Consider the following 40,794-nt stretch of genomic DNA (forward strand, 5'->3'; position numbering starts at 1 on the left):
GAGGCTGAACGTTACCGACGACGGCAAGAGCGAATGCGCGAGATCAACCTGCGTCAGGGGCAGCTGTTAATAGCATGAGGCGTGCCGGACAGCAGTGCTGCAGCACCTGGGAGGCGGGGGTGGGGCGTGACGGCCTGGCTGGCGGGGTTGCTGCTGGCCGCCAGCGCTGCGTCGTTGCAGGCGGCGCCCGGGGAACACTGGCGCCTGGCCCGTGACGAGGACGGCATCCGCGTCTACCTGACCGCGGTGCCCGGCTCGCGCTACCAGAGCTACCGCGGCGTGGCCGACATGCGCGCCGACGTGGGCACTCTGGCCGACCTGCAGGAAAACCTGCGGGTGGCCTGCAAATGGCTGTACGCCTGCGCCGAGCTGCGCCTGCTGAAGGCCAGCGGCGACGACGTGTGGCTGTACATGAGCACCCAGCTGCCCTGGCCGGTACAGCCGCGCGACATGGTGTTGCTGGTGACTACCCGGCGCACTGCCGACGGTGGCCTGCTGCGCGACATTCGTGCGTTGCCGGACTACCTGCCGGTGGTGCCGGGGCAGATTCGCGTGCGGGAGTTGAGCGGTATCTGGAGCCTGACGCCGTTGGGGGATGGGCGGACGCGGGTGACTTACCAGATGCGTGCGGAGCCTGGCGGGAGTGTGCCGTCCTGGTTGGCGGATAGCTTTGTCGTCGATGCGCCGTTGGATACCCTGAGGACCCAGCGGGCGGTAGCTGAGCGGCAGGCGCCGCGGCGGCCGTAGTTTTGGCGTTTGGCTTTTCGTTGGATGGGTTGAGCCTTGGCGACCCATGCTGCCGGGGTGATGGGTATCGCTCCGCTCAACGCCATCCTACGAAAAGCCGTGCTTCCTGGAACTGACCACCACAAGCGGACTCTATCCGCCCTACGCTGAAACATCCGATCGGGATGACCCTGAACTCCCCATTTACTCCGGACGGCTCCCTCTCCCCCCGGGAGAGGGCTGGGGTGAGGGGGCTCTGCACGAACGCGAAAAAAGACCGGCCCTGGGGCCGGTCGAGGGTGACACCGGAGTTGGCGAAAATCAGCCGCGCTTGAGCACCAACGTCAGAATGTCGTAGCTGGCCACCAGCTCGCCGAGCTGGTTGGTGACTTCCACGTCCCAGGCGACCACGCCTTGCGGTTCGCCCTTGGGGCTCTTCTTGCCCTGGTCGATCTTGCGCTTGCAGGTCAGGCGGGCCTGGATGGTGTCGCCGATGCCCACCGGGTTGATGAAGCGCAGGGTGTCCAGGCCGTAGTTGGCCAGCACCGGGCCGACGCCGGGGGAGACGAACAGGCCGGCGGCCGCCGAGAGCACGAAGTAGCCGTGGGCGATGCGCTTGCCGAACTGCGAGTCCTTGGCCGCCAGCTCGTCGAAGTGCATGTAGAAGTGGTCGCCCGACAGGCAGCCGAAGTTGACCAGGTCGGCCTCAGTGACGGTGCGCCGGTGGGTCAGCAGCGATTCGCCGATCTTCAGCTCGTCGAAGTAGCGGCGGAACGGGTGCACGTCGGTCTCGTAGACCTTGGCGCCGCGCACGTATTCGCCGGTGACCGCCATCAGCATGGTCGGCGAGCCCTGTACCGCGGTGCGCTGCAGGTAGTGCTTGACCGCGCGCACGCCGCCCAGCTCTTCGCCGCCGCCGGCGCGGCCCGGGCCGCCGTGCTTGAGCACCGGCAGCGGCGAGCCGTGGCCGGTGGATTCGGCCGCCGACTCGCGGTCGAGGATGTGCAGGCGGCCGTGCAGGGCGCCCATCACCGGGACCACCTTGGCCGCGACCTGCGGATCGCGGGTGATCAGGCTGGCCACCAGGCTGCCCTTGCCGCGCGCGGCCAGGGCAATGGCTTCGTCGAGCTCGTCGTAGGCCATCAGGGTGCTGACCGGGCCGAAGGCCTCGATGTCGTGGGCGCCGCCTTCGGCGTGCGGGTCGCGGCTGCGCAGCAGGGTCGGGGCGAAGAACGCGCCTTCGCTGACACCTTCGCCGCGAGGGGCGAAGCCGTCCTTCGCGCCGAAGACCAGCTCGCTGGATTTCAGCAGCGCTTCCACGCGCTCGGCCACGTCGGCCTGCTGGGCGTGGGAGGCGAGGGCGCCCATCTTCACGCCTTCCACCGACGGGTCGCCGACCACGACTTTGGCCAGGCGCTCGCGCAGGCGCTCGGCTACGGCGTCGACATGTCTGGCGGGGACGATGGCGCGGCGGATGGCGGTGCATTTCTGCCCGGCCTTGGCGGTCATCTCGCGGGCCACTTCCTTGACGAAGAGGTCGAATTCTTCGTCGTCCGGGGTGACGTCCGGGGCCAGGATGGCGCAGTTCAGCGAGTCGGCCTCGGCGTTGAAGGGCACCGAGTTGCGGATCAGGTTGGGGTTCACCCGCAGCTTGGCCGCGGTGTCGGCGGAGCCGGTGAAGGTGACGATGTCCTGGCCCTGCAGGCGGTCGAGCAGGTCGCCGGTGCCGCCGATGATCAGTTGCAGGCTGCCGGCCGGCAACAGGCCGGATTCGTGCATCAGGCGCACGGCCGCTTCGGTCACGTAGCTGGTGGCGGTGGCCGGCTTGACGATGCAGGGCATGCCGGCCAGGAAGCTGGGCGCGAACTTTTCCAGCATGCCCCAGATCGGGAAGTTGAAGGCGTTGATGTGCACGGCGATGCCGCCGCGCGGCACCAGGATGTGGCTGCCGGCGAACTTGCCGGTCTTGCCCAGGGGGATCGCCGGGCCTTCGTGGACCACGTTGCCCGAAGGCAGCTCGCGGCCGCCGACGCCGGCGTAGGCGAACAGGGTGCCGGCGCCGCCCTCGATGTCGATCCAGCTGTCGGCGCGGGTGGCGCCGGTGTGGCGGGAAATCTCGTAGAGCTGTTCCTTGCGCTCGGTCAGGTACAGGGCCAGGGCCTTGAGGCGCTGGGCGCGCTGCTGGAAGTCCATGGCCAGGAGCGCGGTCAGGCCGCTCTGGCGGGCGTGGGCCACGGCTTCGGCGAAGTCCGGGGCCTCTTCGTGGGTGCGTGCCACGAGCTGGCCGTTCAGTGCGCTACGCAGCGCCTGGGCGCCGTGCTGGCCGATCCAGCGGCCGCCGATGAAACTCTGCAGGGTGGGCTCTTGGGCCATCACTCTATCCTCCAAAAGGTACGCAAGGGTTCCGGCCGCGGCCGGTGACCGCCGTAGCCGGGTGGGCTGCGGCGGCGCGTTGGAACGGTGGCGGGGAAAGGCCGCCGGGTCAGGGACGCCAGGGGCCTTTTGGGCCCGGGGCGGTGAAACCTGGCTCTTTGTAGGAGCGGGCCCTGCCCGCGATTCGCGCGCAGGGCGCGCTCCTACATGGAGACCGCGTAGGATGGGTTGAGCGAAGCGATACCCATCATCGTGGCCTACGAAGAGCAGTCAGAGCTGGTCGAAGTCGAGGACCACCTTGTCGCTCAGCGGGAAGGCCTGGCAGCTGAGCACGTAGCCGGCCGCCACTTCGTAGTCTTCCAGGGCGAAGTTGCTGTCCATTTCCACCTCGCCTTCGATCACCTTGCACTTGCAGGTCGAGCACACGCCGGCCTTGCAGGAGTAGGGCAGTTCGGCGCCCTGGGCGTTGCCGGCGTCGAGCACGCTGACGCTGTTGCGCGCCAGTTCGAAGGACAGTTCGCGGCCGTCGCTGATCACCGTGACCTGGCTCTTGCCGCTGTCGCTCGCGGCGGCGGCCTGGCGGGCTTCGCGCCTGCTCTCGCTGCCGGCGGCGGCGAACAGCTCGAAGTGGATGCGCTCGGCCGTCATGCCGTTGGCCCTGAGCTGGTCGCGCACGGTCTCGGTCATCGCCTGCGGGCCGCAGATGAAGGCGGCGTCGAGGTGCTTCACGTCCAGCCAGCGGCTGAACAACTGGCCGCACTTGTCGGCGTCGATGCGGCCGTTGTACAGGTCCACGTCCTGCTGCTCGCGGCTGAACACGAAGATCAGGTTGAGGCGCTGCAGGTAGCGGTTCTTCAGGTCTTCCAACTGCTCGCGGAACATCGCGGCGTTGCTGGAGCGGTTGCCATAGAGCACGGTGACGCGGCTGTGCGGCTCGGCTTCCAGGGTGGTCTTGACGATCGACAGGATAGGCGTGATGCCGCTGCCGGCGGCCACCGCCAGGTAGTTGCCGTGGCGCGCCGCATCCAGTTGCACGTTGAAGTGGCCGGCCGGCGGCATCACTTCCAGGCTGGCGCCGGCCTTCAGCGCCTCGTTGGCGTAGGCCGAGAAGCGCCCGCCGGGCACGCGCTTGATGGCCACGCGCAGCTCGCCGTCGTTGACGCCGCTGCAGATGGAGTAGGAGCGGCGCACTTCCTCGCCGTCCAGCTGGGCGCGCACCACCAGGTGCTGGCCCTGCTCGAAGCGGAAGCTGTCCTGCAGGTCCTGGGGGACGTCGAAGGCGATGGACACGGCGTCGCGGGTCTCCGGGCGCACTTCGCGGATCTTCAGGCTGTGGAATTTGCTCATTGTTCTTCTCCGGCGGCTTTGCCGCATGGAGGGCGAATACAAACGTCGCGAGCGACGGTCAGGCTAGGCGGAAGCGGCTTTGGAAGCGCAGTTCACGTGTGTGAATGAGCATTCCGAAGGCGTTTCCAACGACGCATGGCCGAGCGCAGCAGTTTGTCTTCGTCCTCCCTAGATGCACTTGAAATAGTCGAACGGTTCGCGGCAATCGAGGCAGCGGTACAGCGCCTTGCAGGCCGTGGAGCCGAACTGGCTGAGCTGCTCGGTGTGCAGGCTGCCGCACTGCGGGCAGCGCACTTCCGGGGTCTCGCCGAGCAGGCTGCGCTTGCTGGTGCTGCCGGCCGGCGGGGCGATGCCGTATTCGCGCAGCGCCTGGCGGCCGGCGTCGCTGATCCAGTCGGTGGTCCAGGCCGGGTCCAGGCGGCGCTCCAGTTGCGGCGCGGCGAAGCCGGCGTGTTCCAGGGCCTGCTGGATGTCCTGCTCGATGACCTCGGTGGCCGGGCAGCCGGAGTAGGTGGGGGTGACCACCACGTGCAGGTGCCCGCCGTGCCAGTCCAGGCCGCGGACGATGCCCAGGTCGACCACGCTGACCACCGGCACCTCCGGGTCCATCACCTGGCCCAGCACGTGCCAGGCGCGGCTGAGGTCGTCGGCGGAGCCCGGGCGCGCGCCGCGGTCGCTGGCGATCAGCTCACCAGGTCGCATCGGGGTAGGCCCGCTGGAGGAACTGCATCTCGGCCAGGAGGATGCCCAGGTGCTCGCTGTGCAGGCCGCGGCGGCCGCTGAGGTAGAAGTGCACGGCGGGCTCGGGCAGCGGCAGGGTGGCGCTGGCGAAGATGTCGGCGACCTTGGCGCGCCAGGCGGCGGCCAGTTCTTCCGGGTTGGGCGCCACGCCTTCGGCGAACAGGCGCTGCTCGATGTCATCGGCGTTGGTCAGCTCGACAGTGAAGCGCCACACCTGCGGGATGGCCGCGAGCATGCGCGCGTGGCTTTCCTCGGTGCCGTCGCCCAGGCGCTCGATCCACTCGCCGGAGCGGCGCAGGTGGTAGGTGACTTCCTTCAGGCCCTTGGCGGCGATGGCGGCGATGCGCGCGTCGCTGGAGTCGCTCAACTGGCGCAGCACGTGGAAGTGCCAGGCGTCGTAGAGGAACTGCTTGGCCATGGTCACGGCGAAGTCGCCGTTGGGCTGCTCGACCAGCAGCAGGTTGCGGAAGGCGCGCTCGTCGCGGCGGAAGGCCAGCTGGTCGGCGTCGCGGCCGTCGTCCAGCAGCTCGGCGGCGTACTCGTACCAGTTGCGCGCCTGGCCGACCAGGTCGAGGCCGACGTTCATCAGCGCCAGCTCTTCTTCCAGGGCCGGGGCGCGGCCGCACCATTCGCACAGGCGCTGGCCCTGGATCAGGGCGCTGTCGGCGAGGCGCAGCAGGTATTCGATCTTGTCGTTATGCGGGTTCATGCACGCGATCTCACATGTGGCCGACTTCGGGCGGCAGCTCGTAGAAGCTGGCGTGGCGGTAGACCTTGTCCTGCGCCGGGTCGAACAGCGGGTCCTTCTCGTCGGGCGAGGAGGCGGTGATCAGCGCCGAGGGCACCACCCAGAGGCTCACGCCTTCGTTGCGGCGGGTGTACAGCTCGCGGGCGTTCTCGATGGCCATCGCGGCGTCGGCGGCGTGAACGCTGCCGACATGCTTGTGGTTCAGGCCGTGCTTGCTGCGCACGAAGACTTCGAAAAGGGTCCATTCACTCATGGCGGTTATCTCCTCGCGGCTCAGGCGGCGTCGCATTTGCGTTGTTGTTTTTTACGGGCATGGGCGACCGCGGCCTCGCGGACCCAGGCGCCGCTCTCGATGGCGTTGCGGCGGGTGGCGATGCGCTCGGCGTTGCACGGGCCGTTGCCCTTGAGCACTTCGTAGAATTCTTCCCACTGGATTTCGCCGAAGTCGTAGTGGCCGCGTTCCTCGTTCCACTTCAGGTGCGGGTCGGGGGCGGTGCAGCCGAGCAGTTCCAGCTGCGGCACGGTCTGGTCGATGAAGCGCTGGCGCAGCTCGTCGTTGCTTTGCCGCTTGATCTTCCAGGCCATGGACTGGGCGCTGTTAGGCGAGTGCTCGTCGCTGGGGCCGAACATCATCAGCGCCGGCCACCAGAGGCGGTCGATGGCGTCCTGGACCATGTCCTTCTGCGCCTGGGTGCCGTGGCGCATCATGGTCAGGAGGATTTCGTAGCCCTGGCGCTGGTGGAAGCTCTCTTCCTTGCAGATGCGGATCATCGCGCGCGAATAGGGGCCGTAGGAGGTGCGCTGCAGCACCACCTGGTTGACGATGGCGGCGCCGTCCACCAGCCAGCCCACCGCGCCCATGTCGGCCCAGTTCAGCGTCGGGTAGTTGAAGATGCTGGAGTACTTGGCGCGGCCGGAGTGCAGCTTGGCGACTTCCTCGTCGCGGTCGGCGCCGAGGGTTTCCATGGCGCTGTACAGGTACAGGCCGTGGCCGGCTTCGTCCTGGATCTTCGCCATCAGTTGCAGCTTGCGCTTGAGCGTCGGCGCGCGGGTGACCCAGTTGCCCTCCGGCAGCATGCCGACGATTTCCGAGTGGGCGTGCTGGGAGATCTGCCGGATCAGGGTCTGGCGGTAGGCGTCGGGCATCCAGTTCTTCGCCTCGATCTTGATCTCGGCGTCGATCTTCTCCTGGAAGGCACGCTCCTCGGGGGACATGTCCTCGAGCGACTTGACGCGTTTGACGCCAGTCTCGACCAGTTGTGCGTACATGCTGTGTCTCCAGCCTTTGTTCTGTTGTGGGGGAGGCCTTGGCCATGGCGTTATTTTTAAATGATACAGAAAGCAATGTCTAACACTAAATAGTGTGTCGTATGTGTTTTTTGTATCGCTTTGGGGGTAGGCGGGGGGGAGCGTTGGGCGCCAGTGGAAGGCTTGTAGTGACTGGTTGCTGGTATTTGCGGCTATCTGGCGGTGAACGTGATGATGGAGGAGGGCCTGGATCAGGCGGATGATCGCGCCTCCGGCGTGATACCGGAGTGACGAATGGAGGGGTTGAAGCGATACGTAAAGTTCGGTTCAGGTTGGAGTGTGTGTCTCCGATGGCGCCCGCCGGGGCGGGCGCCGGTATCGGTTCAGGCGTCGACGATCACCTGGAAGCCGCCGAAGATCATGCGCTGGCCGTCGAAGGGCATGGACTGGAAGTTGTCCTTCAGGCGTGGGTCTTCCATGACCTTCTTCATTCCGGCGTCGCGTACCTCGCGGGACGGCCAGGTGATCCAGGAGAACACCACGGCCTCGTCGTCCTTGCGTTTCACGGCCATGGGGAAGGAGGTCGCCTTGCCTTCGGGGACGTCGTCGCCCCAGCACTCGACCACGCTGAGCGCGCCGTACTCCTTGAAGACTACCGCCGCCTTGCGGGCCAGCTCGGTGTAGGCCTCGCGGTTGGCGGTGGGGACGGGGACGATGAAGCCGTCGATGTAGTTCATGGTGGGGCTCCCTTTGCTGTTTGAGGGGGGGAGGTGGGTCTCCCGTGGGGTCGATTGCTAGTCGTTCAGGGTGGGGGAGGATCGACAGGGGTGTGGCGGAAGGTGATGGGCGGTCGGGGGGGCTGGGTTTGAGAGCGCCCTCTCCCTAACCCTCTCCCTGAAGGGAGAGGGGACTGTCCTCTGCCTGCTGAAGCATCCGAGTACTCCTGCGGTTCCCGGCTGACGCTTGACTTCTCGTCCACGCCGGACGGCTCCCTCTCCCTTCAGGGAGAGGGCTGGGGAGAGGGAGCGGAGGTCCGCTTGACGATGAAGCCAAGCCTTACCTCTCAATGCCGACTGGCCACAGCAGCCCCAATCCCCGTCATCGACCGGATGAACTGCCCCAGGTACCGCCCACGCTCCGCCTCCGCCCTTGCCGAGCGGTCGCTCACCGAGAACCCCCAGGCCGCCAGGAAGGCCGCGCTCATGGAGAACAGCGCCGGGTTGCTGTAGGGGAACACCGCTTCGGCGTTGCCCAGCACCGCCACCCACACCGGCGGGCCGAGCACCAGCAGGGCGATGGCAGTCAGCAGGCCGGCCAGGCTGCCGGCCACCGCGCCGCGGGTGGTCAGGCCGCGCCAGAACATCGAGAGGAACAGCACCGGGAAGTTCACCGAGGCGGCGATGGCCAGCACCAGGCCGGAGAGGAAGGCGATGTTCTGCGACTCGAAGAGCACGCCGAGGATCACCGCCAGCACGCCGATGCCCAGGGTGGCCAGGCGCGACACGCGCATTTCCTCGGCCTCGCTGGCCTGGCCCTTGCGCAGCACGCAGGCGTAGAGGTCGTGGGACACCGCCGAGGCCGCCGACAGCGCCAGGCCCGCTACCACCGCGAGGATGGTGGCGAAGGTCACTGCGCAGATGAAGCCGAGGAACAGGTTGCCGCCCACGGCCTGGGCCAGGTGCACGGCGACCATGTTGCCGCCGCCGATCAGCGCGCCCTCGGCGGTGCGGAAGGCCGGGTCGTCGCCGACCATGACGATGGCGCCGAAGCCTACGGCGATCAGCAGCAGGTAGAAGTAGCCGATGAAGCCGGTGGCGTAGAACACGCTCTTGCGCGCCTCGCGGGCGTCGCTGACGGTGAAGAAGCGCATCAGGATGTGCGGCAGGCCGGCGGTGCCGAACATCATGCCCAGGGCCAGGGAGATGGCGTCCACCGGGTTCGCCAACAGGCCGCCCGGCGCCATGATCGCCACGCCCTTGGCGTGCACTTCGCTGGCCGCGGCGAACATCGCCTCGCTGCTGAAGCCGAAGTGGCGCAGCACCATGAAGGCCATGAAGCTGGTGCCCGAGAGCAGCAGCACGGCCTTGATGATCTGCACCCAGGTGGTGGCCAGCATGCCGCCGAAGGTCACGTAGCAGACCATCAGCGCGCCCACCACCAGCACCGCCTGCAGGTAGCTCAGGCCGAACAGCAGTTCGATCAGCTTGCCGGCGCCGACCATCTGCGCCACCAGGTACAGCAGCGCCACGATCAGCGTGCCGAAGGCCGCGGTGATGCGGATCGGCGCCTGCTCCAGGCGGTAGGAGACCACGTCGGCGAAGGTGTACTTGCCCAGGTTGCGCAGGCGCTCGGCGATCAGGAACAGGATGATCGGCCAGCCGGCGAGCACGCCCAGGGCGTAGAGCAGGCCGTCGTAGCCGCTGGCGAACATCATCGCCGAGATGCCCAGGAAGGACGCCGCGGAGATCATGTCGCCGGCGATCGCCAGGCCGTTCTGCATGCCGGTGAGGCCGCCGCCGGCGGTGTAGAAGTCCGCCGCCGAGCGGGTGCGCAGGGCGGCCCAGCGGGTGATGGCCAGGGTGGACAGGACGAAGGCCAGGAACAGGCCGATGGCGTGCCAGTTCAGCGGGCGTTCGGCGCCGGCGGCCAGGGCCGGCTCGGACAGCGCCAGGCCGGCGAGCAGGAACAGGGCCTTCATGCCTGGGCCTCCTGCTTGAGCCGGTCGTTCAGCGGGTCCAGCACCTTGTTGGTCTGGTGCACGTAGAGGCCGGTGAGCAGCACCGAGAGCAGGATCAGGCCGACGCCGGCGAGCATGCCGACGCTGGTCACCCCGCCGGCGAGCGGGCGGCCCAGCAGGCCGGGGGCGAAGGCCACCAGCAGCACGAAGCCGTAGTAGGCCAGCAGCAGGGTGGCAGTGAGGGACCAGGTGAGGCGTTGCTTGCGGCGGACGAGAAGAAGGAAGTCCGGGTGTTCCCGGAGGCGTTCCAGGGGCAGGGTCATGGCGCGCTCTCTGTTGTTGTGAGGTTGTCGAGGCGATTTGTTTGATACGTAAGTATATTGTTTGTTTGTAATTGCGTATCGGAATTGATTGTCGCTCAGCGGGCGTGGGGCGGGGAGGCTGGTGCGGGCGAAGTTCGTGTCGGGATGTTGCCGGGAGAGGGCTTTTCGTAGGAGCGAGGGGGACGCCTAGCCCCGTAGGATGGGTTGAGCGAAGCGATACCCATCGCCATGGCCCGATGGGTATCGCAAGCTCAACCCATCCTACGAAAAGCATCACGGCGCAATCGCCGGCAGGGCACCGCGTGCAAACGAAAAACCCCGCCTCGGCGGGGTTTTCGTGGCGCGGGGCGATCAGCCCAGGTTGCGCTTGTCGAACACGTGGCAGGCCTTGCCTTCCGAGCGCTTGAGGCTGTGGAAGGGCTGGATCAGGATGCGCGCGCTGATGCCGATGTGCGTCTTGACCTGCTTGCTCAGCTCGTTGGCCACCTGCTTCTGCTGCTCGGCGTCCAGGTGCTGCAGTTCGTGCTTGAGCTCGACGTGCACGTCCATGCTGTCCATGTTGCCGTTGCGATACAGGTGGATTTCGTAGACTTCGGCCAGCTGTTTCACTTTCAGCACCTGCTCCTCGATCTGCGTGGGGAACACGTTCACCCCGCGGATGATCAGCATGTCGTCGCTGCGCCCGGTGATCTTGTCGATGCGCCGCATCGGCCGCGCGGTGCCCGGCAGCAGGCGGGTCAGGTCGCGGGTGCGGTAGCGGATCATCGGCAGCGCTTCCTTGGACAGCGAGGTGAACACCAGCTCGCCGTATTCGCCGTCGGGCAGCACCGCGCCGGTGGCCGGGTCGATGATCTCCGGGTAGAAGTGGTCTTCCCAGACGGTCGGGCCGTCCTTGGTCTCGGCGCATTCCATGGCCACGCCCGGGCCCATGATCTCGGACAGCCCGTAGATGTCCAGGGCGGTGATGCCCAGGCGCTCTTCCACGGCGCGGCGCAGCTCGGCGGTCCACGGCTCGGCGCCGAAGATGCCCAGGCGCAGCTTGAGGCTGTGCGGGTCGATGCCCTGGCGCTCGATCTCGTCGGCCAGGTTGAGCATGTAGGACGGGGTGACCATGATGATGTCCGGCTGGAAGTCGCGGATCAGCTGGACCTGCTTCTCGGTCTGGCCGCCGGACATCGGGATCACCGTGCAACCCAGGCGCTCGGCGCCGTAGTGGGCGCCCAGGCCGCCGGTGAACAGGCCATAGCCGTAGGACACGTGGACCTTGTCGCCCTTGCGCCCGCCGGCGGCGCGGATCGAGCGCGCCACCACGTTGGCCCAGGTGTCGATGTCGTTCTGCGTGTAGCCGACCACGGTGGGCTTGCCGGTGGTGCCGCTGGAGGCGTGCAGGCGCACGATCTCGCTCTGCGGCACGGCGAACATGCCGTAGGGGTAGTTGTCGCGCAGGTCGTTCTTGCCGGTGAAGGGGAACTTCGCCAGGTCGTCGAGGGATTTCAGGTCGTCGGGGTGCACGCCGGCTTCGGCGAAGCGCTGGCGGTACAGCGGGACGTTGTCGTAGGCGTGCTTCAGGCTCCAGCGCAGACGGTCCAGCTGGTGCTGGCGCAGTTCGTCGAGGCTGGCGGTCTCCAGCGGGTCGAGCAGGGCACGTTCGGCATCATGGTACATATTCATGGGTTCACTCGATTTGTTCTTGTACGCCAGCCCGCGTACGGGCTGCGAGTGTCATGGGGGAGGATACGCCCCCCGCGGAATCCGGTCTTTGCGCTTCTGGCCAAGGTCTTTGGCGTCCCTGCCAGAGTTACCGCGGCAGGCGCTCGATGACCATGGCGATGCCCTGGCCGACGCCGATGCACATGGTGCACAGGGCGTAGCGGCCGCCGCGCTCTTCCAACTCGTGCAGCGCGGTGGTGACCAGGCGCGCGCCGCTCATGCCCAGCGGGTGGCCCAGGGCGATGGCGCCGCCGTTGGGGTTGACCCGCGCGTCGTCGTCGGCCAGGCCCAGTTCGCGCAGCACGGCCAGGCCCTGGGCGGCGAAGGCTTCGTTGAGTTCGATCACGTCCATGTCGTTGAGGCTCAGTCCGGTCAGCTCCAGCACCTTGCGCGTCGCCGGCACCGGGCCGATGCCCATGATCCGCGGCTCGACGCCGGCCACCGCCATGCCGACCACCCGGCCGCGGGCCTTCAGGCCGTGGCGTTGGGCCGCTTGCGGGCTGGCCAGCAGCAGCGCGCAGGCGCCGTCGTTGACCCCCGAGGCGTTGCCGGCGGTGACGCTGCCGCCCTCGCGGAACGGCGTGCCGAGCCTGGCCAGCTGTTCCAGGGTGGTGTCGCCGCGTGGGTGCTCGTCATGCTCGACCACCTTGGCCGGGCCCTTGCGCTGGGGGATTTCCACCGGGACGATCTCTTGCGCCAGGCGGCCGCGGGCCTGGGCGGCGGCGGCCTTGTGCTGGCTGCGCAGGGCGAAGGCGTCCTGGTCCGCCCGGGAGATGCCGAACTGTTCGGCGACGTTCTCCGCGGTTTCCGGCATGGAGTCGATGCCGAACTGCGCCTTCATCAGCTTGTTGACGAAGCGCCAGCCGATGGTGGTGTCGAAGATCTCCGCCGCGCGGCCGAAGGCCTGCTCGGACTTGCCCATGACGAAGGGCGCGCGGGACATGGATTCGACGCCGCCGGCGAGCATCAGCCCGGCCTCGCCGCAACGCAGGGCGCGGGCGGCGTTGCCGATGGCGTCCAGGCCCGAGCCGCACAGGCGGTTGATGGTGGTGCCCGGCACTTCCTGCGGCAGGCCGGCCAGCAGCGAGGCCATGTGCGCGACGTTGCGGTTGTCCTCGCCGGCCTGGTTGGCGCAGCCGAGGATGACGTCGTCGATGGCGCTCCAGTCCAGCTGCGGGTGGCGCTGCATCAGGGCCTTGAGCGGGATGGCGGCGAGGTCGTCGGCGCGCACGCTGGAAAGGGCGCCGGCGTAGCGGCCGATGGGCGTGCGCACGGCGTCGATGATCAGGGCATCGCTGAGGGTGGCGTTGGTCATTCGGGGGTCTCCTGCGCCAGCACGGTGCCGCGCACTTTGTAGGATTTGCCGTGGAACAGGGCGATCAGCTGTCCGTGCTGGTTTTCGATGCGCACGTCGTAGTTGCCGGTGCGGCCGCTGCGGCTCTGCTCGCTGGCCGTGGCGGTCAGTTCGTCGCCCAGGCGCGCCGGGGCCACGTAGTCGATGCTGCAGCCGATGGCCACGGTGGCTTCGTCATAGCTGTTGCAGGCGAAGGCGAAGGCCGAGTCGGCCAGGGCGAAGAGGAAGCCGCCGTGGCAGGTGCCGTGGCCCTGGATCATGTCTTCGCGCACCGGCATGCGCAGTTGCGCGCTGCCGGGGCCGGCGTCGAGCAGGGCGATGCCCAGGCGCTGGGTGGCCTGGTCGCGGCTGAACATGGCGTCGGCGCAGGCGCGGGCCAGTTGTTCGGGGGTGCGTTCAGTCATGCAGGCGGCTCCCTTCGGCGTGCTTGCGGCGCAGCAGCAGGGACGGGCGGTAGCGTTCCTCGCCGTAGCTGCGTTGCAGGTTGTCCAGAGTGCGCAGCACGTAGCCGACGCCGATGGCTTCGGCCCAGGCCAGCGGGCCGCGCGGGTAGTTGACGCCGGCGCGCATGGCCAGGTCGATGTCGGCGGCCGAGCCTACGCCTTGCAGCACGGCGTCTGCCGCTTCGTTGGCGAGCATGGCCATGGTGCGCAGCACGGCCAGGCCGGGCAGGTCGGCCAGGGCGGTGACCTTCAGGCCGGCACGGCGCAGCAGGGCCACGGCCTGGTCGCGGGCTTCGGCGCTGGTGTCGGCGGACCAGCCGATGGCGATGCGCGAGGCCTTGGCGTAGTCCAGCGCCAGGTCGAACAGCACCAGGTTGCGCAGGCCGTCGTCCTTGGCGCGCTGGCTGGCCAGGCGGCCGTCGGACAGTGCCAGCACCGCGTCGCCGACGCGCAGCAGGCCGCTGCCGGCGCGCTCGATCACTTGCACGCCGGCATCCTTCAGGCGCTGCACCAGCGGCTGGGCCACGCCCAGGTCGCCTTCGACCACGCAACTGGCCACTTCGGCGGCGCTGTCCAGTTCCGCCGCCTGCGGGCGCTCGGCGCCTTCGGCGTAGTCGTAGAAGCCGCGGCCGCTCTTGCGGCCCAGGCGGCCGGCGTCCACCAGCTCCTTCTGGATCAGCGAGGGCTGGAAGCGGAAGTCGCCGTAGTAGGCGGCGAACACCGAGCAGGTCACCGCGTAGTTGACGTCGTGGCCGATCAGGTCGGTCAGCTCGAAGGCGCCCATGCGGAAGCCGCCGGCGTCGCGCAGCAGGGCGTCGAGGCTGGCGCAGTCGGCGGCGCCTTCCTGCAGCAGGCGCAGGCTTTCGGCGTAGAACGGGCGGGCCACGCGGTTGACGATGAAGCCGGGGGTGGAGCGGGTATGCACCGGCTGCTTGCCCCAGTGCTTCGCGGTGGCGTGCAGGGCCTTGGCCAGTTCCGGGCAGGTCGCCAGGCCCGAGACGATCTCCACCAGGGCCATCAGCGGCGCCGGGTTGAAGAAGTGCATGCCGATCACCCGCTCGGGGTGCTGCAGGCCGGCGGCGAGGCTGGTGATGGAAAGCGAGGAGGTGTTGCTGGCGAGGATGCAGTCGGCCGCGCACAGCGCTTCCAGCTGGTTCAGCAGGCCGCGCTTGACCTCCAGGTTCTCGACGATGGCCTCGATCACCAGGCGCGCATCGGCCAGGGCCTCGATGGTTTCCACCGGTTGCAGGCGCGCGACTGTGGCGCTGCGCTGCTCGGCGTCGAGCTTGCCTTTTTCCACCAGGCGGCCGAGCTGGCGGTCGATGCCGTCGATGGCCTGGGCGGCGGCGCCGGGGCGGTTGTCGTAGAGCTTCACCGGGTGCCCGGCCTGGGCCGCCACCTGGGCGATGCCGGCGCCCATGGCGCCGGCGCCGATCACCGCGACCTGGGCATTGATATCCAGTGCGTGCATGTCAGCGGCCCTTGAAGCTGGGGGTGCGTTTTTCCATGAAGGCGCCGACGCCTTCGCGGTAGTCCTCGCTGCGCCCGGCCAGGCGCTGCAGGTCGCGCTCCAGCTCCAGTTGCTCGTCGAAGCTGTTGTTCAGGCTGGCGTTGAGGCTGCGCTTGATCAGCGCCAGGCCGTAGGTCGGCTGGGTGGCCAGGTGGCGGGCCAGCTTGAGGGCTTCCTCGCGCAGGTTGGCGTCGTCCACCACCTGGTAGATCAGGCCCCATTGCTCGGCCTGTTCGGCGGACAGGCGATTGCCCAGCAGGGCCAGGGCCTTGGCGCGGGCCAGGCCGACCAGCCGCGGCAGCGTCCAGGTGCCGCCGGAATCGGGGATCAGGCCGATCTTGCAGAAGGCCTGGATGAAGCTGGCCGAGCGCGCCGCCAGCACCAGGTCGCAGGCCAGCGGGATGTTCGCCCCGGCGCCGGCGGCCACGCCGTTGACCGCGCAGATGACCGGCAGCGGCAGGTCGCGCAGGGCGCGGATCAGCGGGTTGTAGAACTTCTCGATGGACTCGCCCAGGTCGGGCATCTCGGCGCCCGGGGCGACGTTGCGGTCGGACAGGTCCTGGCCTGCGCAGAAGCCGCGGCCTTCGCCGGTCAGCAGCAGCACGCGGGCCTCTTCGCTCTGGCGCACCTGCTTGAGCGCTTCGCGCACCTCGCCGTGCATCCTGGCGTTGAAGCTGTTCAGCTGCTCCGGGCGGTTCAGGCTGAGGAGGGCGACGCCGTCCTCGATGGAAAACAGGATGTGCTCGAAGGTCATGGGCGGGCTCGCTCCATCAATCGGTATATGGAAAGGAAGAGGCTTCAGCGGCCGAGGAAGCGCGCCGGACGCTTTTCCTGGAAGGCGCGGATGCCTTCCTCGCGGTCGGCGGTGCCGGCCAGCAGGGTGAAGGCGTGGCGCTCGAAGCGCAGGCCGCTGGCAAGGTCCGTGTCCTGGGCCTTGAGCAGCGCTTCCTTGGCCATGCGCACGGCCAGCGGCGCCTTGCGCGCGATGACGCGGGCGACCTGCAGGGCGCGCTCGACGGTGAATTCGGGTTGGGTGACTTCGCTGACCAGGCCGGCGCGCAGGGCGTGGCGGGCGTCTATGGCCTCGCCGGTGAGGACCATTTGCATGGCCAGGGACTTGCCCACCGCGCGCAGCAGGCGCTGGGTGCCGCCGGCGCCGGGGATGATGCCGAGGTTGATTTCCGGCTGGCCGAAGCGGGCGTCCTCGCCGGCGATGAGGATGTCGGCGTGCATCGCCAGTTCGCAGCCGCCGCCCAGGGCGAAGCCGTTGATCGCGGCGATCAGCGGCTTGGCGAAGGCGGTGATGCGCTGCCAGTGGGCCACGCGCGGGTCGTCGAGGATGCCGACCAGGTCGCGCTCGGCCATCTCCTTGATGTCGGCGCCGGCGGCGAAGGCCTTGCGGCTGCCGGTGATGACCACCACGCGGGTCTCGGCGTCGCGCTCGGCGGCGCCCAGTTCCGCGGCCAGTTCGCCCAGCAGTTCGGTGTTCAGGGCGTTGAGCGCCTCGGGACGCTGCAGGGTGATCAGGCGGACGCCGTCCTCGGGCGCCTGCGCGGCGAGGGTACGAGGCATGTAAAGCTCCTCAGGCTGCACGCACGGCCTGAGGCCGGCTCATTGGAATTGTTCTGCGGGCCCGTCGCGCCTCTGTGGGTGCGGACGGGCCCTGGCTGGCATCCAGTATATGCCTTAAGTGATACAAAACAGCAATAACAAAATTGATTTATGTGTCTCGTGTGTCGAGCGAGCTGCCAGGTTCGGGTTTCCGCAAGGGGCTGCGAAGCCCGTTGGACAAGGGCTGAGAGCTATAGGATTTGCGACTTGGCAGGCGTGCCGGTGGTCGCTCGGGAAAGCGATACAGCATCGGGCGCATTGACGATCGGATTTGTTGTGATACAAGATTTTCCAAGCAACGAATCACGACGGGTCGCTTTCCCGTCCCGCCTTGCCGGCGCCCCTGGCGCCGCCGTGCCCAAGGAGCCACCCCGATGCCGTCCGTCGCCTGCGCGCTGGAACCCTTCGCCGAAGCTGGATGCCCGTTCAGGGTGCAGCGCCACCTCGATCTGCCCGAAGAGGAGGCCTGAGATGCCCTGCTATAGCCTCGAAGGTCTGACCCCGGTGGTCGATCCGACCGCCTATGTCCACCCCACGGCGGTGCTGATCGGCGACGTCATCGTCGGCCCCGGCTGCTACGTGGGGCCGCTGGCGGCGCTGCGCGGCGACTTCGGGCGGATCATCCTGGAGGAGGGCGCCAACCTGCAGGACACCTGCGTCATGCACGGCTTCCCGGACAGCGACACGGTGGTCGAGCGCAACGGCCACATCGGCCATGGCGCGGTGCTGCACGGCTGCCGCATCGGCGCCGACGCCCTGGTGGGGATGAACGCGGTGGTGATGGACAAGGCGCGCATCGGCGAGCGCTGCATCGTCGCCGCCACCGCCTTCGTCAAGGCCGGCTTCGAATGCCCGCCGCAGAGCCTGGTGATGGGCTCGCCGGCCACGGTCAAGCGCGAGCTGAGCGAGCAGGAAATCGCCTGGAAGCAGCGCGGCACCGCCGAATACCAGCAATTGAGCAAGCGCTGCCTGGCCAGCCTGGTGGAATGCCAGCCGCTGGCCGCGGTGGAGGCCGGCCGCCCGCGCCTGGGCGATTCCGGGTTCCGCCCGAAGGGGCAGGGCGCATGAGCCTCATTGGGGTTCGCCCCAATGGCCAGGCGACCCGGCGGGCAGGTATAGTCGGCGCTTTATCCGCGCCCGACCGAGCCATGAGCAGTCTCGCCCCGCTGAACCAACTGATCGCCCGCTTCCAGGAACAGACGCCGATCCGCGCCAGTTCGCTGATCATCACCCTTTATGGCGACGCCATCGAACCCCACGGCGGCACCGTCTGGCTGGGCAGCCTGATCGGCCTGCTGGAGCCCATGGGGATCAACGAGCGGCTGATCCGCACCTCGATCTTCCGCCTGACCAAGGAAGGCTGGCTGACCGCCGAGAAGGTCGGCCGGCGCAGCTACTACAGCCTCACCGGCACCGGCCGGCGGCGTTTCGAGAAGGCCTTCAAGCGCGTGTACAGCCCTGGCCTGCCGGCCTGGGACGGCGCCTGGACGCTGGTGCTGCTGTCGCAGCTGGCGGCGGACAAGCGCAAGCAGGTGCGCGAGGAGCTGGAGTGGCAGGGCTTCGGCGCCATCGCCCCGAGCGTGCTGGCCTGCCCGCGCTGCGACCGCGCCGACCTCACCGCGACCCTGCTGGACCTGGACGCGCTGGACGACAGCATCGTCTTCGAGACCCACGCCCAGGAGGTGCTCGCCTCCAAGGCCATGCGCCTGCAGGTGCGCGAGAGCTGGAAGATCGACGAGCTGGGCCAGCACTACAGCGAATTCATCCGCCTGTTCCGCCCACTGTGGCAGGCGCTGCGCGAGCAGGGCGAACCGGATGCCCAGGACTGTTTCCTGGCGCGCACCCTGTTGATCCACGAATATCGCAAATTGCTACTGCGCGACCCGCAACTGCCGGACGAACTGCTCCCCGGCGACTGGGAAGGGCGCGCGGCGCGGCAGCTGTGCCGCAACCTCTACCGCCTGGTGTACGCCAGGGCCGAGGTGTGGCTGAACAGCGCCCTGGAGACCGCCGACGGCCCCTTGCCGGATGCCGGCGAGAGCTTCTACCGGCGCTTCGGAGGACTGAACTGAGCCAGGCTGGCTCGAAACATGCTTCACAAGCGCCGGACCGAGGCGGCGCTGCGGGACCACCGGCCGGACGGCCGGACCATGACGGGCGCCTGCCTGAGCGTCCGCTGATAAAAACAATGCGTGCATGAGGCTTTAGGTCATGAACCCTTCATCGATTTCCAGGGATGAGGCTTTCGAAGCGTGGTTGTGCCAGGTGAACCAGGCGTGCGGGCGTTTCGACGCGCGCACCCTGGGGCCGTCCTTCCACGGGAAGCTGCGGGAGTACCAGGGCGGTGCCATCAAGCTCAGCGTGGTCGACATGTCCCAGGTGCACCTGTACCGCACCAGCAAGGAGGTCAGCGCCAGCGGCAACGGCCACTTCTACGCGGTGTTCCAGCTCGAAGGGCGCTCGCGCCTGGAGCAGGACGGCAACCGCGTGCAACTGGCCCGTGGCGACATCACCCTGGTGGACGCCAACCGCCCCTGCGACATGACCTACGAGGAAGACTCGCGGCAGCTGTCGCTGATCCTCCCGCGCCAGGTGCTGGAGCGCGGCCTGCGCTTCTCCGGCATCGACTGCGCGCGGCGCATCCCGGCCAGCTCGCCGGTGGCGGTGCTGGCCAACACCCTGATCCTCGAAACCACCCGCCAGAACGGCCTGGGCATGCAGGAAAGCGAGGCCACCCTCGACGCCCTGGTCAGCCTGCTGCGCCCGGCGCTGGCCGGCGCGGAAGCCGAGGGCGACAGCCATGAAAGGCTGTTCCGCAAGGCGGTGGCCTTCATCGACGAGCACATCGGCGCGGAGGAACTCTGCCCGGAACTGATCGCCCGCGAAGTGGGCGTGTCGGTGCGCGGCCTGTACCGCATGTTCGCCAAGAAGGGCCTGGTGGTGGCGCAGTACATCAAGAACCGCCGCCTGGACTTCTGCGCCGAATCCCTGCGCAACGCGGCGGGCGAGCAGAAGCTGTCGGCGCTGGGGTATGCCTGGGGGTTCTCGGATTCCAGCTACTTCTCCACGGCGTTCAAGTCGCGCTTCGGGGTTTCGCCGGGGGAGTATCGGAAGCGGTATGTGCATTGATGTAAGAGCCGCTGGAGGCTGGAAGCTGGAAGCTGGAAGCAAGAGCGCCAAGAGCCCCTCTCCCCAACCCTCTCCCGCAAGCGGGAGAGGGGGCTGTCTGTGTCGAGAGGGGGCCTGGCCCCAGATGGCAATCCCTGCGCTAACCGGCTAACTCCAGAACATCCGACCCTGCCCAACGGTCCCCTCTCCCTTCAGGGAGAGGGTTAGGGAGAGGGGGCTCTTGGGCCCGGCACCATAGCTTCCCAGCTCCGTAGGATGGGTTGAGCGAAGCGATACCCATCACCCCGGCAGCATGGGTATCGCAAGCTCAACCCATCCTACGAAAAGCGCCTCGACGTAGCCGGCGGTTGCCCCTACCGCTCTTGCTTCCAGCTTCCAGCTTCCAGCTTCCAGCTTCCAGCTTTCAGCTTTCAGGCCAGAACGCCGATTCCCGCCGGCGCCGGCGGATAACGCCATAGCCCGTAGGATGGGTTGAGCGAAGCGATACCCATCACCCCGGCAGCATGGGTTTCGCAAGCTCAACCCATCCTACGAAAAGCGCCTCGACGCAGCCGGCGGTTGCCCCTACCGCTCTTGCTTCCAGCTTCCAGCTTCCAGCCTCCAGCGGCTCTTCTGGCACCCCCACCAACACGACTGGCACACAGAAAAACACCCGCCCTCGCGCCCCTGGCGACAATCGTCCTCGACCGGCACCTGCCTTGTGCCCGGCCGACAAGAATCGATCGAGAGTGCCCCTGCATGCTTTTCACCGTGAAAACCCGAATCAAGACCGGCCTCTGCGGCCTGCTGCTGGCCGTGGCCGCTGTCCAGTCCGGGCTGGCCCTGGCCGATGACCTGGCCGCCAAGGGCCAGGCCGTTTTCGAGCGCGACTGCTCCGTTTGCCACACCGCCAATGCCGGCGGCGCCAACATCATGGGGCCGAACCTGCATGGGGTGATCGGCCGCAACGCCGGTTCCCTGGCCGGTTTCAGCTATTCCCAGGCGATGAAGGACAAGGGCGCGGCCTGGAGCCGCGAGAGCCTCGAAGCCTTCGTCACCCAGCCCCAGGCCGCCGTGCCGGGCACCTACATGCCCTACCAGGGCCTGGCCGACGCCGACGAGCGCAAGGCCCTGAGCCTGTGGCTGAGCCAGCAGCACTGACCTTTCCCGGCCGCTCCCGGCGAGCGGTTCCCTGCCTGGCCCGCGGGCCGCAAGAACAGGAGTCACCATGAGCATCACCGCAACCCTGCCGCAGGTCGCCGAGTTCCTTCAGCGCCGCCACGGCTGCTTCATCGACGGCGCCTGGGTGGCCTACGACGGCCCCACCAGCGACGTGCTCAACCCGGCCACCGGCGAAACCATCGCGCAGATCGCCGACATCGATACCGACATGCTCGACCGCGCTGTGAAGTCCGCCCACGCCGCCTTCAAGGCGCGCGTCTGGTCCGACCTGCGCCCGGCCGACCGCGAGCGCATCCTGCTGCGCTTCGCCGACCTGGTGGAGCAGCACGCCGAGGAACTGGCCCAGCTGGAAACCCTCAGCCAGGGCAAGTCGATCAACCTGACGCGCATGCTCGACGTCGGCGCCACCGTCGAATTCATGCGCTACATGGCCGGCTGGGCGACCAAGATCGAGGGCCAGTCCCTGGACGTGTCCATCCCGCTGCCGCCGGGCACCAAGTTCACCGCCTTCACCCGCCGCGAACCGGTGGGCGTGGTGGCCGGCATCGTGCCCTGGAACTTCCCGCTGATGATCGCCGTGTGGAAGCTGATGCCGGCCCTGGCCACCGGCAACACCGTGGTCATCAAGCCCGCTTCGGAAACCCCGCTGACCGCCCTGCGCCTGGCCGAACTGGCCTTCGAGGCGGGCGTGCCGGCCGGGGTGTTCAACCTGGTCACCGGCGATGGCGCGCGCATCGGCGGCGGCCTGGCTTCGCACAAGCTGGTCAGCAAGGTGTCCTTCACCGGCTCCACCGCGGTGGGCCGCAGCGTCGGCATCGCCGCCATGCAGAACATGACGCGCTTCGCCCTGGAACTGGGCGGCAAGAACCCGATGATCATCCTGGCCGACGCCGACATCGACAAGGCCGTGCAGGGTGCGCTGCTGGGTGGCCTGCTCAACAGCGGCCAGGTGTGCGCCGCGGCCTCGCGCTTCTACGTGCACGAGTCGCGCTACGCCGAGTTCGTCGACAAGCTCGGCGCGGTGGTTGCCGGCATGAGCATCGGCCAGGGCATGGACGACACTGCGCAGATCACCCCGCTGGTGTCGCGCAAGCAGCAGGCCTCGGTGCTCAAGCACATTGAGACCGCCCGCCGCGAAGGCGCCCGGGTGGTCTGCGGCGGCGAGCCGATGGACTGCGACGGTTTCTTCGTGCGCCCGACCGTGCTGGCCGACGTCACCCAGGACATGGCCGTGGCCCACAATGAAGTCTTCGGCCCGGTGCTGGCGGTGCTTTCCTTCAAGGAAGAGGACCAGGCCATCGAGATGGCCAACGACAGCGAGTACGGCCTGGGCGCCAGCCTGTGGACCAACGACCTGACCCGCGCCATGAACCTGGTGCCGCGCATCGAGTCCGGCACCGTCTGGGTCAACGCCCACGTGCTGCTGGACCCGAGCATGCCCTTCGGCGGCGTCAAGCAGTCCGGCATGGGCCGCGAGTTCGGCCGCGCGGTGGTCGAGGCCTACACCGAGATCAAGTCGGTGTGCATCGCCCACTGAGGGCGCCTTGCGTAGCGTGCCGCGCGGCGGCACGCTACGCCGCTTTCCCGGATGGCGGCAGAGGAGGCTGATCGCATGTTCGCCCTGACCCTGCGCGTGGCGCTGGCCTGCCTGCTGCCGTTCGCCGCCATCTTCCTGCTCGACGCCATGCCCGGCGTGCACCCGGCCTGGGACTTCGCCAACGTCGCCGGCTTCGTCGCCGGGGCACTGTTCCTGCTGCTGTTCGCCTACACCGGCAAGCCCATGGCCCGGCCGCGGCACGACGGCAAGTTCTTCATGGTGCTGCACCGCGACCTGTCGTTCGTCGCTGCCGTGCTGCTGGTCGTCCACGTGGCGGTGCTGCTGGTGGACGAGCCGCTGGTGCTCGACGAACTGCTGCCCGGCGCGCCCTGGCACATGCTCGCCGGCGACGGCGCGACGCTGCTCCTGCTGCTGATCCTGCCGCTGAGCCTGACCGCCGTGCGCCGGCGCATCTGGCCCAGACATGCGGACTTCCGCCGCTGGCATTATGGCTGGAGCGCCGCCATCGTCGCCCTGGCCGCCGTACACATGATCGGCGCCGGCTACTACAGCGGCGCCACCTGGAAGGCCGTGCTCTGGGGCGTGCTCAGCGCCGCCGCGCTGGCCTGGCCGCGGCTGCCGCGGCCCACGCCGCACTATGCCGAGGGCGGGCGCCGGCGGCACAGCGCCTACCTGGCCAGCCGCCTGAGCCTGGGCGTGCTCTGCGCCGGCCTGGCCCTGGCCGGGCTCTATGCGCTGCTCGGCAGCGTCGACCTGCCGCTGCTATGAAGCGCTGGTATCTGCTGTTGGCCATCCCGCTGCTAGCGGCCTTCGTCCTCGGCGCGCGGCATGGCCACGACCAACTGGTGCGCCAGCACCCGCTGCTGCCGATGAACTTCGACCACACCAACCATGGCAGCATCAACTGCGTCACCTGCCACCACGACTTCGTCGACCGCTCCACCTCGGCCTCGCCCAGCGGCAGCCGCACCTGCGTGCTCTGCCACAAGGAGTCGCCGCAGCTGGCGGTGACCATCGAGCACGACTTCCATCAGTTCTGCGAAAGCTGCCACCTCAAGCGCCTGCAATCCTTCCAGCAGGCCGGCCCGGTGCGTTCCTGCAAGGGCTGCCACACGCCGCCCGCGATGGCGGGCGCGCCTTAGTTGAGGATCAGCAGGCGCGGGTATTCGCGCAGGTGCGAGGAGGTGATCTGGGCGAGGGAGCGCATGGCCCCCAGCGGGTCGTCCAGGCGGTAGTTGGCGGTGATGCTGACGTCTTCCAGGCGCTCGTCGGCGTTGACGATCCAGCCCGGGTAGTAGCGCCGCAGTTCGGCCAGCACCTGGCTCAGCGGGCAGTTCTCGAACACCAGGCGGCCCTGCACCCAGGCCAGCAGGCGCTGGCTCTCGCCGCTGTGGCGGCGCTCGCCGAAGCCGCCGGGGCCGACGCGGATGCTGTCGCCGGCGCCTAGGCTGACGCGGGTGTCGTCGCCGGCGCTGCGCAGGTCCACCTCGCCGTGCTGCACGCTGACTTCCGCCTCGTTGCCCAGGTAGCGCACGGCGAAGGCGGTGCCACGCACGCTCACCTGCACCGGGCCGGCCTCCACCTCGAAGGGGCGGCTGCGGTCGTGGGCCACGTCGAAGTAGGCCTCGCCGCGGTACAGCCGGGCGCTGCGACGCTGCTCGTCGAGGTGGCTGGACAGGGCGGTGTCGGTGTTCAGCAGGATGCGCGAGCCGTCGGCCAGTTGCAGGCTCTGGCGCTGGCCCACAGCGGTGTAGTGGTCGGCGCGGATGTGCGTCAGCAGGTCGCCCTGCAGGGCCACGCCGAGGGCCAGCAACAGCCCGGCAGCGGCGGCGAAGGAACGCCAGCGCCGGCGCTTGCGTTGCCGCGCCTGGTGCTGCGCCTGGGCTTCCAGGCCGGTGGCGGCCAGGCCGAGCAGCGGCGAGTCCCACAGGCTGCTGGCGTGCCGGAAGGCGCTGGCGTTGGCCGGGTGCGCGGCCAGCCAGGCGTCGAAGCGCGCGCGGGTGGCGGCGTCGGCGTCTTCCAGCTGGATCAGCCAGTCCAGCGCTTGGGCCAGGTGCGGGTCCGGGGCGGTCACGCGGCGTTCCTCGAATCGGGGGCGCACATTGTGGGCCAGCTGCGGGCCGATGGGTAGCCCGTCATGCCGGCGGCTCCAGGCGCCCGAGCACGCCGATGCAGATGGCCATGATGAGCTTCAGCTCCTTCTGCACCGTGCTGGGCGACACCCCCAGTTGCTCGGCGATTTCCGCGTAGCCGCAGCCGTGCAATCGGCTGAGGATGAAGATGCGCTGCTGGCGCGGGGTGAGGCGTTCCAGGGCCGAGCCCAGGCGCTCCAGCAGCTGCTCGGCGTGCAGGCCGTCCTCGGCGGATGGCTGGCTGGAGGGCACCGCCTGGAGCACCTCCTGGGGCACGTCGTCGAGCAGGGTGCGCGATTGCATGCGCAGGTGGCGCAGGTGGTCCAGGGCCAGGTTGCGGCCGGTCTGGAAGAGGAACGGCTCCAGGTGTTCCACCGGGCGCTCGCGCAGGGTGCGGGCCACGCGCAGGTAGGTTTCCTGGACCAGTTCTTCGGCGATGCTGGGGTTCTTCACCATTCTCGCCAGGGTGCGCAGCAGCGGGGTGCGTTGGGCGAGGAACACGGTGTCGAGGTGGGAAAGGCTCACGCGACGTCCATGCAAGTCATTTTCTGATGAGAATCATTATCGTTCGACGGGTGTGGTCGGCACAAGCCGGGGCGCCGAGAAAAAAAGAGCGAGGCCCGCAAGCGCGCCTCGCTCGTCCCTCAGCCGGCTTGTGAGGGAAAAGGGGGAGGGGCTCAGGCCTTGTCGGCCTTGCCGGCGGCCGCGGCGAACTTCGCCAGGCGCACGTCCAGGCGCCGCGGGCGGCGGCCGTGGTCCTCGGCCTGCTCCTTGCGGCGGATGGCGTTGCGCACCATCAGCGAGCCCAGGTAGCGCACCGGCTCCGGCGGGAAGTGGCCGAGCGGCCCCTGGGCCAGCGGCGAGCGCGTCCACTCGTCGTCCAGGCCCTGCACCAGCGAGGCGAGGAGCTGCCCGCCCATGTGGCAGGGGCCGACGCCGCTGCCGGAGTAGCCGAAGCCGTAGAAGATGTTGCCGCCGGCGCCCAGCCGGCCGAAGAACGGCAGGCCGGTCACCGAGCGGTCGGAGGGGCCGTTCCAGCTGGCGGCGATGGGCACCTCGGCGAAGGCCGGGAAGAACTCGCCGAGGCTGCGCCGCAGCAGGCCGAGGTAGGGCGAGGGCTGGTCGAACACCGGCAGCATGCGCCCGCCGTAGGCGAAGGTGTTGCCGCCCTTACCGAGCATGAGCCGGCCGTCCGGGGTGTTGTGGTAGTAGTGCACGAAGATGCGCGAGTCGAGCACGGTCACCCCCGAGGTCAGGCCGATCTGCCGCAGCAGGTCCGGGCGCGGCTCGGTGATGATCATGTCGCTGGAGACGATGGCCACCGTGCGCTCGAACTGCGGGAAGGCCCGCGCCATCCAGGCGTTGATCGCCAGCACCACGCGGTCTGCCGCCACCTGGCCATGGGGCGTGTGCACGCGGGCCGGGTGGCCTTCCTCCAGGCCGGTCATGGGCGTGCCCTCGTACAGGCGCACGCCCAGCTGCAGCGCCACCCGGCGCAGGCCGCGCACCAGCTTGCCCGGCTGCACGCTGGCGGCGGCGGGGGAGAACCAGCCTTCCAGGTGCTTGTCCGAGCCGGCCATGCGCCGCACGTCTTGCAGCGGGCGCCGGGTGAAGGAGTTGATGCCGTGCTTCTCCAGCGCGGCGATCACCCCGTCGGTGGCGCCGACCTGGGCGGCGTTGGTCGCCGTGTACAGGGTGCCGTCCAGGCGGTAGTCGGCATCCACCCCGTACTTCTCGCAGAACTCGCCGATGGCCTGGATGCTGCGCTCGGAGGCCTTCACCAGGCGGATCGCCTCGGCCAGGCCGAACAGCCGCTCCAGGGTGAAGAACTTCGCCGACCAGGACAGCGCGCAGCCGCCGTTGCGCCCGCTGGCGCCGGCGCCGCAGATGTCGGCTTCGACGATCACCACGTCCAGCTCCGGGTTCTGTTCCTTGAGCTGGATGGCGGTCCATAGGCCGGTGTAGCCGCCGCCGACGATGCACACGTCGGCGCGGGTGTCCTGTTGCAGCGGGGCGGCCCTGTCGCTGTCGTGCTGCAGGGCCTGGGCGAGCCAGAAGGGGCGCATGGGGGTTCTCCGTGATCGGGGCGCGGGGTAGGGGCGTTCGGTATGCGGTTTATCGGGCGGGGTGGGCACGTCCCTGTGCCCCGGGTATCAGGAGCGCGCCGGGCGCACCTTCAGGGGGCGGTTCGGCGTGGCCGGGGCGCTCTTGCGCGCGCCTTCGGGCAGGCTGTTCCAGTGCGGCACCAGGATGGCGGCGGCGATCAGCGCGGTGACGGTGAAGCCGATGAACACGCTGTAGGTGTCGAAGTAGCCGGGCAGCAGGCCGCCGAGGATGGCGCCCACCGAGCCGCAGCCGTTGACGAAACCGGCGGCGGTACCCGCGGCCTTGCCGGTGCCGAAGTCGATGGCGGCGGCGCCGCTGATCATCGAGTCCGGGCCGTAGAGGGTCAGGCCCATCATGAACAGCAGGGCGAACACCAGCATCGCGCTGCCGGTCTGCATGGCCGGGACGAACAGCGCCAGGCAGGCGGTCAGGCCGATCAGGCTGATCACGCAGGCGGGCATGCGCCGGGCGCCGAACAGCTTGTCCGAGGCCAGGCCGATGAGGATGGGGCCGAGCAGCCCGGCGATCTCGAAGGAGGTCGGCAGCACCGCGGCGCCCACCTTGCCCAGGGCTGGCATGCGTTCGTAGACGATCACCGGGCCCCACAGCAGGATGGCGTAGCGCGCCGGCTTGAGCAGGAAGTAGGCCAGGCCGAGGGTCATCACGGTGCGATTGCGCAGCACGGCGCCGAGGGTTTCCCAGAAGCCGGGGTTCTTGCCCTGCTCATGGAAGCCGGCATAGTGCACGGCCTGCGGCTCGTCCGCCTCGACCGGCGGCAGGCCGACGTCCTGCGGGCGGTTGCGCTGCAGCAGCAGGAACAGCAGGGCGACGCCGCCGACCACCGCGGCGGAGGAATAGAAGGCCGCGTGCCAGGTGCCGAACACGCTGTAGGCCCACCAGCCGGCGAAGGGCGAGGCGACCAGGCCGCCGAAGGCGTAGCAGGTGCTCCACAGGCCGAGGATGCGCCCGCGCTCGTGGGCGGCGAAGAAGCTGCCCATGTTCTTGCACAGCCCGGACCAGCCGGTGGACTGCGCCAGGCCCTGGATGACCATGCAGCTGGCGAAGATCGGCACGGTGGCGAAGGTGCCCATGACCAGGGCGGCGAGGGTGGAGATCGCCAGGCCGCCGAACACCACGATGCGCGGGCCGAAGCGGTCGGCGAAGACGCCCCAGGTGAACTGGCCCACGGCGTAGGCGGCCAGGTAGATGGCGTCCATGTCGGCCATCATGGCCTTGTCCAGTTCGAAGGTCGTGTCCTCGGCGATGCCGAGCTTGGCCACGGAGAAGGCCTTGCGGGTGAAGTAGAAGGCGGCGTACGCGAGCCAGGTGATCGCGAAGATCTGCACGCGCCAGCGCTGCATGGAACCTTTGCCCGCGTGGGCTGCGGTGCCGGTGGGGTTGCTCATCTGATCTGACCTCGTTGTTGTTGGAGTGCCGGCAGTCAGGGAAAAACTTGTTGTTGTTATATGAGCGGGCCGTACCTTTCCGGAGGTGACGGGTCAGGGCGGATGCGGGTGAGGTTGCCGTGGGCCGGGGCCCTTGGTGAAACGCATGGAAACAAGTTCGGATAAATAAATAAAATCGATTTATCAAATTTTAAAAATAAGTCTGACTTGTAAGTCACGGCGCCGGCCGACTACAGTGGCGACCTTCCCGAACCCTACGGAGCCAGGCCCATGCAGGTTTCCCACGCGCAACTGAAGGCCTTCCACGCCGTGGCGCTGACCGGCAGCTTCACCCGTGCCGCCGAGCGCCTGTTCCTCACCCAGCCGGCGGTTTCCGACCAGGTGCGCAAGCTGGAGGAGCGTTACGGCGTACTGCTGTTCCACCGCAACAAGCGCTCGGTGCGCCTGACCGACCTGGGCGAGCGCCTGCTGGCGGTGACCCAGCGGCTGTTCGTCATCGAGGCCGAGGCCCACGAGCTGCTGGCGGCCTCCAGCGCCCTGCAGACCGGCAACCTGACCCTGGCGGTGGACGCCGCGGTGCACCTGCTGCCGCAGGTGGCGCGCTTCTGCCAGCGCTACCCGGGCATCCACGTGCGCATCGAGAGCGGCAACACCGACGAATCGCTGCAGTCGCTGTTCAACTACCGGGCCGACCTGGCGCTGTTGGGGCGCACGGTGGAGGACGAGCGGTTGCTGTCGGTGACCCTGCGCAGCGACCCCATAGTCGCCTTCGTCGCCAGCGGCCATCCCTGGGCCGGGCGCGAGTCGATCCGCCTGGCGGACCTGGACGACGCGCCGCTGGTGTTGCGCGAGCAGGGCTCGGTGACGCGCCAGACGCTGGAAGAGGAAATGCACCGCGCCGGCCTGCGCATCCGCCCGGCCATCGAGGTGGAAGGCCGCGAGGCCGCCCGCGAGGCGGTGGTGGCGGGGATCGGCCTGGGCGTGGTGTCGGCCGCCGAGTTCGGCGCCGACAGCCGGGTGCATGCGCTGCCGATAGTCGATTGTGAAAGGCGGATGAGCGAGACGTTGGTGTGCCTGCGCGAGCAGAGTTCGCGGCGGATAGTGTCGACCTTTCTCGATGTGGTGCGCGAGGATTTGTGGGAGGGGGCTGGCTAGTCCGGCGTCGCCTTGGGGGCAATCGCGGACGGTACACCTTCCGGCAACACCCCGTAGGATGGGTTGAGCGGAGCGATACCCATCACCGCAACCGCATGGGTTTCGCAAGCTCAACCCATCCTACGGTGCCGTGCCTATGCGGGGTGTGTAGGAGCGGACTCCGTCCGCGATTATCCGTCGTCAACGGCAGGTCAGGCCCCGCCATCCTCCGCCAGCTCCAGGAACGCACTCACCACCCGCAAGCCGCGGCGCCGCTCCAGGCAGCCGAGGGAATGCCGGTTCACCAGCGCCTCGCCGAGCAGCGGCACGGCGCGCACCCGCGGGTCGCGGCTGACTTCCAGCGAGGAGACGATGCCGATGCCCAGCTCCGCCGCCACCGCCTCGGTGACCGCCTCGCGGCTGCTCAGCTCCATCAGCACCCGCGGCTGTATCGGCAGGGCGCCGCAGGCGCGGTCGAAGGTGCGGCGGGTGATGGAGTCCGGCTCGCGCAGCACCATGATCTGCTGGTCCAGCTCTGCCAACGGGATGCCCTCGCCGCGCCCGCACCAGGCGTGTTCCGCCGGCAGCAGGGCGCACAGGTGCGACTGCACCAGCTCGCGCAGGTACAGCCCCGGCCGCTCGTCCACCTCGGTCACCACGGCCACATCCACGTGCTCGCTGAGCAGCGCGTTCAGCGTCTCCTGGGCATTGCCCAGGCGCAGGTTGACGGTGATGCCGGGGTAGCGCGCGCGAAGGCGGGCGAGCAGGGGCATGACCAGGTGCGGGCCGTCGGCCGCCACCTCGATGCGCCCGCTGAGCAGCTTGCGGTTGGCGTCCAGCAGCGTCTCGGCCTCTTCCTCCAGGGCGAACAGCGTGCGGCTGATGGCCGCCAGGCGGCGGCCTTCCTCGGTCAGCTCCACGGCGCGGGCGGTGCGGCGGAACAGGTTGACCTGGTAGTGCTCTTCCAGCGCCTTGACGTGCCCGGTCACCGCCGGCTGGCTGATGAACAGGCGCTCGGCGGCGCGGGTGAAGCTGCCTTCGCGGGCCACGGCGTCGAAGGCGCGGAGCTGGAACAGGTTCATGGGGTATAGGTCCGACTTATGCCTGGGATCATGACAAACAATTTGAGCGATAACTCGTCGCTTGGCAACGTATGTCCAGGCCCGGTCGACGGGCCGCGACAAGAACCTCACCCCGCACAGGTTTTCCCCTGATAGAGGAACCGAGCATGAGCACTGCCGAGCGCGCGCCCATCCTGTTGACCCCCGGCCCCCTGACCACCTCCCCGCGGACCCGCCGCGCCATGCTGGTCGACTGGGGCTCCTGGGACAACGATTTCAACGCCCTGACCGCCGATGTCTGTTCCCGCCTGCTGGCCATCATCCATGGCGAAGGCAGCCACACCTGCGTGCCGCTGCAGGGCAGCGGCACCTTCTCCGTCGAGGCCGCGGTGGGCACCCTGGTGCCGCGCGACGGCAAGGTGCTGGTGCTGATCAACGGCGCCTACGGTAAGCGCCTGGCGAAGATCTGCCAGGTGATCGGCCGGCAGTTCAGCACCTTCGAGACCGAAGAGGACGTGCCGACCACCGCCGAGGACGTCGACCGCCTGCTCGCCGCCGACCCGGCCGTGACCCACGTGGCGCTGATCCACTGCGAGACCAGCACCGGCATCCTCAACCCGCTGGAAGCCATCGCCAAGGTCGTCGAGGCCCACGGCAAGCGCCTGATCATCGACGCCATGAGCTCCTTCGGCGCCCTGGACATCGACGCCCGCAAGGTGCCTTTCGACGCGCTGATCGCCGCTTCCGGCAAGTGCCTGGAAGGCGTGCCCGGCATGGGCTTCGTCTTCGCCCGCAACGAGTCGCTGGCGGCCAGCGCCGGCAACTGCCATTCCCTGGCCATGGACCTGCAGGACCAGCAGGCCTACATGGCCAAGACCGGCCAATGGCGCTTCACCCCGCCCACCCACGTGGTCGCCGCGCTGCACGAGGCGCTGAGCCAGTACGAGGAGGAGGGCGGCCTGGCGGCCCGTCACAATCGTTACGCGGACAACTGCCAGACTCTGCTGGGCGAGATGGCCAAACTCGGATTCCGCAGCTTCCTCCCGGCGGCGATCCAGGCGCCGATCATCGTCACCTTCCACGCCCCGCGCGATGCCCGCTACAGCTTCACCGAGTTCTACAACCGGGTGCGCGAGAAGGGCTACATCCTCTACCCGGGCAAGCTGACCCAGGTGGAAACCTTCCGCGTCGGCTGCATCGGCCAGGTCGACGCCCAGGGCATGCGCGAGGCGGTGGCGGCCATCGCCCAGACGCTGCGCGAGATGGAAGTCTTCGAGATCTGAACCCCTTTCCCGGCGCAGGCCCGGTCTGCGCCCGACAACAGGATGCAAACGATGAACTACGAACAACCCAAGCAACTGCAAGCCGTGGTACTGGACTGGGCCGGCACCGTGGTCGACTTCGGCTCCTTCGCGCCGACGCAGATCTTCGTCGAGGCCTTCGCCGAGTTCGGCGTGCAGGTCAGCCTGGAAGAAGCCCGCGGCCCCATGGGCATGGGCAAGTGGGACCACATCCGCACCCTCTGCGACATCCCGGCCATCGCCGAGCGCTACCAGGCCAAGTTCGGCCGCACCCCGACCGACGACGACGTTACCGCCATCTACGAGCGCTTCATGCCGCTGCAGATCGAGAAGATCGCCGAGCACTCGGCGCTGATCCCCGGCGCCCTCGACGCCATCGCCCAACTGCGCGAACAGGGCCTGAAGATCGGCTCCTGCTCCGGCTACCCGGCGGTGGTGATGGAGAAGGTGGTCAAGCTGGCCGCCACTAATGGCTACGTTGCCGACCACGTGGTGGCCACCGACGAAGTGCCCAACGGCCGCCCGCACCCGGCCCAGGCCCTGGCCAACGTGATCGCCCTGGGCATCGACGACGTGGCCGCCTGCGTGAAGGTCGACGACACCTGGCCGGGCATCCTCGAAGGCCGCCGCGCCGGCATGTGGACCGTGGCGCTGAGCTGCTCGGGCAACGCCCTGGGCCTGACCTACGAGCAGTACAAGGCGCTGCCGCAGGACAAGCTGGAACAGGAGCGCCGGCGGATCGGGCAGATGTTCGAGGGTTCGCGCCCGCATTACCTGATCGACACCATTGCGGAGCTGCCGGCGGTGGTGGCCGACATCAACGCCCGCCTGGCGCGGGGGGAGATGCCGCAGAGTTTCTGAGGCTTGCGGCATGAGAGAAAGGCCCGCTTCGGCGGGTCTTTTTCGTTGCTGGGTGGTGCTTTTCGTAGGAGCGAGCTTGCTCGCGAACAGAGCTTGCTGGGGATTGCAGGTGCTGGGGTTGAGAGCGCCCTCTCCCTAACCCTCTCCCTGAAGGGAGAGGGGACCGTTGGGCAGAAACGGCTATTACGGAGTCAGCCGGCAGCTCCAGGGCTTCCGGCTAAAACAATTGTCGACACTGGCACGGACTAGCCCCCTCTCCCTTCAGGGAGAGGGCTGGGGAGAGGGTTGCGGAGCCAACCCAATACGCCATAACCGCCAGTGAGCGCCGTTCGCGAGCAAGCTCGCTCCTACGAAAAGCCCCCTCAATTCACCACATTGCGCACAAAACGCAGCAACCCATCCCCCAGGTTCCGATAGGAAAACCGCTGGTTGCTCTTGAACACATGGAACCCCCCGCTGGCCACCTCCCAACGCTGGTCGCCGATCTCCAGCGTCAGGTGCCCCTCGATGACGTAAACCATGTCATACCACCCCTCGGCATCGGGCTCTGCGTCATAGCTGTCCCCCGGCGCCAGGGCCCAGTGCCACAGCTCGGCCTGGCCCCTGGCCGGGGTGCTGGCCAGCAGGGTGCCGCGGCTTTCCGCCTGGCGGCCGGCCCAGGCCACCACGTCGACGCGGGAGAGGTCGCCGGTCTGCGGGGCACGCACCAGGTCGGCGAAGGTCACCGAGAGGGCCGCGGCGATGCGGTCGAGGGTGGCCAGGCTGACGTTGGTGTCGCCGCCTTCGATGCCGACCAGCATGCGCCGGCTGACGCCGCTGGCCTTGGCCAGGGCGTCCTGGCTCAGGCCCGCGGCGCGGCGCAGGGTCTTGACGTTGTCGGCGACGTGGACGAGCACGCTGGGGCGTTCGTTGGTGTTGGGCAATATATTGCTCATTCGACCGATTTTGCGCATTATGTTGCGCATAAGCATACGCCAGGTCCCTGGCTGCATTTCAACCTTTTCGGTCTGCCTCCATGCCGCGTTCCCGTTTCGCCACGCTGTTCTTCCCGGTCGCCGTGCTGCTCGTCTCCATGGCCTCGATCCAGGGCGGGGCGGCCCTGGCCAAGAGCCTGTTCCCGGTGTTCGGCGCCCAGGGCGTGACGGCCATGCGCCTGCTGTTCGCGGCGATCATCCTGCTTGCCGTGCTGCGCCCCTGGCGCAAGCCCGTCGCGCGCAGTTCCTGGGGGCCGCTGCTGGCCTACGGCATCACCCTGGGCGGCATGAACCTGATGTTCTACATGGCCCTGCGCACGATTCCGCTGGGCGTCGGCGTGGCCCTGGAGTTCACCGGGCCGCTGGCGGTGGCGCTGTACTTCTCGCGCAAGCCCATCGACTTCCTCTGGATCGCCATCGCCGTGTGCGGCCTCTGGCTGCTGCTGCCCATCGGCGAGCTGGGCCATGGCGTCGACCCGCTGGGCGCCGCGCTGGCCCTGGGCGCGGGCGCCTGCTGGGCGATGTACATCCTGTTCGGCCAGCGCGCCGGCAACGACCACGGCACCCAGACCGCCGCCATGGGCGTGACCATCGCGGCGATATGCATCTTCCCCGTGGGCCTGGTGCATTCCGGCGCCGCGCTGTTCGACCTGCAACTGATCCCGGCGCTGCTGGGCGTGGCGGTGCTCTCCAGCGCCTTGCCCTACACCCTGGAGATGATCGCCCTGACGCGCCTGCCGGCGCGCACCTTCGGCACCCTGATGAGCATCGAGCCGGCTTTCGCCGCGCTGTCCGGCCTGGTGTTCCTCGGCGAGCAGCTGACCGTGCTGCAGTGGCTGGCCATCGCCGCGATCATGCTCGCCTCGGTGGGCACCACCCTGACCAGCCAGCCGAAGCAGCCGGCCGCGAGCGTGGTGGCGGCGGACTGATCAGCCGCCGAGGGTGGTCGCCAGCCGTTCCTGGATGAAGTCCAGGAAGCACTGGATGCGCAGGGCCAACTGCGAGTTGCGGTAGTACACCGCGTTGATCGGCTGGCGCGTCTCGCGCACCAGCTCCGGCAGCACCTTGACCAGGCGCCCGGCGGCGATGTCGTGGCAGGTCATGAAACCCGCCAGGCAGACGATGCCCTGGCCGGCCAGGGCCAGCTGGCGCAGCGTCTCGCCGCTGGAGGCGGAAAGGTCGGGGGTGATTGCCAGGCTTTCCCCGCCGGCATGGGGCAGTGGCCAGACGTTCAGGCTTTCCGGCTGGGTGAAGCCGAGCAGGCTGTGCCGGGCCAGGTCCTCCACGCTCTGCGGCGCGCCGTGCTTTTCCAGGTAGGCCGGGCTGGCCAGCAGGTTCAGCCGGCTGCTGCCCAGGGGCCGGGCGTGCAGCGTCGAATCGCTGAGGGTGCCGATGCGGATGGCGACGTCGGTGCTCTGCTCCAGCAGGTCGATGTTCAGGTCGTTGGTGTTCAGTTGCAGCTCGATGTCCGGGTACTGCGCGCGGAAGGCGTCGATGTGCGGCACCACGGCGTGCAGCATGAAGGGCGAGGCGGCGTTGATCCGCAGGCGCCCGGCCGGCCGTTGTTGGCGCAGCGCCAGGCGTTCTTCCAGCTCGTCCATCTGCGCCAGGATGTGCCGCGCGCTGTCGAGGAAGAACTGGCCTTCCTCGGTGAGCTTCATGCGCCGCGTGGTGCGGTTGAGCAGGGTGGTGCCGAGTTTGTCCTCCAGGCGCGCCAGGGTGCGGCTGACGGCCGAGGCAGTGAGGCCCAGCTGCTCGGCGGCGGCGGTGATGGAGCCGCTGTCGATGACGGTGGTGAAGGTGCGGAGTTCGTCGGATTGGACTTTCATCGGGGGCCTGTCGGTGGCTGCTTCTAGCTCGCGAATGGTGTTTGCCGGTGGGGGGCATGGGGTTGATTCCGTTCCCTCTCCCCAGCCCTCGGCTGCGCGCCCCGCCCTGAAGGGAGAGGGGGCTTGTCCGTGCCGAGAGAAGGGATGGTTTCAGCCGGCAACTCGGTACAAACCGGCTAACGCGGAAACATCAGCGCACTCCGAACGGTCCCCTCTCCCTTCAGGGAGAGGGTTAGGGAGAGGGCGCTCTCAAATCCAGCACCTGCATTCCCGGTGAGCTCTGTTCGCGAGCAAGCTCGCTCCTACAAGTAAAGCCGCCCCTCAAAACGTCCCCGGATAAGCCCCGCCATCCAGCAACAGATTCTGCCCGGGCATGGGCACTGCAGACAAAGGCACGCAGCGCACCTCGATGCCCGGCGCGTGTTGGCGCAGTTCCGCGGCGGTGGCTTCCAGCGCCTCGGCGCCGCGAAAGTGGCGGCCACGACATTTACCCGCGCCGTGGCCGCAGCGCAAGCCGCCGGCTTCAGTCCCAGGCCGGGGCCAGGCTGGCCGGGCTGGTGATGCGCCCGTTGCGCTCCAGGGCGGCGATGGCGGCCATGTCCGCGTCGCTCAGGCGCAGTTCGCGGGCGGCGAGGTTGCTCGCCAGGTTGGCGCGCTTGGTGGAGGAGGGGATCACCGCGTAGCCCAGTTGCATGGCCCAGGCCAGCACCACCTGCGCCGGGGTGGCGCCGTGGCGCTGGGCGATCTCGCCGATCACCGCGTCGCCCAGCACCTTGCCGTAGCCCAGCGTCATATAGGAAGTGATGCGGATGCCATGGCGCTCGGCGAACCCGGCGACCTTGCGATTCTGCAGGTAGGGGTGCAGCTCCACCTGGTTGGTGGCGATCTCGCCGGCGCCGACCGCGTCGATGGCCTGCTGCATCAGCGCCAGGGTGAAGTTGGACACGCCGATCTCGCGGGCCAGGCCACGCGCCTTGGCCTCGGCCAGGGCCGCCATGTATTCGGCGACCGGCACCGCGCCGCCCGGCGAGGGCCAGTGGATCAGGCAGAGGTCGACGTAGTCGGTCTTCAGCTTGTTCAGGCTTTCTTCCAGGCTGGGGACCAGCCGGTCGCGGGAGAGGTTCTCGGTCCACACCTTGGTGGTCAGGTACAGCTCGCCGCGCGGCACGCCGCTGGCCGCCACGGCCTGGCCGACCTCGGCCTCGTTGCCGTAGATCTGCGCGGTGTCGATGGCGCGGTAGCCCAGCTCCAGGGCGGTGGATACCGAGTCGATGACCACCTGGTCCTTGAGGCGGAAGGTGCCGAGGCCGAGGGCGGGAATGCTCATGGGAATCTCCTGTGGGGGTAGCGGTTGCACTGGAGCTTAGTATCCGGGGATGCACTGCTGAGAAAAACGCGGGTAGCGGCAAAGGATATTTGTCGTGGAATCACGAATGCTTGGAGCGGGCAATTGCTCCACTCACATGGCGGAAGGCGCACCGTCGTAGGATGGCGTTGAGCGAAGCGATACCCATCACCACGGGAGCATGGGTATCGCAAGCTCAACCCATCCTACGAAGAGCATCTCGGCGCAAGACAGTTGCTCCTGCGAAGAGCGCGCAAAAGAAAAGCCCCGCCAAGGCGGGGCTCTTCCATTCAGCGCGAGGCTCAGTTGCCCGCGGCAGCTGCTGCGGCCTGCTCGGTCAGCGTCTCGGTGTGGTCGCCGTGGTTCTTGCTGAACTGCGGGGCCAGGGAGCCGATGATCATGCCGAAGGCGCTGCAGATCAGGCCCACCAATTGCGGCGGCCAGAAGTCGCCTTCCTGGTGGCCCATCTCCAGCGAGATCCAGCCGATCAGCCCGCAGGCGATGGCGGTCAGGGCGCCCTGGGTGGTGGCGCGCTTCCAGAACAGGCCGAAGAACAGCGGCACCACGGCGGCTACCAGGGTCACCTTGTACGCGTTGCCGACCATCTCGTAGATGCTGGCGTTGGAGTAGAAGGCGAACAGGCAGGTGGCGATGGTCATGGCCAGCACGCTGGCGCGCATCAGCTTCAGCGCCTGGTGGTCGTTCAGGTGCGGCAGCATGGGCTTGAGGATGTTCTCGGTGAGGGTCACCGACGGGGCCAGCAGGGCGCCGGAGGCCGAGGACATGATCGCCGAGAGCAGGGCGCCGAAGAACATGATCTGGGCGAACATCGGGGTGCGCTCCATGATCAGGTGCGGGAGGATCTGCTGGGCGTCCTCGTTCAGCCAGTGCTTGACCATCTGCGGGTCGATCATCGACGCGGCGTAGGTCAGGAAGATCGGCAGCATGCAGAACACCAGGTAGCAGGCGGCGCCGGTCATGGTGGCGCGCGAGGCGATCTTCTCGGTCTTGGCCGACATCACCCGGGCGTACACGTCCTGCTGCGGGATGGAGCCGAACATCATGGTCACCGCCGCGCCGAGGAAGGCGACTATGTCCTTGGCCGAGGTGCCCTGCAGGAAGTGGAACTTGCCTTCGGCCGCGGCGTGGCTGATCACCACCTGCGGGCCGCCGGCCATGTCGCCGATCAGCCAGACCAGGTAGCACAGGCCGCAGACGATGATGATCATCTGCAGGAAGTCGGTCAGGGCCACCGACCACATGCCGCCGAACAGGGTGTGCAGCAGCACGATCACGGTGCCGATGAGCATGCCCTGGGTGGTGGTGATGGCGCCGTCGGAGAGCACGCTGAAGCACACGCCGAGCGCGGTCAGCTGGGCGGCCACCCAACCCATGTAGGAGACGATGATCACCAGGCTGGTGAAGATTTCCACGTGCTGGCCGAAGCGCTTGCGGAAGAAGTCACCGATGGTCATCAGGTTCAGGCGGTACAGCGGGCGGGCGAAGACCAGGCCCACCAGCATCAGGCAGCCGAAGGAACCGAAGGGGTCTTCGATGATCCCGGCGAAGCCTTCCTGGAGGAAGGTGGCGGGAATGCCCAGAACGGCCTCGGAGCCGAACCAGGTGGCGAACACCATGGTCACGACCAGGGGGAAGGACATGCTGCGGCCGGCCGCTGCGTAGTCCGAGGAGTTGTGCACGCGGGTCGCGGCGTAGAAGCCGACGATGACCGTAATCAGCAGGTAGATCCCGACAAACCAGATCAGCATTTGTTCGTTCTTTCCATTGGCTGGCCAGGTGCGCTTGGCGGGTAGGGGAGGCGCAGACTGGCGGTTTTTGTTTTTGGACTTGGCGGCCCCGGCGGGTGCCGGGCCCGGTCGGCAGGAGGGACTGCCGGCCGGAACGCAACGGGCGAGCAGTCTGCCAAAGACGTAAAATATGTCAAACAATTACAGAGCGATTGAATGAAAAAAATGACAGGCGAGCAGGCTTGATTCGTTCAACTGTTTGATTTAGTGCGGCTGAGCTGCGCCGATAGTCAGAAATATTTGACAGTAGGTGTTCGATAAGAACAACGCAGGTGCTGCTCCGGGATGACCTGCAAGGCGTTTCGTGACCGCTGCGTCCGGCCTGCCCGGCATGGGCAGAAGCGCCGCAGCGGGCGCCGCGCATTGACGCGGAGCCGCCGCCAGCCAGTAGAATCGCGCCTTTTCGCCCAAGGACGCCCCATGAGCCTCTACCAGCCCGGCATTCTCGCCACCCCGGTTCCCGCCCAGGCCCGCCACCTGTTCTTCGACCTGCAGGCCGCCGAGCACCTGCCGGCCGCCCTCGACCGCCTGCTGCAGCTGGCCGACGGCGAGAGCGCGGTGGTCGGCTTCGGCGAATCGCTGGTGCGCGTGCTGGGCCGCCAGGTCGAGGGGCTGCGCGAGTTCCCGGCGCTGTCCGGCGCCGGCGTCGACAACCCGTCCACCCAGCACGCCCTGTGGGTGTGGCTGCGCGGCGAGGACCGCGGCGACCTGCTGCTGCGCACCCATGCGCTGGAGCGCGAGCTGGCGCCGGCGTTGCAGCTGGTGGAGCAGGTCGAGGCCTTCCGCCACGGCGCCGGCCTGGACCTGACCGGCTACGAAGACGGCACCGAGAACCCTCAGGATGAAGACGCCGTGGATGCGGCGGTCGTCGTCGGCGCCGGCGCCGGCCTGGACGGCGGCAGCTTCGCCGCCATCCAGCAGTGGCGCCACCAGCTGCAGGCCTTCGCCGCGCTGCCCCAGGCCGAGCAGGACGACATCATCGGCCGGCGCAAGAGCGACAACGAGGAACTGGACGAGGCGCCCGAGTCCGCCCACGTCAAGCGCACCGCCCAGGAGAGCTTCGAGCCCGAGGCCTTCGTGGTGCGCCGCTCGATGCCCTGGACCGCGGGCGCCGAGGCCGGGCTGATGTTCCTGGCCTTCGGCCGCAGCCTGGACGCCTTCGAGGCGCAGTTGCGGCGCATGAGCGGCCTGGAAGACGGCATCGTCGACGCCCTGTACCGTTTCAGCCGCCCGCTGACCGGCGGCTACTACTGGTGCCCGCCGCGCCGCGACGGCCTGCTCGACCTGGGCGCGCTGCTCGGCTGAGGCGAGGCGGGCGCTCTCAGCGGCTGAGGTGGATGCGCATCTGCGTATAGCCGTTGACGAAGCGCCCGGTGCTGCCGAAGGCCGCATAGCGGAAGGCCCGGTGCATGGCGGTGAGGCCGCTGCAATGCAGGTTGCGCAGCTTGCGGTAGGCGGTCTGGTAGTGGTGAAGGAAGTTCTGCACGAAGGACGTCTCCCTGTTCGCGGTTGGGCGATCCCTGCATCGAGCGGTATCGACAGTATGGCCAGGCCTGGGATTTCTGCCGGTTTGCCTGCATGGCGATGGGGCTGTTGCCGGCGATTTCCTGGCCTATCCTGGAAAGACCGTCGAAGATCGCCACTGTTCCCCGGCGAATTGAAAAATGGAGTAGGCCATGGCTGTCAGACGCCTGGTCGCCAACCTGGCCGTGGACGATCCGGCGGCGCTGGCGGCCTTCTACCGGCAGGTATTCGAACTGGACCTGCTGATGGACCACGGTTGGATTCTCACCCTGGGCGGCGAGGGCCGCGCCCATGCGCAGTTCTCCCTGGGCAGCGAGGGCGGCGGGGGCGCCCCGGTGCCGGCGCTGTCGGTGGAGGTGGACGACCTGGAGGCCGTGTTGCAGCGGGCCCGCGAGGCCGACGCGGCAATCCTCTTCGAGCCGCGGGACGAGCCCTGGGGCGTTCGCCGCTTCTTCCTGCGCGACCCGGCCGGGCACATCGTCAACGTCCTGGTCCACCTCGATGCCGACGCTTGACGGCCGCCCCCGGCTTCGCCTAAGTTGGCCGGCATGACCCGCACAACCCTGAACTTCGGCCGAATCATTATTACCGCCATTACGCAATTGGCGGGTTAGCCGACGTCCACCGAACCCGCCCTGGAGGCGGGGTTTTTTT

Annotated in this window: 39 protein-coding genes; 14 read left to right on the forward strand and 25 right to left on the reverse strand. The window is 68.3% G+C overall.

Features of this window, described 5'->3' with window-relative positions; translation table 11 throughout:
- Positions 1-126 precede the first annotated feature (126 nt).
- Positions 127-747 carry an START domain-containing protein gene (locus RN02_RS10145; protein ID WP_082033753.1) on the forward strand — a complete coding sequence of 207 codons (621 nt, stop codon included), beginning with the start codon at positions 127-129 and terminating at the stop codon, positions 745-747.
- A 300-nt stretch (positions 748-1,047) separates the two neighbouring features.
- Here RN02_RS10145 and paaZ read toward each other — a convergent pair whose 3' ends face one another.
- The 15 genes from paaZ to paaF all read right to left on the reverse strand — a co-directional run bounded on the left by paaZ (position 1,048) and on the right by paaF (position 16,772).
- Positions 1,048-3,099 carry a phenylacetic acid degradation bifunctional protein PaaZ gene (gene paaZ / locus RN02_RS10150; protein ID WP_043314328.1) on the reverse strand — a complete coding sequence of 684 codons (2,052 nt, stop codon included), beginning with the start codon at positions 3,097-3,099 and terminating at the stop codon, positions 1,048-1,050.
- A gap of 270 nt (positions 3,100-3,369) precedes the next feature.
- The gene (gene paaE, locus RN02_RS10155) at positions 3,370-4,446 is read right to left on the reverse strand and encodes a 1,2-phenylacetyl-CoA epoxidase subunit PaaE (RefSeq protein ID WP_043314330.1); all 1,077 of its coding nucleotides are present in this window, start codon (positions 4,444-4,446) and stop codon (positions 3,370-3,372) included.
- Between the two features lie 168 nt (positions 4,447-4,614).
- Complete coding sequence (paaD, locus tag RN02_RS10160) at positions 4,615-5,148, reverse strand: 1,2-phenylacetyl-CoA epoxidase subunit PaaD (protein WP_043314331.1); 534 nt, start codon at positions 5,146-5,148, stop codon at positions 4,615-4,617.
- On the reverse strand, positions 5,135-5,896 hold the full coding sequence (gene paaC / locus RN02_RS10165) for a 1,2-phenylacetyl-CoA epoxidase subunit PaaC (protein ID WP_043314332.1): 762 nt from the start codon (positions 5,894-5,896) through the stop codon (positions 5,135-5,137). The genes paaD and paaC overlap by 14 nt, the downstream gene beginning before the upstream one ends.
- Before the next feature lie 10 nt (positions 5,897-5,906).
- A complete protein-coding gene (gene paaB, locus RN02_RS10170; protein WP_024764426.1) occupies positions 5,907-6,188 on the reverse strand; it encodes a 1,2-phenylacetyl-CoA epoxidase subunit PaaB in 282 nt (93 codons plus the stop codon).
- Positions 6,189-6,208: 20 nt separating this feature from the next.
- Positions 6,209-7,204: a 1,2-phenylacetyl-CoA epoxidase subunit PaaA gene (gene paaA, locus RN02_RS10175; protein WP_043314336.1), complete on the reverse strand. Its 996-nt coding sequence runs from the start codon at positions 7,202-7,204 to the stop codon at positions 6,209-6,211.
- Between the two features lie 362 nt (positions 7,205-7,566).
- A complete protein-coding gene (locus tag RN02_RS10180; protein WP_043314339.1) occupies positions 7,567-7,920 on the reverse strand; it encodes a DUF1428 domain-containing protein in 354 nt (117 codons plus the stop codon).
- A 326-nt stretch (positions 7,921-8,246) separates the two neighbouring features.
- A complete protein-coding gene (locus RN02_RS10185; RefSeq protein WP_043314341.1) occupies positions 8,247-9,881 on the reverse strand; it encodes a cation acetate symporter in 1,635 nt (544 codons plus the stop codon).
- Positions 9,878-10,183 carry a DUF485 domain-containing protein gene (locus RN02_RS10190; RefSeq protein ID WP_043271749.1) on the reverse strand — a complete coding sequence of 102 codons (306 nt, stop codon included), beginning with the start codon at positions 10,181-10,183 and terminating at the stop codon, positions 9,878-9,880. Before RN02_RS10190 ends, RN02_RS10185 begins: the two co-directional genes overlap by 4 nt.
- A 351-nt stretch (positions 10,184-10,534) precedes the next feature.
- Complete coding sequence (gene paaK, locus RN02_RS10195) at positions 10,535-11,854, reverse strand: phenylacetate--CoA ligase PaaK (RefSeq protein ID WP_043314343.1); 1,320 nt, start codon at positions 11,852-11,854, stop codon at positions 10,535-10,537.
- 127 nt (positions 11,855-11,981) lie between these two features.
- Positions 11,982-13,208 carry a 3-oxoadipyl-CoA thiolase gene (gene pcaF / locus RN02_RS10200; RefSeq protein ID WP_043314345.1) on the reverse strand — a complete coding sequence of 409 codons (1,227 nt, stop codon included), beginning with the start codon at positions 13,206-13,208 and terminating at the stop codon, positions 11,982-11,984.
- Positions 13,205-13,651 carry a hydroxyphenylacetyl-CoA thioesterase PaaI gene (paaI, locus tag RN02_RS10205; protein WP_043314346.1) on the reverse strand — a complete coding sequence of 149 codons (447 nt, stop codon included), beginning with the start codon at positions 13,649-13,651 and terminating at the stop codon, positions 13,205-13,207. Before paaI ends, pcaF begins: the two co-directional genes overlap by 4 nt.
- The gene (gene paaH / locus RN02_RS10210; protein WP_043314347.1) at positions 13,644-15,161 is read right to left on the reverse strand and encodes a 3-hydroxyacyl-CoA dehydrogenase PaaH; all 1,518 of its coding nucleotides are present in this window, start codon (positions 15,159-15,161) and stop codon (positions 13,644-13,646) included. The genes paaI and paaH overlap by 8 nt, the downstream gene beginning before the upstream one ends.
- 1 nt (position 15,162) lies before the next feature.
- Complete coding sequence (gene paaG / locus RN02_RS10215; protein WP_043314348.1) at positions 15,163-15,954, reverse strand: 2-(1,2-epoxy-1,2-dihydrophenyl)acetyl-CoA isomerase PaaG; 792 nt, start codon at positions 15,952-15,954, stop codon at positions 15,163-15,165.
- A 44-nt stretch (positions 15,955-15,998) separates the two neighbouring features.
- Positions 15,999-16,772 (reverse strand): 2,3-dehydroadipyl-CoA hydratase PaaF, encoded by a 774-nt coding sequence (gene paaF / locus RN02_RS10220; protein ID WP_043314349.1) that lies wholly within the window; start codon positions 16,770-16,772, stop codon positions 15,999-16,001.
- A 510-nt stretch (positions 16,773-17,282) separates the two neighbouring features.
- On the opposite strand from paaF, the gene paaY reads away from it, so the two are divergent.
- From paaY to RN02_RS10255, 7 genes are all read left to right on the forward strand, one after another.
- The gene (gene paaY, locus RN02_RS10225) at positions 17,283-17,879 is read left to right on the forward strand and encodes a phenylacetic acid degradation protein PaaY (protein WP_043314350.1); all 597 of its coding nucleotides are present in this window, start codon (positions 17,283-17,285) and stop codon (positions 17,877-17,879) included.
- An 80-nt stretch (positions 17,880-17,959) separates the two neighbouring features.
- Positions 17,960-18,883, forward strand: coding sequence for a phenylacetic acid degradation operon negative regulatory protein PaaX (gene paaX / locus RN02_RS10230; RefSeq protein ID WP_024128733.1), 924 nt, complete (start codon positions 17,960-17,962; stop codon positions 18,881-18,883).
- Positions 18,884-19,022: 139 nt separating this feature from the next.
- Complete coding sequence (gene feaR / locus RN02_RS10235; RefSeq protein WP_043314352.1) at positions 19,023-19,940, forward strand: transcriptional regulator FeaR; 918 nt, start codon at positions 19,023-19,025, stop codon at positions 19,938-19,940.
- 738 nt (positions 19,941-20,678) lie between these two features.
- Positions 20,679-21,080 (forward strand): c-type cytochrome, encoded by a 402-nt coding sequence (locus RN02_RS10240; protein WP_052267689.1) that lies wholly within the window; start codon positions 20,679-20,681, stop codon positions 21,078-21,080.
- Positions 21,081-21,147: 67 nt separating this feature from the next.
- On the forward strand, positions 21,148-22,638 hold the full coding sequence (locus RN02_RS10245) for an aldehyde dehydrogenase family protein (RefSeq protein WP_043314353.1): 1,491 nt from the start codon (positions 21,148-21,150) through the stop codon (positions 22,636-22,638).
- Between the two features lie 75 nt (positions 22,639-22,713).
- Positions 22,714-23,427, forward strand: a complete 714-nt coding sequence (locus tag RN02_RS10250; RefSeq protein ID WP_043314354.1) for a ferric reductase-like transmembrane domain-containing protein — start codon at positions 22,714-22,716, stop codon at positions 23,425-23,427.
- Positions 23,424-23,801, forward strand: coding sequence for a cytochrome c3 family protein (locus RN02_RS10255; protein ID WP_009622446.1), 378 nt, complete (start codon positions 23,424-23,426; stop codon positions 23,799-23,801). Before RN02_RS10250 ends, RN02_RS10255 begins: the two co-directional genes overlap by 4 nt.
- On the opposite strand, the gene RN02_RS10260 is transcribed toward RN02_RS10255, so the two are convergent.
- From RN02_RS10260 to RN02_RS10275, 4 genes are all read right to left on the reverse strand, one after another.
- Complete coding sequence (locus RN02_RS10260) at positions 23,798-24,733, reverse strand: FecR family protein (RefSeq protein ID WP_082033754.1); 936 nt, start codon at positions 24,731-24,733, stop codon at positions 23,798-23,800. The genes RN02_RS10255 and RN02_RS10260 overlap by 4 nt on opposite strands.
- A 61-nt stretch (positions 24,734-24,794) precedes the next feature.
- The gene (locus RN02_RS10265) at positions 24,795-25,316 is read right to left on the reverse strand and encodes an RNA polymerase sigma factor (RefSeq protein WP_009622438.1); all 522 of its coding nucleotides are present in this window, start codon (positions 25,314-25,316) and stop codon (positions 24,795-24,797) included.
- 152 nt (positions 25,317-25,468) lie between these two features.
- Positions 25,469-26,857: an FAD-dependent oxidoreductase gene (locus tag RN02_RS10270; RefSeq protein ID WP_043314356.1), complete on the reverse strand. Its 1,389-nt coding sequence runs from the start codon at positions 26,855-26,857 to the stop codon at positions 25,469-25,471.
- 87 nt (positions 26,858-26,944) lie between these two features.
- Complete coding sequence (locus RN02_RS10275) at positions 26,945-28,303, reverse strand: MFS transporter (protein ID WP_043314357.1); 1,359 nt, start codon at positions 28,301-28,303, stop codon at positions 26,945-26,947.
- A 270-nt stretch (positions 28,304-28,573) separates the two neighbouring features.
- On the opposite strand from RN02_RS10275, the gene RN02_RS10280 reads away from it, so the two are divergent.
- Positions 28,574-29,458 (forward strand): LysR substrate-binding domain-containing protein, encoded by an 885-nt coding sequence (locus RN02_RS10280; RefSeq protein WP_009622435.1) that lies wholly within the window; start codon positions 28,574-28,576, stop codon positions 29,456-29,458.
- 191 nt (positions 29,459-29,649) lie between these two features.
- Here RN02_RS10280 and RN02_RS10285 read toward each other — a convergent pair whose 3' ends face one another.
- Positions 29,650-30,519, reverse strand: coding sequence for a LysR substrate-binding domain-containing protein (locus RN02_RS10285; RefSeq protein WP_043314358.1), 870 nt, complete (start codon positions 30,517-30,519; stop codon positions 29,650-29,652).
- Positions 30,520-30,665: 146 nt separating this feature from the next.
- Between RN02_RS10285 and RN02_RS10290 the strand changes: the two genes are divergently transcribed.
- Together RN02_RS10290 and phnX are read left to right on the forward strand one after the other, a co-directional pair.
- Positions 30,666-31,781, forward strand: coding sequence for a 2-aminoethylphosphonate--pyruvate transaminase (locus RN02_RS10290; protein ID WP_009622433.1), 1,116 nt, complete (start codon positions 30,666-30,668; stop codon positions 31,779-31,781).
- A gap of 51 nt (positions 31,782-31,832) precedes the next feature.
- Complete coding sequence (phnX, locus tag RN02_RS10295; protein WP_043314359.1) at positions 31,833-32,660, forward strand: phosphonoacetaldehyde hydrolase; 828 nt, start codon at positions 31,833-31,835, stop codon at positions 32,658-32,660.
- 362 nt (positions 32,661-33,022) lie between these two features.
- Here phnX and RN02_RS10300 read toward each other — a convergent pair whose 3' ends face one another.
- Entirely contained in the window at positions 33,023-33,625 is a 603-nt protein-coding gene (locus RN02_RS10300) for a helix-turn-helix domain-containing protein (protein WP_051879041.1), read from the reverse strand.
- Between the two features lie 50 nt (positions 33,626-33,675).
- On the opposite strand from RN02_RS10300, the gene rhtA reads away from it, so the two are divergent.
- Positions 33,676-34,563 (forward strand): threonine/homoserine exporter RhtA, encoded by an 888-nt coding sequence (gene rhtA / locus RN02_RS10305; RefSeq protein ID WP_043314360.1) that lies wholly within the window; start codon positions 33,676-33,678, stop codon positions 34,561-34,563.
- Here the strand turns inward: rhtA and RN02_RS10310 are convergent, their stop codons facing one another.
- The 3 genes from RN02_RS10310 to RN02_RS10320 all read right to left on the reverse strand — a co-directional run bounded on the left by RN02_RS10310 (position 34,564) and on the right by RN02_RS10320 (position 38,577).
- Positions 34,564-35,463: a LysR family transcriptional regulator gene (locus tag RN02_RS10310; RefSeq protein ID WP_043314362.1), complete on the reverse strand. Its 900-nt coding sequence runs from the start codon at positions 35,461-35,463 to the stop codon at positions 34,564-34,566.
- Positions 35,464-35,986: 523 nt separating this feature from the next.
- Positions 35,987-36,790, reverse strand: coding sequence for a 2,5-didehydrogluconate reductase DkgB (gene dkgB / locus RN02_RS10315; RefSeq protein ID WP_043314363.1), 804 nt, complete (start codon positions 36,788-36,790; stop codon positions 35,987-35,989).
- Between the two features lie 320 nt (positions 36,791-37,110).
- Positions 37,111-38,577, reverse strand: coding sequence for a sodium:solute symporter family protein (locus tag RN02_RS10320; RefSeq protein ID WP_043314364.1), 1,467 nt, complete (start codon positions 38,575-38,577; stop codon positions 37,111-37,113).
- 459 nt (positions 38,578-39,036) lie between these two features.
- Between RN02_RS10320 and RN02_RS10325 the strand changes: the two genes are divergently transcribed.
- A complete protein-coding gene (locus tag RN02_RS10325; RefSeq protein ID WP_043314365.1) occupies positions 39,037-39,921 on the forward strand; it encodes a Dyp-type peroxidase in 885 nt (294 codons plus the stop codon).
- A 16-nt stretch (positions 39,922-39,937) separates the two neighbouring features.
- On the opposite strand, the gene RN02_RS33890 is transcribed toward RN02_RS10325, so the two are convergent.
- A complete protein-coding gene (locus tag RN02_RS33890) occupies positions 39,938-40,102 on the reverse strand; it encodes a hypothetical protein (RefSeq protein WP_167543644.1) in 165 nt (54 codons plus the stop codon).
- 190 nt (positions 40,103-40,292) lie between these two features.
- Here RN02_RS33890 and RN02_RS10330 point away from each other — a divergent pair, with 190 nt between their 5' ends.
- Positions 40,293-40,655, forward strand: a complete 363-nt coding sequence (locus tag RN02_RS10330) for a VOC family protein (RefSeq protein ID WP_043314366.1) — start codon at positions 40,293-40,295, stop codon at positions 40,653-40,655.
- The last annotated feature ends 139 nt before the right edge of the window (positions 40,656-40,794 follow it).

It is taken from the genome of Pseudomonas sp. PI1 (assembly GCF_000812405.1).
Lineage (GTDB): Bacteria > Pseudomonadota > Gammaproteobacteria > Pseudomonadales > Pseudomonadaceae > Pseudomonas > Pseudomonas citronellolis.

What these genes read in the sequence shown, in the direction of transcription:
- paaZ (WP_043314328.1), bottom strand. Translation starts at nt 3,099, where the DNA reads ATGGCCCAAGAGCCCACCCTGCAGAGTTTCATCGGCGGCCGCTGGATC.
- paaE (WP_043314330.1), bottom strand. Translation starts at nt 4,446, where the DNA reads ATGAGCAAATTCCACAGCCTGAAGATCCGCGAAGTGCGCCCGGAGACC.
- paaD (WP_043314331.1), bottom strand. Translation starts at nt 5,148, where the DNA reads ATGCGACCTGGTGAGCTGATCGCCAGCGACCGCGGCGCGCGCCCGGGC.
- paaC (WP_043314332.1), bottom strand. Translation starts at nt 5,896, where the DNA reads ATGAACCCGCATAACGACAAGATCGAATACCTGCTGCGCCTCGCCGAC.
- paaB (WP_024764426.1), bottom strand. Translation starts at nt 6,188, where the DNA reads ATGAGTGAATGGACCCTTTTCGAAGTCTTCGTGCGCAGCAAGCACGGC.
- paaA (WP_043314336.1), bottom strand. Translation starts at nt 7,204, where the DNA reads ATGTACGCACAACTGGTCGAGACTGGCGTCAAACGCGTCAAGTCGCTC.
- RN02_RS10180 (WP_043314339.1), bottom strand. Translation starts at nt 7,920, where the DNA reads ATGAACTACATCGACGGCTTCATCGTCCCCGTCCCCACCGCCAACCGC.
- RN02_RS10185 (WP_043314341.1), bottom strand. Translation starts at nt 9,881, where the DNA reads ATGAAGGCCCTGTTCCTGCTCGCCGGCCTGGCGCTGTCCGAGCCGGCC.
- RN02_RS10190 (WP_043271749.1), bottom strand. Translation starts at nt 10,183, where the DNA reads ATGACCCTGCCCCTGGAACGCCTCCGGGAACACCCGGACTTCCTTCTT.
- paaK (WP_043314343.1), bottom strand. Translation starts at nt 11,854, where the DNA reads ATGAATATGTACCATGATGCCGAACGTGCCCTGCTCGACCCGCTGGAG.
- pcaF (WP_043314345.1), bottom strand. Translation starts at nt 13,208, where the DNA reads ATGACCAACGCCACCCTCAGCGATGCCCTGATCATCGACGCCGTGCGC.
- paaI (WP_043314346.1), bottom strand. Translation starts at nt 13,651, where the DNA reads ATGACTGAACGCACCCCCGAACAACTGGCCCGCGCCTGCGCCGACGCC.
- paaH (WP_043314347.1), bottom strand. Translation starts at nt 15,161, where the DNA reads ATGCACGCACTGGATATCAATGCCCAGGTCGCGGTGATCGGCGCCGGC.
- paaG (WP_043314348.1), bottom strand. Translation starts at nt 15,954, where the DNA reads ATGACCTTCGAGCACATCCTGTTTTCCATCGAGGACGGCGTCGCCCTC.
- paaF (WP_043314349.1), bottom strand. Translation starts at nt 16,772, where the DNA reads ATGCCTCGTACCCTCGCCGCGCAGGCGCCCGAGGACGGCGTCCGCCTG.
- paaY (WP_043314350.1), top strand. Translation starts at nt 17,283, where the DNA reads ATGCCCTGCTATAGCCTCGAAGGTCTGACCCCGGTGGTCGATCCGACC.
- paaX (WP_024128733.1), top strand. Translation starts at nt 17,960, where the DNA reads ATGAGCAGTCTCGCCCCGCTGAACCAACTGATCGCCCGCTTCCAGGAA.
- feaR (WP_043314352.1), top strand. Translation starts at nt 19,023, where the DNA reads ATGAACCCTTCATCGATTTCCAGGGATGAGGCTTTCGAAGCGTGGTTG.
- RN02_RS10240 (WP_052267689.1), top strand. Translation starts at nt 20,679, where the DNA reads ATGCTTTTCACCGTGAAAACCCGAATCAAGACCGGCCTCTGCGGCCTG.
- RN02_RS10245 (WP_043314353.1), top strand. Translation starts at nt 21,148, where the DNA reads ATGAGCATCACCGCAACCCTGCCGCAGGTCGCCGAGTTCCTTCAGCGC.
- RN02_RS10250 (WP_043314354.1), top strand. Translation starts at nt 22,714, where the DNA reads ATGTTCGCCCTGACCCTGCGCGTGGCGCTGGCCTGCCTGCTGCCGTTC.
- RN02_RS10255 (WP_009622446.1), top strand. Translation starts at nt 23,424, where the DNA reads ATGAAGCGCTGGTATCTGCTGTTGGCCATCCCGCTGCTAGCGGCCTTC.
- RN02_RS10270 (WP_043314356.1), bottom strand. Translation starts at nt 26,857, where the DNA reads ATGCGCCCCTTCTGGCTCGCCCAGGCCCTGCAGCACGACAGCGACAGG.
- RN02_RS10275 (WP_043314357.1), bottom strand. Translation starts at nt 28,303, where the DNA reads ATGAGCAACCCCACCGGCACCGCAGCCCACGCGGGCAAAGGTTCCATG.
- RN02_RS10280 (WP_009622435.1), top strand. Translation starts at nt 28,574, where the DNA reads ATGCAGGTTTCCCACGCGCAACTGAAGGCCTTCCACGCCGTGGCGCTG.
- RN02_RS10285 (WP_043314358.1), bottom strand. Translation starts at nt 30,519, where the DNA reads ATGAACCTGTTCCAGCTCCGCGCCTTCGACGCCGTGGCCCGCGAAGGC.
- RN02_RS10290 (WP_009622433.1), top strand. Translation starts at nt 30,666, where the DNA reads ATGAGCACTGCCGAGCGCGCGCCCATCCTGTTGACCCCCGGCCCCCTG.
- phnX (WP_043314359.1), top strand. Translation starts at nt 31,833, where the DNA reads ATGAACTACGAACAACCCAAGCAACTGCAAGCCGTGGTACTGGACTGG.
- RN02_RS10300 (WP_051879041.1), bottom strand. Translation starts at nt 33,625, where the DNA reads ATGCGCAACATAATGCGCAAAATCGGTCGAATGAGCAATATATTGCCC.
- rhtA (WP_043314360.1), top strand. Translation starts at nt 33,676, where the DNA reads ATGCCGCGTTCCCGTTTCGCCACGCTGTTCTTCCCGGTCGCCGTGCTG.
- RN02_RS10310 (WP_043314362.1), bottom strand. Translation starts at nt 35,463, where the DNA reads ATGAAAGTCCAATCCGACGAACTCCGCACCTTCACCACCGTCATCGAC.
- dkgB (WP_043314363.1), bottom strand. Translation starts at nt 36,790, where the DNA reads ATGAGCATTCCCGCCCTCGGCCTCGGCACCTTCCGCCTCAAGGACCAG.
- RN02_RS10320 (WP_043314364.1), bottom strand. Translation starts at nt 38,577, where the DNA reads ATGCTGATCTGGTTTGTCGGGATCTACCTGCTGATTACGGTCATCGTC.
- RN02_RS10325 (WP_043314365.1), top strand. Translation starts at nt 39,037, where the DNA reads ATGAGCCTCTACCAGCCCGGCATTCTCGCCACCCCGGTTCCCGCCCAG.
- RN02_RS10330 (WP_043314366.1), top strand. Translation starts at nt 40,293, where the DNA reads ATGGCTGTCAGACGCCTGGTCGCCAACCTGGCCGTGGACGATCCGGCG.